Source organism: Actinoplanes cyaneus (assembly GCF_016862095.1).
Classification (GTDB): Bacteria; Actinomycetota; Actinomycetes; order Mycobacteriales; family Micromonosporaceae; genus Actinoplanes; species Actinoplanes cyaneus.
The window spans coordinates 288,358-346,028 of record NZ_BOMH01000007.1 but is presented as its reverse complement, the minus strand read 5'-3'; the positions used below and the strand labels follow the sequence as shown (position 1 = coordinate 346,028).

Here is a 57,671-nt window from a genome sequence, read left to right as displayed (position 1 = left end):
GGCGAAGCGGACTAACGACGATCCTTCCCCGCGCTTACCGGCGCCTCACGCGGCTGTCCCGGACGCCGCGGCGGGGGAACCGGCGGCAGCGGGGCCCAGACTAGTCGCACCCATCGAGGCGTCGGACGGGCGTTCAGGGCACGGGCCGCATCCGGCTCAGCACGGGCGAACGAGGCCAGCATCCCGATCGCCGCCATGGCCACGATGAGAGCACTGCCACCTGCGGAGATGAACGGTAGCGGAAGGCCGGTGATGGGCAGCAGGCCGACCACCCCGCCCATGTTGATCACGGCCTGGGCGACCAGCCAGGTGGTGATCGCGGCGGCCGCCAGCCGGCGGAACGGGTCGGCCGAGCGGCGGGCGATCCGGAACCCGGTGAACGCCAGCACCGAGAAGAGCGCCAGCACGACCGAGCAGCCGACCACGCCGAGCTCCTCGGCGACGATGGCGTAGATGAAGTCGTTCTCCGCCTCCGGGACCCAGCCCCACTTCAGCGCGCCCTTGCCCAGGCCGACACCGAACCAGCCGCCCTCGAAGATCGCCGAGCGGCCCTGGATCAACTGGTAGCAGACGTCGCTCAAGTCACACTTGTCGAGCGGGGTGAGGAACGCGGTGAGCCGGGCGACCCGATAGTTCTCCGCGCCCTCGGCGCCCGACCCGGCGCCGCGCGACGCCGCCGCGATCAGCAGGCCGACACCGGTCAGGCCGAGCACGCCGAGCGCGCCGAACACCCGCAGCCGCACCCCGGCGGCCCAGAGCAGGCCGACGATCAGCGCCAGCAGGACCAGCATGGTGCCCACGTCGTTGTAGCCGACCAGGACGAAGAGCAGGCCGATCACCGGGAACAGCGGCATCGCCAGCTCTTTCCAGTGGCCCAGGGACACGCCCTTGCGCGCGATCACGTCGGCGCCCCACAGGACCATGCCGAGCTTCGCCAGCTCCGACGGCTGGACACTGACGCCGCCCATGGCCAGCGAGAGCAGGCTCACCGAGACCGGGCCGACCTTCGCGACCGGGTGCGCCACGTCGATGTGCTTGATCATGACGACCAGGTTCTGGAACGCGAGCAGCACGACGGCCCCGCCCAGCACGTACTTGCCGAGGGCGCGCAGGGTGAGCGCCGGCAGGCGCTGGCAGATCCAGAAGGCGATCAGGCCGAGCAGGGCGTACACGGCCTGGCTGGAGATCGCGGAGAACGCGTTGCCGTTCGCGGCGTAGGCCTTCACGCTGGTCGCCGAGAAGACCATGGTGAGGCCGATCAGCAGGAGCAGGCCGGCGCTGGCGATCAGCAGGTAGTAGGACGAGAGGGGGCGGGCCAGCAGCCCGTGCACGGCGGGCAGCAACTGCCGGCTCAGTGACGGGCGGGCCGTCTGATTACGGTCGTCCGCCATCTCCCCATCATCGTCCGACGATCACGCCACCGACGCGTACGTCGATGGCGTGTCGCAACGAGGTTTGTCGCGTGCACCACGGCCGGTGGGCGGAATTCACCCACCGACCCGTGAGCACGATCTCTACGGGGTCGAGCAGATGACCGTCAGATCCGCCCCGGAGGCGTCGCTCAAGCCGCCACCGAAGGTGTAGGTCCAGGTCTGCGTGCTTCCGGAGCCGCCCATCGTCGCAGTCTCCCCGGCACGGATGCTGTAGAGGCCGGCGATGGCAGTCTTCCCTGGGCCGCAGCTCACCAGCTTGGTGGTGGCACCCATCGCCGCTGTGTCGGACACCGACGAAAGAGTCGGCGATGTACCGGCTGCCCCAGCAGCACCGGCGGGACCAGTAGCACCGGCCGGACCAGTAGCACCAGCCGGACCAGTAGCACCGGCGGGACCAGCCGGGCCGGCCGCGCCCTGGAAGCCCCGGGGCCCGGTCGAACCGGCCGGCCCTGGCGATCCTGCGGGCCCGGGTGATCCGGCGGGTCCGGGCGGTCCGGCCGGGCCGGGCGCACCGGCGTGCCCGGCCGGGCCGGGGGCGCCCTTGGGCCCGGCGGGACCGGCCTGGTTCCAGGTGTAGAGCGATTCCCCGGAGCGGCACTTCGTCGTGGTGGACGACACCCAGCGCACCGCGCCGGACTTCTTGGTCACACACACCTTGTAGGCCGCCGGCGCGGCCGTGGCCACTGCGGGCGAGGCCGTCCGGCCGGAGCCTGCGGCGAGGGAGGCGCTTGCTGTCAGCACCACCCCCACCGTTCCGACCGTGGTGATCAGGAGACGTGTCCTCATTGTTGTTCCATCCTCACGGATCTCGGGATCGTCGGCCCGGGGGCGGCGGCCGCACGCGGGACGGGCCGGGTGGCACGTCGGCGGAGTGAGCTCACCGCGCGTTTTGGCGGGCCGCCCTCAGCCTAGGTACAACTCGGACAATCCGGCGCAAATATCGAGGCATGCCGAAGAGGGGGCCGTCACCGATCGGCGACAACCCCCTCGGGAGACCCAGCGGGCCCGATTACCCCATGACCGCCAGATGGTCGGAGTAGAACAGCCCGAGACCGATCGCGCAGCAGATCCCCGCGATGATCCAGAACCGGACCACGATGTTGACCTCCGACCACCCCGCCAGCTCGAAGTGGTGCTGGAGCGGCGACATCCGGAAGACCCGCTTCCCGGTCGTCTTGAAGGAGATGATCTGGATCACCACCGACATCGTGATGATCACGAACAGGCCACCGATGATCACCGACAGCAGCGTCGTCCGGGTGGCCACCGCGAGGCCACCGATCAGGCCGCCCAGCCCGAGCGCCCCGGTGTCCCCCATGAAGATCCGCGCCGGGTTCGTGTTCCACCACAGGAAGCCGACCAGAGCGGCCGCCGCGGCAGCCGCGATCAGGGCCACCTCCAGCGGGTCCCGCACCTGGTAACAGTGCGCCTGGGTGAGTTCGTTGGTGAGCCGGTAGTCGTTGTCGCCGCACCAGTGCCGGTACTGCCAGAAGCCGATCAGCGAGTACGCCCCGAGCACCAGGATCGACGAGCCGGTCGCCAGGCCGTCGAGCCCGTCGGTCAGGTTCACGCCGTTCGACATCGCCATGATCACGAAGACGAAGACCATGACTGCGCCGACCTTGCCGACGTCGAGCCAGCTCACGTCCCGGATGAAGGAGATCTTCTCGCTGGCCACGGTCTGGCCGTTGGTGCTGGGGAAGTAGAGCGCGGCGATGCCGAACGCGGTGCCGACGATCAGCTGGCCGAGCAGTTTGCCCTTGGCGCTGAGGCCGTCGGAGTTGCGCTTGCGGATCTTGAGGAAGTCGTCCATGAAGCCGACCGCGCCGCAGAACACCAGCAGCCCGAGCAGGACCAGGGCGGTCATGGTGGGCCGCTCCTGGGCGATCTGCCGCTCGGGGAGCGTGGTGAGGGCGAGGTGCCCCGCCACGTACGCGAAGACCGTGGCCAGGATGAACGCCACGCCACCCATCGTGGGGGTGCCGCGCTTGCCCAGGTGGGTCTGCGGGCCGATGGTCCGGATCGGCTGCCCGGCCTTCAACGCCGAGAAGACCTTGATGGCGAGGGGGGTGCCGAAGAGCGAGATGAGAAAGGCGACCGCGGCCGCGACGATGACTGCCCTCACGTGGGCTGAACCTCCTCGGAACGCCGCAGCCAGTCGGCGACGTCCCATGTGCGGTACCGGGAACCCTTGACCAGCACGACGTCGTCGGCGCGCAGGTCGTTCTGGAGAATCTCGATCGCGGCGGCCTGGTCGGCGGCGAACCGGGCGGTGCCCCTCCAGCCGCCCACCTCCGCGGCGCCGTCCAGGATCGGCCGGGCGTTCTCCGCCACCGCGATCAGCCGGTCCACGCCGAGCTCGGCGGCGAGCCGGCCCACCTCGGCGTGCCCGGACACCTCGTGCTCACCGAGCTCGGCCATGTACCCGAGCACGGCGGTGGTGCGCCGGCCGGCGCCCATCGCGGCGAGCGCGTGCAGGGCCGCCGCGGTCGAGGACGGATTGGCGTTGTAGGAGTCGTCGACGACGGTCACGCCGTCTGCCCGCTCGAACACGTCCATCCGCCGGCCGGAGACGATGCCCACCTCGCCGAGCGCGGTGACGACCTCGTCGAAGGCCATGCCGGCGGTCAGGGCGACCGCCGCGGCGGCGAGAGTGTTCGCCACCTGGTGCCGTCCGGCGACGCCGAGCCGGACATTCCCCCGATCGACACCATCCGTCAGTACGTACGATGCCCGCCCCGTCGCGTCCACGACGACGTCCTCGGCGCGCAGCCCGGCGCCGTCCGCCTCGCCGGTGAGCAGCACCCGCGCGACGGTCCGGGACGCCATGGCCGAGACCAGTGGATCGTCGGCGTTCAGCACGGCCACCCCGGTCGCCGGCAGTGCCTCGACCAGCTCGCCCTTGGCCAGCGCGGTGCCCTCGACCGAGCCGAACTCGCCGAGGTGGGCGGCACCCACGTTGAGGACCACGCCGATCGACGGCCGCGCGATGCCGGTCAGGTATCGGATGTGGCCGATGCCGCGGGCACCCATCTCCAGCACCAGGAAGCGGGTCTTCTCGTCGGCCTGCAGCACCGTGTACGGGAAGCCCAGCTCGTTGTTGAGCGACCCGGCCGGCGCGACGGCCGGCCCGAGCCGGGACAGCAGCTGCCCGATGTAATCCTTGGTGGTGGTCTTGCCGGACGAGCCGGTCAGCCCGACCACGGTCAGCTCCGGCAGCCGCCCGAGGACCTCGTGGGCGAGCTTGGCGAGCACCTCCAGCTGGTCCTGGACCACGACGCCGGGCACCCCGGCGTCGCGGGTGCCGAGCACCCCGGCCGCGCCGGCCGCGACGACCTGCGGGCCGAAGTCGTGCCCGTCGGCCTTCTCGCCGGCGAACGCCACGAACAGCCCGCCCGGGCCGACCTTGCGGGAGTCGTACTCCACCCCGCCGGTGACCGTCTCCGAGCCGAAGGCATTGACGAGGCTTCCACCGGTGATCGCGGCGATCTCGGCGAGCGTCAGCGGGATCACCGGTGACCCCCCAGCGCCGCGGCCAGCTCGATCCGGTCGTCGAACGGCAGCACCTGGCCGTTCACCTCCTGACCCTGTTCGTTGCCCTTGCCCAGGACGGCGATCACGTCACCGGCGCCGGCCAGCCGGACCGCCTCGTCGATCGCGGCGCGCCGCCCGGCCACCTCGACCACCTTCGCTCCCGTGTGCGCACCTTCGGCACCGCGGCGCACCGCCTCCCGTACGGCGGAAGGGTCTTCGGTCCTGGGGTTGTCGTCGGTGACGATGACCAGGTCGGAGCCCTGCGCCGCGGCCTCGCCCATCAGCGGGCGCTTGCCCTTGTCACGGTCGCCACCGGCCCCGAGGACGCAGATCAGCTGCCCGCCGCGGGCGGTGGCCAGCTCGCGGAGCGCGGCCAGAGCGGCGACGATCGCGTTCGGCTTGTGCGCGTAGTCGACGACGCCGAGCACCTCGCCCGCCGCCTCGACCTGCTCCAGCCGCCCGGGCACGCCGCGGCACTCCCGGACGCCCCGGCCGGCCGTCGCGGGGTCGATCCCGACGGCGACCAGCAGCGCGATGGCGAGCAGCGCGTTGGCGACGTTGTGCAGGCCGGGCAGCGCGACGCCGGTCTCGACGGTGACGCCGTCCGGGCCGTGCGCGGTGAAGAGCTGACCGAAGGCGGACGGCCGCACCTGCGAGGCCCACCAGGTGGCCTCGCTGTTCCCGGTGGCCGAGTACGTCACGGTCCCCGGTGTGAACAGCGACATGACCGCCGCGTCGTCATGGTTGAGGACCCCGATCTCGGTACGCCCGTCGAACAGGCGCGCCTTCGCCGCGAAGTACTCCTCCGAGGTCGGGTGGAAGTCGAGGTGGTCCTGGCCGAAGTTCGTGTACCCGCTCGCGGCGAAGCGGATCCCGTCGGCGCGGCCCATCACCAGGGCGTGGCTGGACACCTCCATGACCACCGCGGAGACCCCGCGCTCGACGCCGGAGGCCAGGATCGCCTGCAGGTCGGTCGCCTCCGGCGTGGTCCGGACGCTCTTCACGACGAGGTCGCCGAGCCGGGTCTCCACCGTGCCGACCAGCCCGGTCACCCTCCCGGCCGCTCGCAGACCCGCCTCCACCAGGTACGACGTCGAGGTCTTCCCCGCCGTCCCGGTGATGCCGATCATCGTGAGCCGCCGCGAGGGCTCGCCGTAGATCGCCGCCGCGGCCGCGCCGAGCACCGCTCGCGGGTCGTCGGCGACGAGCACCGGCAACCCGGCGGCGAGCGCTGCCGCACGCCCGTCCGGGTTGGTCAGCACCGCCACCGCCCCGGCTCTGGCCGCGTCGGCGACGAACTCGGCACCGTGCCGGTTCGCGCCTGGCAGCGCCGCGTAAAGGTCTCCTGGGCGCACCGCGCCACTACTGTGCGTGACCCCGGTGACGTCCATGTCATCACCGTGCAGCGTTGCCGGGAGCAGCTCAGCGAGCCGCGTCAGCGGGAACGACGCAACGGTCTCGGGTCGTGGAATGCCGGACACGGCGTCAGACCCTACCCGGTACTCCGGGGGTTCCCGTCAACGCCATGCGACCTGAGTTCATCCATGGATCTTGAGGGTCGGCGGATTCGTGGTGGACGGTGGCACTAAGTAATGGGTGAGGGTGTAGGACATCATCTGGGAGAAGGCCGGAGCGGCCACCTCGCCGCCGGTGCCCTTGGCGACGTCCATCGCGACGGCGACGACGTAACGCGGGTTCTCGGCCGGCGCCATGCCCACGAACGAGCTGGCGTTGTGGCTGGTGTACTGCCCGTCGACGACCATCCCGCCGGTGCCGGTCTTGCCGGCCACCCGGTAACCGGGGACCTGCGCCTTGACGCCGGTGCCCTCGCCCTCGACCACGGCCTCCATCAGCGTCCGCAGTTCCGCGGCGACCTTCGCGTCCAGCACCCGGTGCGTCTCCGGCGCGGGAGCCGGGGTCACCTTGCCGTCGGTTCCCGAGATCGTCGACTGGATCAGGTGCGGCTGGATGTAGACGCCGTCGTTGGCGATCGCGCCGTAGCCCGCCGCCATCTGCACCAGGGTGGCCGAGACGCTGAGCCCGATCGGCACCGAGCCGTACGCCGAGCCGCTCCAGTCCGCCGGCTTGAGCAGCAGCCCGCCGGCCTCGCCGGGCATACCCTCGCCGGTCGCCTCGCCGAGCCCGAACTTCTGCTGGTACTCGTAGATCCGGTCCTTGCCGAGCATGTCGCCGATCCGGATGGTCCCGACGTTCGACGAGTAGGCCAGGATCCCGGCGATGGTCAGCTTGCTGCCCTTCGGCTGCGGGTGCCCGTCCTTGAACGGGGTGTCGCCCTTCTTGATCGCCGGCGCGACCTCCACCGCCGAGTCCGGGGTGATCAGCCCCTCCTGCAGGGCGGCGCCGATCATGAACGGCTTGTGGCTGGAGCCCGGGTCGGTGACCACCGCGGTCGGCACGTCGATCCGCTGCGAGGAGTCGAAGTCCAGCGCCTTGGCCGCGTTGTAGGCCGGGTAGCTGGCCTGGGCGACCACCTCACCGGTCTTCGCGTCCATGATCACCGCGCCGGCGACCGTGGCGTTGTTCTTCTTCGCCTCGGCGTTCAGCACCGATTGCGCCTTCCACTGCACCCACTGGTCGATGGTCAGCTTGAGCGAGTTGCCCGGCTTGGCCGCGGTCTCCTGCTCGTAGCCACCGGCGATCGGCACGTTGAGATTGCCCGCGCCGGTCTCGAAGACCCGCTTGCCGTCGGTGCCGTGCAGCAGGTCGTCGTAGCGCGCCTCGAGGCCCTCCAGCCCGTGCTGGTTGTCCCCGGTGAAGCCGATCAGGTTCGCCGCCAGGTCCGGGTTCGGCACGTCGCGCCGCTCGTCGCTGTGCGTGTAGATGCCCGGCAGGTCCAGCTTCTCGATCTGATCGGCGACCGAGATGTCCACCCCGCGCTTGAGGTAGCGGAACTTCAGCCAGGTGCCGCCGATCTGCTGCTTGCGCTGCATGTTCGCGGCCAGCTCGGAGGGCGCGACGCCGAGCAGCGGGGCCAGTTTCGCGGCCGTCTCCGGGATCTTCTTCTGCAGCTTCGCGTTCTCCGGGTCGGCGTAGATGTACCGCGCCTCGACGCTGTTCGCCAGGATCGCCCCGTCACGGTCCATGATGCTGCCCCGTGGCGCCGGCAGCTCGACGGTGCTCAGCCGCTTCTCCCGCAGCTTGACCAGGCTCGCCGCCTCGGCCGGCGAGGTCGCCACCTGCAGCACGACCAGCCGGACGCCGATCATCACGAACAGGGAGAGCGCCAGCACCGTGCCAAGACGCAGCCGCCGGGTGCTGTTCGCCAGTTTCGGCGGCTCGGCGGGCACCGGGCGAGGCCGGCGCGCCGGTTCCCGGCGAGACTTCTCGCTCACCGTCCGACGTGGGCGGGCTTCCGGCTCGGGGGTACGTCGTGAGGACGCGGCCCGCGGCGGGGCGGCGTCCCGGCGTACGCGGGAATCGGTCTTCTCCGCCGCGGTCCGGGCCCTCTTCTGCGGTTCGCGCCTCGGCGTCGCGCGCCTCTGCGGTTCACGCCCGGGCGTCTCGGACTTCTGCGGTTCACGCCTCGGCGTCTCGGACTTCTCGGGGCGCTCGCGCTCCCGGCCGGTCTCCCGCGGCTCCGGCGTCCGTGCGCCGCGCTGCCGCACCCGCTGGCCCTCGCCGCCCTCGACCACCTGCAGCGCCGGCCGGAACGGATCGGCGTTGCGCCCGGTCCGCGGGGTGCGTCCCCGCTCGGCCACCGTGCGGCCGCGGGGCGTGTAGGCCCGGGCCTCCCCGATGCCGGAGAAACCGCGTCGCTCGGGACGCTCGGGCTCGTCGTTCCCCTCGGCGGGAACGGCACGAGACGTTCCACGCCGGGGCGGAGTGCCCCGGCGCGGTGTCTCGTCGTCGGCTCGCGGCGACACGGCTTACTGCCCCGTTCCCGCAGCGTTCTGATCGGCGGTGTTCTGGCCGGCACCGTTCTGACCCGCGCCGGTCTGGCCCGCGCCGGTCTGGCCCGCGCCCGTCTGGCCGGTGCCGTTCTGGCCCGTGCCGGTCTGGCCGGCGGTGCTGTTCTGGGTGGCCGGAGCGCCGGTGCCGTCCGTGGTCAGCGACTCCTGGGCGGTGACCGACGTCTGGCCCTTGCCCGGCGTGAGCGGCCGGATGATCGTGCCGTCCGGCAGCGTGATCATCGCCGGGTTCTCCGCCGGGACCAGGCCCAGCCGGCGCGCGGCCGCGGCCAGGTTGCCCGGGCTCCTGACCTGGTTCAGCTGCTGGTTGAGCTCCTGCTGCCGCTCGTCCAGGCTGGCCTGGTTCTTCCGCAGCGCGTCGAGCTGGAACGACTGCTCCATCGTCTTGGTGTTGATCAGCAGGATGCCGACCACACCGGCCAGCACCAGCACGATCAGACCGGCCGCGAAGGTCGGCCGCGGCGCCTGGATCGGCAGCGGCGGCGCGACCCGCAGCCGCGGCAGGATCGCCGCCGCGGGAGCCTCGGCGGTGTCCAGCCGCTTCGCCGCGGTGCCCTCGATCCGCACCGCGATGTCGCCCTCGGCGGAGAGCCCGGCCCGGGCCCGGCTCGCGCCCACGTCGCTGCGCATCCCGGACCGGCGCGTGTCGGCACCCCGAGTGGTCGAATCGCCACCGCGCGTGCCCGGTCCGCTCCGCGCGCTCTTCTCCCCGCGCGCACCCTTGCCGTCGCGCGTGCTCTTGCTCGCCTCGCCCCGCGTGCCCTTGTTCAGCTCATCGCGCGTGCTCTTGCTCGCCTCGCCGCGCGTGCTCTTGCTCGCCTCGCCGCGCGTGCTCTTGCTCAGCTCATCGCGCGTGCTCGCCTTGCCGCGCGTGGCCCTGCTCAGGTCGTCGCGCGTGCTGTCGCTCACCTCGCCGCGCGTGGCGGATCGGCGCGCCCCCCGGGCGCCGCTCCTTCCGGTTCCGCCATCGCGGCCCGCCGCGCGTCCCCGCTCCCCGGCGGTGGACCGCGGTTGCGTCACACGGCCCCCCGACCGCGGCGCTTCCGTTCGCTCGCTCATGCTTCCCCCTCCCCCTCATGGTCCGGCCCCGGGCGTCGCCGCCGGAGTCCCCCGCTTTCCACAGCTGTCCGGGACCGCTCGCGGCCGGTCCCGGACGGCTGGTTCGCCCTCTTACCCCGTTCGTCGATCCGTTCCACCGCGCGCAACCTCACCGAGGCCGCCCGCGGGTTCTCCGCCACCTCCGCCTCGCTGGGCAACTCCGACCCCCGGGTCAGCAGCCGCAGCGTCGGACCGGTACCGGGCAGCTCGACCGGCAGGTCGACCGGCCCGGTGCTGCGCGCCCTCGCGGCGAGAGCGCGTTTGACGATCCGGTCCTCCAGAGATTGATAACTCATCACCACAAGTCGCCCGCCGGGCGACAACGCGTCCAAAGCAGCAGGAACCGCCGACTCGAGCACCTCGAGCTCGCCGTTGACCTCAATGCGTAGTGCCTGGAAGGACCTTTTCGCGGGATTTCCACCCGTTCGTCGCGCGGCGGCCGGAATAGCGTCTTTAATGAGCTCCGCCAGCCGGGCGGTCGACACGATCCGGGCCTTCGCCCGCTCCCGCACGATCGACGAGACGACCCGCGGGGCGAACTTCTCCTCCCCGTACTGCCGGAGGATGCGAACCAACTCGCCCGGCTCGTACGTATTGACGACCTCCTCCGCGGTGATTCCGCGGGACTGGTCCATCCGCATGTCGAGAGGGGCATCCTGCGCGTACGCGAAGCCCCGGTCCGCCTCGTCGAGCTGCAACGAGGACACGCCGAGGTCGAACAGGCCACTGTCGATCGCCGGGATCTCCAGCTCGTCGAGCACCCGCGGCAGCTCGTGATAGACCGCGTGCACCAGGTGGATCCGCTCGGCGAACCGGGCCAGCCGGTGCCGTGAGTGGGCGAGCGCCTCGGTGTCCCGGTCCAGTCCGACCAGGACCGCCTCCGGATAGCGCTCCAGGACCGCCTCGGCGTGGCCGCCCAGGCCCAGCGTGAAGTCGACGTGCACCGCGCCGGGCCGGGCCAGAGCCGGGCCGAGCAGGTCGAGGCAGCGTTCCAGCAGCACCGGAACGTGCGCGCCGCGCGGCTCCCCCATGTCGACCCCCACTTGACCCACCCGTTCGCGTATCACTCGGTTGTTACCTGTGAAGCCGTCCGCCCGGCTTCTGGTGTTGTCCGGTCCGGTGCCCGTCCGTACCGCCAGATCCCCATCCGCTCTGTCCCGCGCCGGTAGGCCCGGCCCTGGACACGCGCCTGGCGCCGGGGAAGAGGCGCCAGGAGCGGGAGCGGCTGGAGATCTCGCAGTACGGCAGCAGTGGCGTCCGGACCGCACTCCCAGCGGCCCACCGAGTGCCACGCCCTACAGTCCGCCGGGCAGCACCCCCTCCTCGATGTCGGCGAACTCTTCCTCGCTCGCCGAGAGGTAGTCGTCCCAGGACTGCTTGTCCCAGATCTCGACCCTGGTGCTGGCCCCGATCACCACGAGATCCCGGCCGAGACTCGCGTACTCCCGCAGATGTGCGGGGATGGTGACCCGGCCCTGCTTGTCGGGGACCTCGTCGTGCGCGCTGGCGAAGAACACCCGGCTGTAAGCCCGGGCGGCCTTGTTGGTCACCGGCGCCTCGCGCAGCTGGCCCGCGATGCGCTGGAACTCCGGCATCGGGAACACGTAAAGACAGCGCTCCTGCCCCTTCGTGATCACGACACCTCCCGCCAGCTCGTCGCGGAACTTCGCCGGGAGGATCAGCCGGCCCTTCTCGTCCAGCCGAGGGGTGTGCGTGCCGAGGAACATCGGCCCCCACCCCTTTGCCGGGACGGCTGCTCCTTCGCGGAGGGAGCGGGCCGTCTGTCAACTCGGGCCGGCAGGCTCTCGGTGTTGCTCCTCGGTCCTGCCACTGCGCCCCACTCTACTCCACTTCCCTCCACCTGCAACCCGAAAGCGGCTGCTCGCGAACTGTTTTCGCGGACGTAATCCCAGTTCACAGGGGGTGGGTCGAAGTGGAGGGCGTCAGCATGATCCACCAGGTCCGGTTTCCGACATCGGGCGCATGGGGGTCGATAAGTCCGGCGCAAACCGCCTCAAAAGATCGCGGTGGAGCGGTCCGTCGCGGCGCGGGGAGGAGAGTGGAGGCCGACGGGGGAGGAAAGTGGAGCCTCGTGTGGAGGGTCGGCCGTCACACCCCGACCCTCCACAAGCACCGCTCGCCGGCACCCCCCCCGTCGCCGCTCGCCCGGCCGCGCCACGACTCCCGCTGCCGCCACCGAACACCGCTCTCCCGGCCGCGCCACGACTCCCACTCCCGCCGCCGAACCCCGCTCCCTGTTGCTGAAACGCCAGTGGGGCGTGACCCGGATCCGGGTCACGCCCCACTGGCGTTGTTCCTTACTTACTGGGCGCCGTTCACAGCGCCCGCCACGCACCGAGCGCCATCCACAGCGCCCGCCACGCACTGGGCACCGTTCACAGCCCTCGCCCCACGCACTGGGCGCCATCCACGACGCCCGCCACGCACTGGGCGCCGTCCAAGGCGCCCTACCGACGGTCGAGGCCTTCAGCAGCTAGGCCTCCACCTGTCGCGAGGCGGCGAACCGCCACCTCGCCGGCCGGACCGCGTCAGGCGACCAGACGGCGCACGACGTAGTTGCTGCCGTACATCTTGTGCTTGCCGACCCGGGCTCCGGTGTGCGGCGAGTCGTACATGTAACCGCCACCGGCGTAGATGCCGACGTGGTACCCGTGCGACCCGGACCGGAAGACGATCAGGTCGCCGACCCTCTTGTTCGACTTGCTGACCGCCTTGCCGGCCTTCTGCTGCCCGTCCGCCTTGTGCGGAAGGTTCTTCCCGGCCGCCTTCTTGTAGACGTACTGGGTGAAGCCGGAGCAGTCGAAGCGGGTCGGCCCGGCGGCAGCGAACTTGTACAGCGCGCCGGTGTGCTTCTTCGCCTCGGCGAGGACCTTGGCGCCGCTGTTGCCCTTCACGTAGATCTTCGCCTGGTGCGACACCTGGGTGTACCCGGTGCCGATGAAGAGCGTCCGCACCCACATGGTCGACTTCGGCGCGACGGTGAAGCCGACGGTGCCGTTGCTGGGGACGGTCCTCTTGGCCAGCAGCACCCACTTGCCGTTGACGTAGCCCTGCAGCCGGACGGTGCCCTTGGCGGCCTTGCCGGTCCTCGGGTTGACGACCTTGGCGGTGACCTTGGTCTTGGCGCCGTACGCGATGGTGCGGACGCTGACCCGGGTGGTCATGGTGGGCTTCACCTTCGCGGCGGCGGCCTTGACCGTCGCCGTGGAGGAGACCGGGGTCGTCGTGGTCGCGGCCTGGGCAGCCGTCGCCGTCATGAGCTGGCCTGCGCAGAGGCAGAGACCCAGGGACAGGGCGGCGGTGGTGGCGCCGGTCAGACGCCGATTGCGTGCCGCGCGGTGGCGGCCCGAACTGTGCTGGTGCACGGTTAGGAGATCCCTCCGGCACGCCTGCGAGGTTAGCTGTCGGGTTCGGGCGGGAAGGCTTGCCCGGCCACCGTGGTGGCTTCACCCCAAGGTCCTACCGGTGCGCCGTCGGGTGGGACGACGCGGGCGGACCGAAATCTGGGTTCCCCGTCCCTGCCCCCGAATGCCTAGTCAGTTTCCTGGTGGTGCATTGGTCGCGTCCACCGGTCCGGGGCAGGGCTCGGCGTGAACCGGCAGGGCGCGACCGGCGAGCGGTTGCTGCCGGCGGATCCTTGGTACCTGAAAATCTCCTTGATCGTCAGGTGCGAACTGCTCACTCTGTGTAGTTGGCACATTGGCTACTGTCCAGTTTGTTACCTCCGCGAGACAAATGTCATGGCGCTAAGTGTCTACACGGTTACTCAAAGTTGATCGATCCCAGTGAACCAGAACACAGAAAAACTCAGGTGGTAACCCGTTGGTGACAGCCGATCGCCGGTGAGCGGCACCGAAGGGGTCACCCATTCGAGCCACTCGGGCCGGTCCGGTGGTCCGGGCCTTCCGGCAACTCGACGTAACTCTCCGGTCCGGTACCCTCGCTGGCGTGACGGACGGGAAGATGCCCCTGCGGGCCATAGTCGCGACCACCGCGTCGAAGACTGCGGCCGCGCTCTCCAGGGCCGCGGGACGCGGCGACGGTTCGGTGATCGGCGGCTGGATCGGCCTCAAGATCGATCCGGATCTGCTGGCCCACCTCGCGTCCGGCCGTGCCGTCGCGCTCGTGTCCGGCACCAACGGCAAGACCACCACCACGCGGCTGACCGCCGCCGCGGTCGGCGTGCTCGGCCGGGTCGCCACCAACTCCTACGGCGCGAACATGCCCACCGGGCACACCTCCGCGCTGGCCAAGGAGGGGCACACCCCGTTCGCGGTGCTGGAGACCGACGAGCACTACCTGCCCCAGGTGATCGAGGCCACCCGTCCCAAGGTGGTGGCGCTGCTCAACCTCTCCCGCGACCAGCTCGACCGGGCCAAGGAGGTGGCGATGATGGCGCAGTTGTGGAAGACCGCGCTCGCCGGCCACCCCGAGATCCGCGTGGTCGCCAACGCCGACGACCCGCTGGTCGTCTGGGCGGCCGCCGCCAGCCCGCAGACCACCTGGTTCAGCGCCGGTCAGCGCTGGCAGGACGACTCGTCCGTCTGCCCGGAGAGCGGCCACCCGATCGAGCGCGCCGGCGGTGACTGGTGGTGCGTCGGCTGCCCGCTGCGCCGCCCCACCCCGCAGTGGGTGGTCGAGGAGGACGGCGTCATCGACCCGCGCGGCGACTGGCACCTGGTCAAGCTGCAGCTCCCCGGCAAGGTCAACCTGGGCAACGCGGCCACCGCGCTCGCGGTGGCCGGTGAGTTCGGGGTCCGCCCGATCGAGGCGCTGCCCCGGCTCTCCCGGGTGACCTCCATCGCCGGCCGCTACGCGCAGGTCGACCGCGACGGGCGCAACATCCGGCTGCTGCTCGCGAAGAACCCGGCGAGCTGGCTGGAGGCCTTCGACATGGCCGACCAGGCGCCGACCCTGCTCTCCATCAACGCGCGGGACCCCGACGGGCTGGACACGTCCTGGCTGTGGGACGTCGACTTCTCCCCGCTGCGGGACCGTCCGGTGCTGATCACCGGTGACCGGGCGTACGACCTGGCCGTCCGGCTCCAGGTGAACCAGGTGCCGTTCCAGCACGTACACACCTTCGACGAGGCGCTGGCGCAGGTGCCGCCGGGCCGTCTCGAGGTGATCGCCAACTACACGGCGTTCCAGGACATCCGAGCGGTACTGGACCGCGTCAACTGATCCGGTCCGCTACGGGAAGACGGAGTTCTCGATCATGAACGACAGCACGCTGCGGATCGTCTGGATCTACCCCGATCTGCTGTCGACGTACGGCGACCGGGGCAACATGCTGATCCTGGCCCACCGGGCCGCCGCTCGTGGCATCCCGGTGGAGACCTACGAGGTCCGCTCGGACATGCAGATGCCGACCACCGCCGACATCTACCTGATCGGTGGCGGTGAGGACGGCCCGCAGGCGCTCGCCGCCCAGCGTCTGATCGCCGACGGCGGCCTGAACCGGGCGGTCGCCCAGGGCGCGTCGGTTCTGGCCATCTGCGCGGGTTATCAGCTTTTCGGTCATTCGTTCTTCGCCAAGGGGACGAAATGTGGCGGGCTCGGCCTGCTCGACATCACCTCGGACCGGGGTGAGACCCGGGCGGTCGGCGAGCTGCGCGGCGACATCGACCCGCGGCTCGGGCTGCCCCCGCTGACCGGTTTCGAGAACCACGGCGGCCGCACCCACCTGGGCGCACACGCCGCGCCGCTGGCCCGCGTGACGGGTGGCATCGGCAACGACGGCCAGACCGAGGGCGCCTGGTACGGGAAGATCATCGGGACCTACTCTCACGGTCCGGCGTTGGCTCGCAACCCAGCGCTAGCCGATCTGCTACTGCGTTGGTCCACCGGCGCGGATAGGCTTGCGCCCCTTGACGACACCTGGGCCGAGCGGCTCCGGGGGGAACGGCTCACCGCCGGTCTCCCCGCCTGACGACGAAGACGAGCTCGGAACAGATCAGCACGACCTTGTCCTGAATCGACGACAGTTGGGGCGGTTGGCCTGCATGACCGACAAACCTGAACTCTCCACGGGCACCCTTCTCCCCGCGGACTCTCAGGCTGCGCCGACCAGCCGCAAGCGCCGTTTCCTCCGGTTCGGCGTGCTCACCCTGGTCATCGCCGGTCTCGCCGCGGCCGCCGCCCTGCTCCCGCTCCGGGAGATCGGTGACGCGGTCGTCGCCCTGGGCCCGGGCGCCGCCGTCGCGGTCGCCGTCCTCGGCGGTCTGCTGCTGTCGGTCCTGGTGCCGCGCACCGCGGTCACCGTGGCCTGCGGCGCCCTGCTCGGCGCCGCCACGGGTGCGATCGCCGCGCTGGCCGCCGCCGTGATCGCCGCCACCGCCACCTACTATCTGGGCCGCTGGGCCGGCCGGGGCGTCCTGCAGGCCCGGGCCGGTGGCCGCCTGGCCCGCCTGGACGGCTGGCTGAACCGTCGCGGCCTCGCCGCCGTGCTGCTGGTCCGCTTCCTGCCGCTGGCCCCGTTCGGCCTGGTCGGCTACGCCTACGGCACGACCAGCGTCTGCCGCAAGCGTTACCTGCTCGGCACCACGATCGCCGCCATCCCGTCCACGGTCACCTACGCCGTGATCGGTGCCGCGGTGGTCTCCCCCGGCCGGATGAGCCCCATCACTGTCGCTCCCGCGATCATCAGCTTCATCCTCTCCACCGCGATCATCCTCCGCTGGCGCCAGACGTCCCGCCGCGCCGCCACCCCCGCCGTGGCCCCCACCCCGGCAGTGGCCCCCACCCCGGCGTGACCCACAGCCCGGCGTGACCCACAGCCCGGCGTGACCCACGCTCCGGGCTTGACCCACCCCGGCACGACTCGCGTGACGCAGCAGGCGTGACCCGCAGCCCGTCGGCCCGCAACCAGCACCGTCCGCCCAGCCGTCTCCGCGAGCCCGCGCACAGCTGGCACTCACGGCTGCCACGCGCAACCAGAACAACCGTGAACACCAGCCGACGGCGCGCGGCTGGCACTCAGGGCTGTCATGCATGACGCGGACGACCGTGGGCACCAGCCGGGAACGGTGCGTCGCGCGGCGAGCGGGACCTGGAGCGGACGTGACCGGAGGGGCGCGGCGGGACGGTGCTCACGCCGTACCGAAGCAGGTGGTGAAGCTTTGGGTTGAGCGTGAGCATCCCGCCCACGGTGAGCACCGTCAGACGACGACGCTGACCAGGCGGCCCTTCACCACGATGACCTTCTTCGGGGTCTTGTCACCCAGCACCTCGGCGACGGCAGCCAGCGCCTGGGCCCGCACCTCGTCCTCCGGGGTGTCCGGGGAGACCTCGACCCGACCGCGGACCTTGCCGTTGACCTGCACCGGGTACGTGATCGAGTCGGCCACCAGCTGCGCCGGGTCGGCGACCGGGAAGTCGGCGTAGGCCAGCGTGCCCTCGTGGCCCAGCTTGCCCCACAGCTCCTCGGCCAGGTGCGGCGCGAACGGCGACAGCATCAGCACCAGCGGCTCGACCGCCTCGCGCGAGACCGTCGGCAGCGGGGTCAGCGTGTTGGTCAGCTCGATCAGCTTGGCGATCGCGGTGTTGAACCGCAGCTCGTCCATGTCCTCGCGGACGCCGGCGATGACCCGGTGCAGCACCTTGCGGGACTTCGGGTCCAGCTCGCCGTCGATCGCCCGGGTCGCGCCGGTCTCCTCGTCGACGACCAGGCGCCAGACGCGCTGCAGGAAGCGCTGGGAGCCGACGACGGCACGGGTCTCCCAGGGGCGGGAGACGTCCAGCGGGCCCATCGCCATCTCGTACACCCGGAACGTGTCGGCGCCGTACTGCTCGCACATCTCGTCGGGGGTGACGACGTTCTTCAGCGACTTGCCCATCTTGCCGTAGCTGCGGGTCACCTGCTGATCGCCGTAGTAGTACTTGCCGTCGCGCTCGGCGACCTCCTCGGCCGGGACGTAGAAGCCCCGGGCGTCCTGGAACGCGTACGCCTGGATGTAGCCCTGGTTGAACAGCTTCCGGAACGGCTCGAAGCTGGAGACGTGGCCCAGGTCGAACAGGACCTTGTGCCAGAAGCGGGCGTACAGCAGGTGCAGGACGGCGTGCTCGACGCCGCCGACGTACAGGTCGACGCCACCACAGTCGCCGGTCTTGCGCGGGCCCATCCAGTAGGCCTCGTTCTCCGGGTCGACCAGCGCCTTGTCGTTGTGCGGGTCCAGGTAGCGCAGCTCGTACCAGCAGGAGCCGGCCCACTGCGGCATGGTGTTGGTCTCGCGGGTGTACGTCTTCAGCCCGTCACCCAGGTCCAGCTCGACCTGCACCCAGTCCTTCTTGCGGGACAGCGGGGTCTCCGGCTCGGTGTCCGCGTCGTCCGGGTCGAAGGTGCGCGGCGAGAAGTCGTCGACGTCGGGCAGCTCGACCGGCAGCATCGACTCGGGCAGCGCGACGGGCAGGCCGGTCTCGTCGTAGACGATCGGGAACGGCTCGCCCCAGTACCGCTGGCGGCTGAACAGCCAGTCGCGCAGCCGGTAGGTCGTGGCGCCCTGACCGAAGCCCTTCTCCTCCAGCCAGGCGATCATCGCGGCCTTGGCCTCGGTCTTGTTCAGCCCATCCAAACTGAACCCGGATTCAGGATCGGCGGAGTTGATCGCCTTGCCGTCGCCCGTCCAGGCACCCTCGACATCCTCAGGCGCTTCGACGGTACGGACGATGGGCAGCTCGAAGACGGTGGCGAACTCGTAGTCGCGCTCGTCGTGAGCCGGGACCGCCATGATCGCGCCGGTACCGTAGCCGGCCAGCACGTAGTCGGCGATGAAGACCGGCACGCGCTCGCCGTTGACCGGGTTGGTCGCGTACGCCCCGGTGAAAACGCCCGTCTTCACCTTGCCGTCGGCGGTCCGCTCCTCCTCGGTCTTCGCGGCGGCCGCGGCCCGGTAGGCGGCGACGGCCTCGGCGGGAGTCGCGGCGCCACCGGTCCACTTCTCGTGGGTGCCCTCCGGCCAGGCGGCGGGCACGATCCCGGAGACCAGCTCGTGCTCCGGCGCCAGCACCATGTACGTCGCGCCGAACAGCGTGTCCGGGCGGGTGGTGAAGACCCGGATGTGCGTCTCACCCATCGGGAAGTCGACGTGCGCGCCTTGGGAACGGCCGATCCAGTTGCGCTGCATCAGCTTGACCGGCTCCGGCCAGTCCAGGGTGTCCAGGTCTTCGACCAGGCGATCCCCGTACGCCGTGATGCGCATCATCCACTGCTTCAGGCTGCGCTGGAACACGGGGAAGTTGCCGCGCTCGGACCGGCCGTCGGGCGTGACCTCCTCATTGGCCAGCACGGTGCCCAGGCCGGGGCACCAGTTGACCGGGGCCTCGGACACGTAGGCCAGGCGGTGGTCGTCGATCAGCTTGCGCCGCTCGACAGCGGACAGGTCCTTCCACGGCGTGCCCGGTGCCGGCCGGGTGCCGGTCTCGAACTCGGTGATCAGCTCGCTGATCGGCCGGGCCTTCCTCAGCTCCGGGTCGAACCAGGAGTTGAAGACCTGCAGGAAGATCCACTGAGTCCAGCGGTAGTACTCCGGGTCGGTGGTGGAGAACGACCGGCGCTCGTCGTAGGCCAGGCCCAGGCGGCGCAGCTGCTCGCGGTACCGCTCGACGTTCGCGGCGGTGGTCACCGCGGGGTGGGTGCCGGTCTGCACCGCGTACTGCTCGGCGGGCAGGCCGAAGGCGTCGAAGCCCATCGGGTGCAGCACGTTGTAGCCGGCCATCCGCTTGTAGCGGGTGTAGCTGTCGGTGCCGATGTAACCCAGCGGGTGCCCGACGTGCAGGCCGGCGCCGGACGGGTACGGGAACATGTCCTGCACGTGCAGCTTCGGCGCACCGGCGCGCGGATGCTCCGGGTCGGCCAGCTCACCGACCGGGTTCGGCGCGTGGAACGTCCCGTTCTCCGCCCAGAAGCGCTGCCAGCGCAGCTCGATCTCGCCGGCCAGCGCGGCGGTGTAGCGGAACGGGTTCTCGGTCTCGCTCATTGTCAACACCATCTCGTCTAAGTCAGTGGGCCGGGGTCACGCGTCCAGGGCACAAAAAAGCCCCTCACGCAGGAGGGGACGCCGTGCTGTCACCGGGCCGGAATCAACACCCGGGGGATCAGCACGGCCGGCTAAGGAGCAGAACACGCCGAGCCATGCGCGCCATGGTACCCGGCCGCCATCACACACGGCGACCGGTATGCCTTTCGAGAACGAACTGTTCCGGATCCCGATCACTGTCGGTAGATGGACCGTGTTCGTCCGGTTTCCAGAAAACCCCGGTCGTTCCGGCCTTTCGGAGCGGTGTGCCAACGGAGATAACCTGTCAGGAACGGGCGGCGAGCGCCGGAGGCCCACGGCCGCTGGGCGCCCGCAACCTTGGGGTGCCCTGACACAGTGGGTGATCCACTTGCGCGGGTACGTATCACTTGGAGGAAAGCCCGTGACTACGCCGACCTGGGGCGAGCCGACAGGCCCGCTGACGAGCGCCGAGTTCCACGCCGCGACACAGGCCATCATGACCAACATCGAGCAGGTCATCGAGGGCAAGAGCGCGACCGTGCGGCTGGCCGTCGCGGTCCTGCTCGCCGAGGGCCACCTGCTGATCGAGGACGTGCCGGGCGTGGGCAAGACGAAACTCGCCAAGGCGCTCGCCCGCTCGATCGACTGCTCGGTGCGCCGGATCCAGTTCACCCCCGACCTGCTGCCCAGCGATGTCACCGGGGTGAGCGTCTACAACCAGGAGACCCGGGACTTCGAGTTCAAGCCGGGCGCCGTCTTCGCCAACCTGGTGGTCGGCGACGAGATCAACCGGGCCTCGCCGAAGACCCAGTCCGCGCTCCTGGAGTGCATGGAGGAGCGGCAGGTCACCGTCGACGGGACCACGTACGAGCTGCAGGCCCCGTTCATGGTGGTCGCCACGCAGAACCCGATCGAGATGGAGGGGACCTACCCGCTGCCGGAGGCGCAGCGCGACCGGTTCACCGCCCGGATCGCGATGGGCTACCCGGACCCCCGGGCCGAGCTCGCCATGCTGAGCGGCCACGGTGACCACGACCCGCTCAACGACCTGCGCGCGGTGGCCGACGCCGCGATGGTCCGCCGGCTGATCGAGACGGCTCGCGCGGTGCACGCCGCCGACGCCGTCCAGCAGTACGCGATCGCCCTGGTCACCGCGACCCGGGAGGCGCCGGAGATCCGGCTCGGCGCGTCGCCGCGGTCCACCCTGCAGCTGATCCGCACCGCGAAGGCGGTCGCGGCGCTCGAGGGCCGTGACTACGTGCTCCCCGACGACCTGCAGGCGCTGGCCGTGCCGGTGCTCGCCCACCGGATCATCCCGACCGCCGACGCGCAGCTCAACCGGCGGACCACCGACACGATCGTCTCCGAGATCGTGCACCGGCTGCCGATCCCGCACGCGAACCGGAACCCGTACGACACCCGCGCCGCGGGCGGCGGCACACAATACGAGTCCCGGGGGCGATGACCATGCGGGAGGCGCTGCGGGGTCTCACCACGCGCGGCCGCTCGTTCCTGGCCGCCGCGATCGCCGCCGGCATCTCGGCGCTCATCCTCGGTGAGCGTGACCTGCTGCGGGTCGCCGTGCTCCTGGCCGCTCTGCCGTTGCTGGCCGCGGTGTATGTCGGCCGGAGCCGGTACAAACTGGCGTGCACCCGCTCGCTGGAGCCGGGCCGCGCCCCGGTCGGCTCCAGCGCGCGGGTGATCCTGCGCCTGCAGAACCTGTCCCGGCTGCCCACCGGCACCATGCTCCTGGAGGACCGGCTGCCGTACGCACTGGGCAGCCGCCCGCGCGTGGTGCTGGAACGCCTCGGCGCCCACCAGGCCAGCTCGGTGGCGTACACGGTGCGTGCCGACGTGCGCGGCCGGTACCCGATCGGCCCGCTGGTGATCCGGCTGACCGACCCGTTCGGGCTCTGCGAGCTGACCCGCTCGTTCCCCAGCGTCGACCAGCTCACCGTGATCCCGCAGGTCGTCCCGCTCCCCCGGGTCCGGCTCGCCGGGGAGTATGCGGGCGCCGGTGACAGCCGGGCCCGCTCGGTCGCGGTGCACGGCGAGGACGACGCGGCCACCCGGGAATACCGGCGCGGCGACGACCTGCGGCGGGTGCACTGGCGCTCCACCGCCCGTACCGGCGAATTGATGGTCCGTCGTGAGGAACAGCCCTGGGAGAGCCGGGCCACGGTGGTGCTCGACACCCGCGCCCAGGCGCATCGCGGCGAGGGGCCGACGGCCAGCTTCGAATGGGCCGTCTCGGCGGCCGCCAGCGTCGCGGTGCACCTGCGCGAGGCCGGCTACAAGGTGCGGCTGGTGACCGGCACCGGGGTGGACATCGACGGTTCCGAGAGTGGCGGGGAGGGTCTGATCCTGGACGCGCTGGCAGACGTGAAGACCGCCTCCACCGCGGACGTGTCGCTCCTGGTCGAGAACGTGCGGCGGCGCTCCGACGGCGGCCTGGTGATCGGCCTGTTCGGCTCGCTCACCACCGCCGAGGCGCACCTGCTCAGCCAGCTCCGCGGCAACGGGGCGACCTGCGTCGGCTTCGCCATCGACAGTACGACGTGGGTCTCGATGACGGCCGGTGACCGGCAGGAGTCCGACCGGGAGCACGCGGCCGCGTCACTGGCGCTGGTCCGCAGCGGCTGGCGGTCGGTGCGGGTGTCCCACGGCGAGACGCTGCCCGCCCTGTGGCCCACCGTGGGCCGCGGGTCGCAGGGCTTCGCCTATCGCGCGGCGATGGCCGAGACCGTGAGCGGGGTGCACCGATGACCGGGCGCCGTCGTCTCGGGCTGGTCGCGGCCGGCGCCACGCTGCTCTCCGCCGCGCCCCTCGCGACGATCTTCGACAAGTGGACCTGGCTGCTCCAGGTCATCCTGACCGTGGCGATGATCGCCGGGGCCGGCGTGCTCACCCGCACGCTGCGTTTCCCCAGCTGGGCGCAGGCGCTCGGGATGATCGTCGCCATGCTCGTCACGCTCACCTGGATCTTCCCGAGCGGGCACGAGCTGCTGGTGCCGACCCCGGCCACGATCGCCCACTTCGGTGAGCTGATCCAGCAGGCCGGGGAGGACACCCGGTCGTACGCGGTGCCGGTGCCCGACCGGGACGGCCTGCTCTTCGTCGCGGCCCTCGGCATCGGCGTCGTGGCCATCGTGGTGGACCTGCTGACCGCGGTGTTCCGGCGGCCGGCCCTGGCCGGGCTGCCGATGCTGGCGATCTACTCCATCCCGGTGGCGGTCTACCTGGACAGCGTGCCGGTCACCCCGTTCATCGTCGGCGCCTGCGGCTACCTGTGGCTGCTGGTCGCCGACAACGTGGACCGGGTGCGCCGCTTCGGCCGCCGCTTCACCGGCGACGGGCGGGACGTGGACGTCTGGGAGCCGTCGCCGCTGGCCGCCGCCGGGCGCCGGCTCGGCGTGGTCGGCGTGCTGGTCGCGGTGCTACTGCCGCTGGCCGTGCCGACCGTCAGCGGTGGCCTGCTGTCGCAGCTCACGCAGAACGGCCCCGGGATCGGCGGCGGAGGCGGGGGCGGCAACGGGAAGATCAACCTGTTCGCCTCGCTCAGCGGCCAGCTCTCCCAGAACACCACGGTCACGCTGCTGAAGGTGAGCACGAACGAGAAGAACCCGTTCTACCTGCGGTTCGGAGTCGCCGACCAGCTCACCGCGGAGGGCTTCGGCAACCAGCCGCCGAACGGGAACACGCTCAACCGGGGCAGCCTGCCGGACCCGCGGCGGGAGGGCACCACCAACCAGACGACGTTCCAGCAGTTCCACGCCGACGTCGAGGTCACCGACGGGCTGCGGCAGAGCCTGGCCCCGCTGTACTCGTACCCGGTCGGGATCAGCGATCTCGCCGGCACGTGGGCGTACGACGGGAACCAGCAGGTGCTCTACTCCAACCGGAGCACCACCAACAAGCAGAAGTACTCGATCGACTACCTCCGCCCGCAGTACACCCCGGACGAGCTGCGGACCGCCCTGGCCCTCGGGCGCGACGACCCGATCCGCCGGGCGTACACGGCCGTTCCGGACAACGCCTACGTGAACGAGCAGGTCGCGAAACTGACCCGGGGCAAGTCCACGGACTACGACAAGGTCCGCGCGATCTACGACTCGTTCTCGAAGAAGTACGGGTTCTCGTACAGCCTGTCCACCCAGTCCACCGGGAACCTCTCCGAGATCGAGGCGTTCCTCAAGAACAAGGTCGGCTACTGCCAGCAGTACGCCGCGGCGATGGCGTGGATGGTGCGGGCCGCCGGAATCCCGGCCCGGGTCGCGTTCGGCTTCACCCGGGGCACCCCGGAGGACGGTGACACGTACGTGATCACCAACCGCAACGCGCACGCCTGGACCGAGGTCTACCTGCAGGGCTTCGGCTGGGTTCCGTTCGACGCGACCCCGTCCGTCTCGGTCACCGGCGCCTCCCGGCCCGACTGGGCGCCGGACGTCGACCGGACCACGGCGCCGACCGCCACCGCGCCGACCGCCGCGGCGCCCGGCGTCAGCAGCTCCGCCTCGGCCGCCCCGAACCAGCGGCCCGACAAGGCCGGCGACCTCAACGACTCGTCCGCCCTCGGCACCGTCACCACCGACGAAGACAACTGGACCGGTCTGCTGATCTTCGGCCTGATCGCCACGCTGATCGCGTTGCTGCTGGTCCCGGCACTGCGCCGGGTCCTGCTCCGCCGCCAGCGGCACGCGGCGACAGCCGGCCCGCCGCCCGCGGTGATCGACCCGTCCACCCCCGGCCCGGCCGGCACGGTCACCGGGATCACCGTGACCACCGAGACGGCCCAGGCCCGCGAGGACGCCCACGCCGCGTGGGACGAGCTGATCGACACGATGGTCGACTTCCAGATCGCTGTCGACCCGACCGAGACGCCACGGCTCACCGCACAACGGCTCATCCGGGAAACGGTCCTCACCGACCAGCCGGCCACCGCGGCGGAACTGCTCGGCACCGCCGAGGAACGGGCCCGCTACGCCCGGCAGCCGATGCAGGGCGCGGAACTGGCCGCGGCTCTTCGCCAGGTCCGGTCCGGGATGTCGCGCTCCGCGAACACCCGGGTCCGGCTGCGGGCGGCTCTTCTCCCGCCGTCGATCATGCTCAGCTGGCGTCTCGGGCTCGCCGAGGCGGGCACCCGGGCGATGGAGTGGTCGGGGCGCTTCGGGGAATGGGTGACACGGTTCAATCCGCGGCGTCTGGTGAATCGGGCTCGCTGATCGGTGGGTGAGGGCGTCGTCCCGTCGGGGCGGCGCCCTCACCGTCCTGTTCCTCAGCCCGGGCCCGGCCATCAGTCGCGACCCCGTTTGGTCGCCGTGCTCGCCAGGCACTGGCTCCGCCGCCACCTCACGACCGCTTTTGATCGCCGTGCTCGCCAGGCACCGCCCGCCGCTGGCCACGGACCCGGCCGCCACTCACGACCGCTTCCGGCCACCCTGCTCACCAGGCACCGCCCGCCGCTGGCCACGGACCCGGCCGCCACTTGCTGCCCGTGGCGATTGCGGTCCTTCGCAGGTACGCCGTGCGCACGCCAGCCGAACGGCACCCCAGCTCGGCTGGTGCTCACGGTTCTTATGAAGCCCGGATACAACCCTCAGCACCAGCCCGAGCGCTTCGGCTGGCACTCACGGCTGCATCAACCGCCCGATACAACCCTCAGCACCAGCCCGAGCGCTTCGGCTGGCGCTCATGGCTGTATCGGTCACCCGAACGCGTGGAGGCACGCCGCGCAAGGCGACGCCGGAACGCCGGGGCAGCGTGGCAGCACGTCCGGGCGGGCGACGGCGGGCGGGAGCGGGGTGGCAAGAGGACGCACGGGTGGCGCGGTGCCGGCGGCGCGGCAACAGGTGGCGCGGTGCCGGCGGCGCGGCAACAGGTAGCGCGGTGGCGCGGCGTGCGACAGACCGCGCGGGCGGCGCGGTGGCGGCGGGCGCGGAGCGGTGCGGCAACAGGACGCGCGGGCCGCACAGAGCGGCGGGCGCGAGCGGCGGGGCGACAGACCGCGCGGGTGGCGCGGTGGGGGCGGGGCGACGAGGGGTGGGCGTACTGCGGGAAATGGGCATGGAGCGACTGCCTGCCGCGGGCGGCAGGAAAGCGGATACGACGACGGCGGCCCTATGGCCGCCGTTCGTCAGTGTGGGCCGAAGCCGTCAGCGATGTCCCTCCGGCCGCTGCTTCCACCGGTCCTCGAGACGGTCCAGGAAGCCGCCGCTGCCCTTTCGGCCTTGGCGGGTCCGCCGGGAGGCGGTGCCTCCGACGGATCTGAGGTCGGGGGTCTGGCCACGCTTGCGCGACTGCATCGCGAAGGCGGCCGACCCGAGCATCACGACGAAGCCGGCAACGCCGAGCAACACCGTGCCCGAGGCTGCCCCGTAAACGACGAGAGCCAGACCAAGCACGATCACGAACGCGGCGATGATGAGCCGGCGCCGTGCGTGGAAACGCGGGTCGCTGGCCCGCACAGCCGAGGCGAATTTGGGGTCCTCGGCAAGCGACCGCTCGATCTGATCGAACAGCCGCTGCTCGTGCTCCGAGAGCGGCACGGCTTTCCTCCCCGGGCGCATGTCCGGCCCAAGTGGGGCCGGGGCAGCCGTCGGCTGCCTTATCACGCAAGTCTACGAGGGGGTTGCCGGGTCGGAAAGCGGGACGACGGCCGAGTGCGGGTGATTTTCCCGCCCCGGAAGATCGTTTCGTCCGAAAAGCCCGTCTCACCTGCCCGATTACGTCGTGTGAAGCGACTGCGACATCGAGTGATACGGATGCCCGCGATCAGGAGGACGCGATCAGCAGGGGGACTGTCATCTCCGCGGCCGTGGCCGAACCGTGGTAGGCGACGAGTTGACCGGCCTTCACCGGCTCCCAGCCGGAGGCCACCGCGACCGCCCGGCCCCAGCAGATCACGACGACGTCCCCGATCCGCTCGGCGTGGGCGGCCGGCACCGGCCCGAACCAGCCGTCGTCGATCGCCTCCTCGCGGGAGAGCACCGAGGCGTCCGCTCCGAAGACCGCACGCCAATTCGCCAGTACGTCGTCCCGCGCGCCCGCCTCCACGTGCAGATAGCGCACCCGCGGCTCACCGGCCACCCCGGCGACGCCCTCGCACAGTGCAGGGATCGCGGCCATGTCCCGGCGGCCCTCCAGCGGAACGTTGAGCTGGCCGTGGTCGGCGACCACCAGCAGCGCGGACCGTGGCGGCAGCCCGTGCACCAGCCGGTCGAGCAGCTTGTCGACGCCGCGGGCGGCCTGGCGCCAGGTGTCCGAGCCGACCCCGTCCTCGTGGCCGAAGTGGTCGAGGTCCGGGTGGTAGCCGTAGACCAGGGCCGGCCCGTCCGCCGCACGCAGGGCGTCGAGCATCCCGTCGGCGACGGCGGCACCGTCCGCGGCGCCACGGTAGGCGCCACCCCGGTTCGCCGCGAGGGACAGGCCACTGCCCTCGAACTGTGGCTTGCTGACGACGGTGACCCGGACGCCGGCCGCGGTGGCCAGCTCCATGCGGGTCGGGACCGGCTGCCACGTACGCGGGTCGGGGTCGTCTCCCCACAGGATGTGGGTGAGTGGCCGCCCGTCGGGCCGGCGGACCGTGAAGCCGAGGACGCCGTGCGCTCCGGGCGGGACGCCGGCGCCGAGCGTGACCAGGCTGACCGGGGTCGTGGACGGGAAGCCGGCGGTCAGCGTGCCGGCGTGACCGCGCCCGCCGGCGGCCAGGTCGGCGAGGACCGGGGCGTGCGGGGCGGCCAGCGCCAGTTGGTACGCCCCGAGCCCGTCCACGAGCAGCACCGCGATCTTGTCGACGCCGTCGAGCCGGGCGCCGAGGCCGAGCACGTCGGTCGCGCCGGGGACGCCGAGCACCGCGCTGACGCTGGGCAGCAGGTCGGCGAGGCTGCCCGTCCCGTAGGCGGGCCGGACCATCCGCAGCGCATCGGGGTGCAGCCCGTCCTCCGGGAAGCCGGCGCCGGCGGAGGCGACGCTCATGGCCGGCGGGCGAACAGGTGCAACTGGGAGGCGATGTCCCGGAACGGCGGCTGCGCGCTCAACGCCAGCTCCAGCTCCACCACCGCCTGCGGGTCCTCCTCCAGCACCGTCGCCGGGAGCAGGTCGGCCACCACCCGGACGCCATGGGTCTGCTCGACCTCGAGCCCGGCGGACCGCAGCAGCTCGGCGGCGGTCGCCGCGTCGTAGCGCCGGCGCAGTGTGTCCCGCGGCCCGGACCTGCCCTCCGGGTCGGTGACCAGGGCGGACGCCGCCCGCAGATGACCGTTGACGGCCCGGCCGAGGATCGCCGCGGCGCGCCCGGCGACCAGCAGGCTCACCGCGCCGCCGGGCCGCAGCGCCCCGGCGATCGCGGAGATCACCTGTGACGGATCGTCGACGACCTCGAGCACGGCGTGGCACAGGATCAGGTCGGCGCTGCCCGGCTCGACCAGCCCGGCGAGCGCGTCGCCGTCGCCCTGCACGGCGTGCACCCGCTCGGCCACGCCGGCGTCGGCGGCGCGGCGGGTCAGGGCGGCCAGCGCGTCGGGGCTGGCGTCGATGACGGTGACCGTGTGCCCGGCCTCGGCCAGGGGCACGGCGAACCCGCCGGTGCCGCCGCCCACGTCGAGGACGGTCAGCTCACGGCCGGCGTGCCTGTCCAGCTCGCGGCGCAGCACAGCCCAGACCGCCGCGGTGCGAGCGGTGGCGAGCGGCCGGCCGGTACGTGCGATTGCGGTGTCCACGCAGGCAGCCTAGCCGCCCGGACAAGCCTAGAAATCGAACAGGACGCCCGTGGCGCGATTCATCTCGCAACTGTTGCCGTAGGTGTGCGCCCAGGTCACCGAGCGTCCCCGCCACATGCCGCTGAGCTGCGCGGTGACCGGTTTGTAGAGCAGGAAGCAGTAGCGGTCGGCGGGGGTGAGCCGCGCCGGGTCGGCCCCGGCGCGGGACAGTGCGGCGCAGGCCTGGGAGGGCTTGGGATGCCCGCCGCCGTCCGGGTCGCAGGTGAGCCTGACCGCGGCGGCGCCGCCACCGGCCTCGGCGACGCGGGTGAGGACGAGTCGTGAGCCGGTGGGCGGCCCCGGTCGCGGGCCGGCGGCGGCGGGCGCCGCGACGGCCAGGACGGCCGTGGCGACGGCGAGACTCGTGCAGATTCGGAACGACATGGCGCACTCCCCCGAGGCTTCCTGGTGACGCACCCTATGCCATCCGGTCCGGCATTTCCGGCAAATCACGAAGTTGCCGGGTGCTCAGCGGAAGTCCCGCGAGGCGGGCGTCACCGGCGGGTTCAACGTCTCCAGCCGGTCCGCCACCAGGTTCAGCACCCCCTCCACCTTCTCCAGCTTCCCGCGTACGAGCAGCGCCGCGCTGCTCCGCGCGACCCGCCGGTACCGCAGCCACAGCCCGGGCGAGCAGGTCACGTTCAGCATCCCGGTCTCGTCCTCCAGGTTCACGAACGTCACCCCGCCCGCGGTCGCCGGCCGCTGCCGATGGGTGACGATCCCGCCGACCAGGACCCGGCTCCCGGCATCCACCGCGGGCAGCGCGGAGATCGGCAGCGCCCCGGCCCGGTCGAGGTGGTCGCGCAGGAACCGCGCCGGATGCGTCTCCGGGGACAGCCCGGTCGCCCAGACGTCCGCGACCAGCGTGTCCACCTCGCTCATCCCGGGCAGCATCGGCGCGTCGGTGCCGGTCACCGTCCCGGGCAGCCGGTCCGGCTTGTCCTGCGCGGCCGCCCCGGCGGCCCACAGCGCCTCGCGCCGGGACAGGCCGAAGCTCGCGAAGGCGTCGGCCGTGGCGAGCGCCTCCAGGTGCGCGGCCGAGCATCCTGCCCGGCGGGCAAGATCGGTCATCGATCGGTACGGCCCGTGGTCGCGCCGTTCCCTCTCGATCCGCTCGGCGAGCTCCGTCCCGATCGTCCGGACCGCGCCCAGCCCCTGCCGGACCGCGGGGCCGCCCAGCCCCCACGCGTGCGGCGGCTCACCGGGCAGCGCGGCGCGACGGCTCCGCGGGGTGGTCTCCAGCGTCGCCATGGCGTTGCTGAGGTTGATGTCGGGGCGGCGCACCTCGACGCCGTGCCGGCGGGCGTCGTCGACCAGCGTCTGCGGTGAGTAGAAGCCCATGGGCTGGGCGTTCAGCAGCGCGGCGCAGAACGCGGCCGGGTGGTACCGCTTGAGCCAGGCGCTCGCGTAGACCAGGTACGCGAAGCTCATCGCGTGACTCTCCGGGAAGCCGTAACTGGCGAACGCGGAGAGCTTGTGGAACAGGTCGTCGGCGAGCTCGCCGGTGATCCCGTTGGCGGCCATCCCCTCGTACAGCCGAATCCTGATCTTCTCCATCTTCTCGACGGACCTCTTCGCACCCATGGCGCGCCGCAACTGATCGGCCTCGGAGGGATCAAAACCGGCCACGTCGATGGCCAGTTGCATGAGCTGCTCCTGGAAGAGCGGGACGCCGAGGGTCTTGGCCAGCGCGTTCTCCATCAGCCGGTGGGGGACCGTCGGCGCCTCCAGGCCGTTCTTGCGCCGGATGTACGGGTGGACGGAGCCGCCCTGGATCGGCCCGGGGCGGATCAGCGCCACCTCGATCACCAGGTCGTAGAACTTGTCCGGTTTGAGCCGTGGCAGCGTCGCCATCTGCGCCCGGCTCTCCACCTGGAAGACGCCGACCGAATCGGCCCGGCGGAGCATCTGGTAGACCTCGGCGTCGTCGAGGCGCATCGTGCCGATGTCCAGCTCGCTCTCGATCATGTCGTAGGCGTAGTGCAGCGCCGACAGCATCCCGAGCCCGAGCAGGTCGAACTTGACCAGGTCGACCGCGGCGCAGTCGTCCTTGTCCCACTGCAGCACGCTGCGGCCCGGCATCCGCCCCCACTCGACCGGGCAGACCTCGATGATCGGGCGGTCGCAGATCACCATGCCGCCGGAGTGGATGCCCAGGTGGCGGGGGAAGTTCTGCACCGCGTTGGCGAACTCGACGACCTGCTCGGGCATACCGGCGTCCGCCGTCGCGACGTCGCCCCAGCGGTCGATCTGCTTGCTCCACGCGTCCTGCTGGCCGGCCGAGAAGCCGAACGCGCGGGCCATGTCCCGCACCGCCGACCGGGGACGGTAGGAGATCACGTTGGCGACCTGCGCGGTGTGCTCCCGCCCGTACTTCTCGTAGACGTGCTGGATCACCTCCTCGCGACGATCCGACTCGATGTCCACGTCGATGTCCGGCGGGCCGTCCCGCTCGGGCGCGAGGAAACGCTCGAAGAGCAGGTTGTACTCGACCGCGTCGACGTTGGTGATCCGCAGCGCGTAACAGACCGCGGAGTTGGCCGCCGAGCCGCGGCCCTGGCAGTAGATCTTCTCCCGGAGGCAGAACTGCACGATGTCGTACACGATCAGGAAGTAGCCGGGGAAACCCAGCTCCTCGATCATCCGGAGCTCGTACTCCAGCTGCCGGTAGGCCTTCGGGTGGTGCTCCCCGTACCGCTCCCGGGCGCCCCGCATGGTCAGCTCGCGCAGCCAGCTCATCTCGGTGTGCCCGGCCGGCACGTCGTAGTCCGGCAGCCTCGGCGCGACCAGCTCCAGGTCGAAGGCGAGGTCGTCGCCGTACATCGCGGCGTTCTCCACGGCGCCCGGATAGCCGGCGAACCGGCGCGCCATCTCGGCGCCGCTGCGCAGGTGGGCGGTGCCGGCCGCGGGCAGCCAGCCGTCCATCTCGTCCAGGCTGCGCCGGGCCCGGACGGCGGCGAGCGCGGTGGCCAGCCGCCGCCGCGACGGGGTCGCGTAGTGGACGTTCCCGGTCGCGACCACCTCCAGCCGGCGGCTGCGGGCCAGGTCGTAGAGGGCGTCGTTGTAGTCGCCGTCATACGGGTGACCCTGATCGGTCAACTCGACAGCCACGTTCGGCGCGCCGAAGAGGTCCACCAGCCGGTCCAGCTCCCACGCGGCGGCGTCCATCCCCTCAGTGGCCAGGGCCAGCGGGACCGGGCCCTTGCGGCAGCCGGTCAGCACCAGCACGTGGTCCTTGAGGATCTCGGCGATCTCTTCCGGACTCCCGTACTCCGGCTTGCCCTTCTCCCCACCCCGCAGCTGGGCCTGCGAGATCACCCGGGCCAGCCGGGCGTACCCCTCGTGCCCGTGCGCCAGGGCCAGCAGATGGGCGCCCTCCGGGTCGGGCTCGCCGTTCTGCGGCCGGGTCAGCCCCAGGGACAACTCGGCGCCGAAGATCGTCGGAAGCCCCAACTCCCGGGCCGCGCCGGAGAAGCGGACCACGCCGTAGAAGCCGTCATGATCGGTCACGGCCAGCCCGGTCAGGCCGAGCCGGGCGGCCTCCTCGGCGAGCTCCTCCGGGTGGCTGGCGCCGTCCAGGAAGCTGAAGTTGGTGTGACAGTGCAGCTCGGCGTACCTGACGGCGGCCTCGGTGCGCACCAGACCGGGCGCGGCACGGTACGGCTCGCGCTTGCGGCTGAACGCGGGCGAGTCACCACCGTCCGCCTCCGCCGCGATCGGATCGACCACCTGCCCCGGCCCCGGATCCGTCCACAGGCCCTGGCCCTGACCCTTCGCGGTCCCGGACAGCGCGGCCTCCAGCCGGGCCCAGGAGACGTCGGGATTGTGGAAACTCACCGCGCCATCCGATCGTCAGTCATAGATCGCCTCCACCGCCCACTGCCCCGCGTCCAGCGAGATCAGCACCGCTCGCCCGTCCGCCAGCGACAGCTGGAACCGTGCCCGCCGCCGCGTCTCCTCCGCCGCCCACCAGCGCTCCTCGACCGGCCACGGACCGGCCCAGCCGGTGATCGCCAGCGGCGCCGACCGATCCACCGTCAGCGTCGCCGGCGACCCGGTCAGTTCCAGGCGCGCGGAGACCCCGACCGGCATCCCGGTCTCGTCGTGCACCACCGCCGGGATCGGCTCCCGCAGTACCAGGGCCGGTGACGGTCTCGGCAGCCGCCCGGGCCAGGGAGGCAGTCTCTTGGAACCAGAACCCCACTGCTTCGCGCGTACGGCCGGAGCAGCGCCCGCCGTGGCCTCCGTCCCCGCCGCGGCCTCCCGCTCGCCGTTCCGCCCCGCCGTCGTTCCCGCATCGCCGCTCCGCCCCGCCGTTGTTACCGCATCGCCGCTCCGCCCCGCCACAGTCCCCGCATCGCCGCTCCGGCCCGCCGCGGTCCCCGCATCGTCGCTCCGGCCCGTCTCCGCGTCGCCGACCAGCCGCAGGTGAGAACGCGAAGGCGCCCGTTGTTCCGCGCCGGGAGCCACGACCGGGACCGGGAAACGGCGCGAGGCCGGGCCGCCGGGCAGCTCCGGGGCGACGGCACGGTCCAGGACCGGCACGGTGACCAGGCCGGGGATCGGCTCCTCGTGGAGGGCCGCGGGCCGGGCCGGCGAACGCTCGTCACCCCACGGGACCAGCCGCACCTGGTCGTCCCCGGAGCGTCCGCCCCCGATCACCGGCGTCACCACCGACTCCGGCCCGAGCAGGCCCTGGACCCGGCTGAACGCCCGATGCGCCCGGTCCCGCTCCGCCCCGGTGTCGCCCCAGAGGCCGGGCTGCAGACCGGCGTGCGCGAGGACCCCGCCCGGGATCAGGCTCAGCCGGACCAGGCCGGCGGTCGGACGGGCCGGGGCGTTCCGCCGGGCCCCGGTCAGCCAGCCGTCGAGCTGCCAGCGCACCCGCTCGGCGATCGCGGCCGCCGTGAGCAGGCCGTCGTGCCGCCAGACCCGGTGCAGTTCCTGGCCGTCCGCGGTGACCGCCTCGACGCCGAGCCGGGTGCAGGCCAGTCCGTACCCGGCGAGCCGTTCGTGCAGGCGCTCGGCCAGCACCCGCCCGGCGAAGGCGGCGGTGTCCACCCGGTCGAGCGGCTCGTCGTACGTCTCGGAGACCGCCAGATCGCGCGGCGGCTGCCGGACCGCGAGCGGCCGGTGGTCGCCTCCCCCGGCGAGGCGGTGCGCCAGCGCCCCGTCGAAGCCGAACCGGGTCAGCACGTCCCCGGCCGGCAGCGCCGCGAACTCGCCCAGCGTCTTTGCCCCGAGCCGGCGCAGCAGGTCGGTGAGCTCCGGCCGGCCCAGCGCCTCGACCGGGAAGCCGGCCAGGAACTCCGCGGACCCGCCCGGCGCGACGATCTTCCCGTCGCGGGCCGCGAGCCCGGCCGCGAACACCCCGTCCGCGATCCCGATCTGGCTCTCCACCGCGCAGGTCTGTGCGAGGTGCTCGACGATCCGCTCGGCCGCGGCCTCCTCACCCCCGTAATACCGCGACGGTCCGCGTGCCGCGAGCGCGCACGCTCCCGGTCGCACCACCTCGACCCCGGCCGCGACCTCCTCGACCGCGGCCACCACCGGCTCGAACGCCCGCGCGTCCCGCCCCGGGTCGTGCTCCACCACGATCAGTTGCGGACACCGCCCCTGGGCGTCCCGCCGCCGCAGCCCGCGCCGCACGGTCTCCCGCCGGGCCGCCTCGGAGCAGGCCAGCACCCGGTTGTCGGCGAACACCGCCACCGGCTCGGCGGCCGGCACCCCGAGCACGATCTCGGCGGCCGCCACCGGCCAGTCCGGGCACCAGACCAGCAGCGTCCGCACCGGTCCCGCCATCACTCACCCACCGACGAGCCCACCAGCGAGCCCACCGCCGAGCCTGCCGACGAGCCCACCAGCGAGCCCACCGATGAGTCCACCAGCGAGTCCACCGACGAGCCCACCGAGGAACCCGCCAACGCTCCGCGCCGCTCCCGCTCGAGCACGGCCGCCGGCCCCGGGCCACGCCGCTCCCGCACCGACACAGCCACCGCAGGCGTCCCGCGGCCGGCATCGGCGCCACGGCCCGGCCCGGCGAGCCGGATCGAAGTGTCGGGCCGGGAGCCGGGCTTGCCGGAACGGACCGCCGGAGCGCTCGGGCGCGTGGTCACCCCCGGCATCCAGAGGGTGAGCTCCCGGGGACGGGCCGCCGCGCCGCGGCCGTTGGCGGTGACGGTCACCTCCCGGCGGCGCAGGCGGCCCCAGCCGTCCCCGAGTCCTTCCCAGTGACCGCGGCTGACCTGCAGTGTCACGTCCGCGCCGGACCAGGCGCCGAACGGCATCAGCACACTGCCGCGCTGCCGGGCCCGGGCCGCGAGCCGGCTCACGACGGATCCGGCGACCGACCCGGGCACGGCCGTGACCACCACGTCCACGCCGTCGATCAGGGCGGCCACCACCGTCGGCCAGTCCGGGCCGGGGTCGGGCACCAGGGCGAGGCGTTCCAGCGCGATGCCGGTCTCGGCAGCGGCCAGCGCCCCCAGCGTCGGCAGCCCGACGACAGCGCACCAGGACCCGGCCCGGGACGCCGCCGCGAGCAGCGCCAGCATCAGTGAGGTCCCACCGCCGGCGGACGCGACCCGGCCACCGGCGACCGCCACCGTGCTCCCGCGTCGCAGCCCACCGCCGGGCAGCAGACTGCCCAGCTCGACCGCGACCGGAAGCATCCGGTGCGCGCCCGGCTCATCCGCCTCGCTCGCGGGACGAACCAGTCCCGCGAGCGCAGCCGTCCCGCTGATCATGCGCCCAGCCATCGTGCCCCGCTCTGTTCCCCGTGACAGCCCGGCGCGACGCCGCCGTCACGCCGGGTCGCAGCACGGCTCACGCCCTCCAGCTGGTTCTCATGGTCGTTGTTCGTGCCTCATAACGACCATGAGAACCAGCCGAGACCGTGACCGGGCCGCAGTGCTCTCTCTCCGCGACTGACAACGGCGGCGGGCGCAGACGACAGTGACCGGTCCGCGGACCGCGCCGGGTCAGGCGGCCAAGGGCGGCTGGTAGGAGAGCCCGAGCGAGGACTCCGCCACCGTCACGAACTGCTCGGCCGCGCGCAGCAGGTCGTCCGCCTCGCGGGCGCTCACCACGTGCGGGATGCCGGCCTCGGCCGCCGCGCGTTTGCCGGCGCCGAGAGCGAAGTAGCCCGCCCAGTCACCGAACTCGGGTGCGACCATCGCCAGCAGCGACCAGACACTGGTCGCCCTGGTGCGCCGCCCGGAGGCGGCCGGGCGGGCCCGGGCGGCGAGCAGAGCGGCGGCCGCGCGCAGGGCGGCGAGGTGCGCCGCCGCATAGCGCAAGCCGTCGGGAGTCGTGTGTGCCGCCTCCGCCAGACCCTGCCGGGCGATCGCCAGCAGCTGGGCCGGTGAACGGTGGGGCAGCATGTGCGCCGGAACGGTGGGCGTGTCGGCCCGGGCGGTCGCGCCGGGCGCCGAAGCATGCCCGGGGACCGGCGTCAGGCCGGGTGCCGCGGTGCTCGCCATGGTCGTTTCTCCTCGCCTGTTCCGCATCCGACGACGTACTGGCCGAACCGGACCGCTGCTGAGGAAGGCGCAACGGGCCAAACCTGAGGCCGGGGTGCCGGGGCCCCACGGGCAGTAGGAGCCCCGGCTGCGGACCGGCCGGATGTGAAGCTTCCCCACACCACACCCGGCCGGCCAACACCAACCGGCGGGTCCGCCGCCCACCACCGGGGGTCGGGGGTGACGAGCGGCGGCCTGCCTTGTCGCGAGACCCGGACCCGCGAATGCCCGGACCACGCAAACGGCACTTCGCGGGTGCCGCGCCCGGAAGACACGCCGCGAAACACGCTCCCGGGGGCCAGATCGAATGCTCGTTCGAACATCCGTTCTAACTACAGCAGAGACTAACACCCCCCTACGACAAAAAAGCAACCTCCGCGGCGCCACGGCGCCCACTTTTTCGAACAGATGATCGACACCGCGCCGACCCGGGAGGACCGGGCTGACGACGTACGGCAAAAGGCGCGAAAGCGTGGAAGAGGCTCAGCCGGTCGCGGCGTGAACGACGGCCTCGCCCGCGGAGGTGCGCAGGTAGAGGACGCTGCGGCCGGCTCGCCGCCGGGTCACCAGGCCCGCCTCCAGCAGCACCCGCAGGTGACCGCCGACCGACCCCAGGGCCAGTCCGGTGATCGCCACCAGCTGGCTGGTGCTCCTCGGCTGCGCCAGCTCCAGCAGGATCCGCGCCCGGCCCGCCCCGAGCAGCCGCCCGAGCGCCCCGGGCACCACCCCGCCGGGGCCGGGGTCGGCCAGCACCCCGGTCGCGCGGTACATCAGGGCGTACCGCGTCGGCTGCGGCTCCTGCCAGGACACCCAGCCGCGGCCGAGGGTGTTCGGCACGAAGAGCAGCTGCGCCCCGGAGATGTCCCGCGGTGGGTAGTCGAACGCGTTGATCTGCAGCCGTCCCCCGCCCAGCCAGCGCATCCCGGTGCGCATCCGGTCCAGCGCGGCCCGCCAGCCGCCGAGGCTGAGCTGACGGGTCCGGGCCAGGACGTCCGCCTCCAGGAGGCGGCGGCGCCGGGGCCAGTCCGGTTCGATCCCGGTACGCCAGATCCAGCTCAGCAGGTCGGCCATCCGCGGGCCGAGGTCGTCCCGGTCGAGCGCGGCCGGCAGGCGACCGCCCAGCCCTTCGGCGAGGTGGGCGCGGGCCGCCGCGGGCGGAGTGTCCCGGACCACCGCCACCTCGTCCGCGAATGGCCGCTCCACGTCGGTGGGCGGCGGCGCGACGAAGTCCGCGATCCAGTGTGCCAGCAGCGCGGTCCCGACCAGCTCCGCGGTGATCGGATCGCCGGCGAGGCGCTCCCGATAGGCCGGGCCGTGCGCGCGCAGCCACTCCCGGTCGGACGGGAGCTCCGCGGTGTCCCAGCGCAGCCGCATCAGCCCGGCCGTCGTCTCGGCCAGCGGGGAGAGCACGAAACGGCTGGTCGCGAGCGTGTCGGCGTCGACCTGCCACCAGCCCACGAGACACCACCTTTCGCTGCTGCCCGAAACATTAACCACCTCGCGCGGCGACCCGAAGACTGACGAACCATGCGCACCTACGGCGATCTGTTCCGGACCCCCGAGTTCACCCCGGTCTTCGCGGCGGCCTGCCTGCAGAGCGCCGCGGCCACCGTGATCGGGCTGGCGCTGGCCACCGACGTCTACGCCCGCACCGGCTCGCCGTTCCTCGCCGCGATCAGCATGTTCGGCCCGTCGCTGGCCCAGCTGGCCGGCGCGACGCTGCTCCTGTCCGCGGCGGACCGCTGGCCCCCGCGCGCCGCGGCTGCCGGGCTGGCCCTGCTCACCGCCGGGCTGACAGCGCTGCTGGCACTGCCCGGGCTGCCGCTCGGCGGGGTGTTCACGGTGCTGCTCGCGATGGGGCTGGCGGCGTCGATCAGCGGCGGGGTGCGGGCCGGGCTGCTCACCGAGGTGGTCGGCGACGCGTACCTGCTGGGGCGCTCTGCCCTGAACATCTCCAACGGGGGCATGCAGATCGCCGGGTTCGCCGCCGGGAGCGCGCTGGTGTCGGTGCTGTCACCGGCCGGGACGCTGCTCACCGGCGCCGCGTTCCACCTGGTCGCGGCAGTGGTGATCCGGCTCGGCCTGACCCGGCGCGCACCCCGGGCCGCGGGCCGTCCGTCGGTGAGGGCGACGTGGCGGGTCAACCGTCGGCTGTGGATGCTTCCCGGCGTACGGCCGGTCTACGCCGGGCTGTGGGTCCCGAACGGCCTGATCGTCGGCTGCGAGGCGTTGTTCGTGCCGTTCGCCCCGTCCGGCGCGGGGCTGCTGCTGGCCGGTTCCGCCCTGGGCATGCTCGCCGGGGACGTGCTGGCCGGGCGGTTCCTGCCGCCGCTGTGGCGCCGCCGGCTGGCGCCGTTCCTGCGGTTGCTGCTGGCCGTGCCGTACCTGCCGTTCGCGCTGCGTCCGCCGTTCGCCGTCGCGGTGGCGCTCGCCGTGGTCGCGGCCGTCGGCTACTGCTCCACCCTGCTGCTCCAGGAACGCCTGGTGGAGCTGACGCCGGACGAGAACCGGGGTCAGGCGCTCGGCCTGCACTCCGCCGGGATGCTGACCATGCAGGCGGTGTGCGCGGCGCTGGCCGGGGCGCTCGCCGAGCTGACCTCGCCGGCGACCGCGATCACGCTGCTGGCCGCCGGGTCGGTCGTGGTCACGCTGCTGCTCGCCCCGGCCCTGCGGGAGCCGGCCGGGCCCGCGACGGTCGGCCTCTCCGTCACCGGGCGCGGATGACAGGATGCAGCAGAGTTCCGACAACCCGGTTCTGGAGGCGTGATGGCGCAGACGATCGTGATCACCGGCGGCAGTTCCGGCATCGGGCTGGCCGCGGGAGAGCAGCTGGCGGCCCGTGGCGACGAGGTCGTGCTGGTCGGCCGCGATCCCGACCGGCTGGCGGCGGCGGCCGAGAAGGTCAAGGAGGCGGGGAACGGCCGGGCCCCGCGGCACTACCGGGCCGACTTCGAGAACTTCGCGGAGGTCCGGGAACTGGCCGCCCACCTGCTCGAGGATCTCCCCCGGATCGACGTCCTGGCGAACAACGCCGGCGGCATCATCGCCCGCCCGCGGGAGACCGTCGACGGCTACGAGGCCACCCTGCAGGCCAACCATCTGAGCCCGTTCCTGCTCACCCACCTGCTGCGGGACCGCCTGACCGGCGGGCGCGTGGTGAACACGGCGTCCCGCGCGCACATGCAGGGCAAGCCGGGGACGAACTTCACCGACGAGTACAAGTCGTACAACCAGTGGCGTTCCTACGGGGCCAGCAAATCGGCCAACATCCTGTTCGCGGCGGAGGCCGCCCGGCGCTGGCCCGAGGTGCTGAGCGTCTCCTTCCACCCCGGCGTGGTCCGCACCAACTTCGGCGCCGGCCGGCTGACCCGGTTCTTCTACAAGCACGCGCCCGGCCTGGTCACCCCGCAGGCCGCCGGCGAGCTGCTCACCTGGCTCTGCACCAGCACGGAGCTGGAGAACGGCGCGTACTACGTCGGTCACACCGTCACCCGCCCGGCCGCGCACGCCCGCGACCCGCAACTGGCCGCCGACCTGTGGGAGGCGAGCCTGACCGCGACCGGGGCGGCGTGAGCGGGATGCCCGAGCACGTCACCCTCCACGTCTGGCGGGTGCCCCGGCGCGCCGTCGGCTCGGCCCTGCTGCGCATGGCGTTCGCGCGCCGCCTGCTGGGCGACGTCCGGTTCGGCAAGTTCCTCGGCACCGGCACCGGGACGTCCTTCGGACCCGGCGATGCGGACCTGTCCCGCTGGGCTGCCCTCACGGTGAGCGATTCGCCGGTACGTTTCCCCGCCTGGGACCGGATCGCGACCGGTCACGCCCGCGTCGAGCTGGAGCCGCTGATCAGCCGTGGCACCTGGTCCGGGCACAGCCCGTTCGCGCCGACCGGCCGCCGCCACGACGGCATGGTGCTGGCGCTGACCCGTGCCCGGCTGCGGCCGGCCCGCGCGCTGCGGTTTTGGCGGGCGATCCCGGCCGTCGCCCGTGAGGTGGCCGACGCTCCCGGCCTGCTCGCCCGCTTCGGGGTCGGGGAGGCGCCGATCGGCTGGCAGGGCACGGTCAGCGTGTGGCGCGGCGCGGCGGATCTGACCGCGTTCGCGTACCGTCAGCCGGAGCATCGCGCGGCGATCGCCCGGACCCCGGCCGACCGCTGGTATGCCGAGGAGCTGTTCGCCCGGTTCGCGGTGCTCGGCATCAGCGGTGACCGGTCCGTCCTGGGCTGGGCACCGGGACAGGAGCGGACGTAAGCGATGAGGCTCGTAGCGTGGCAGCCGGATGACCTGCTGCGTCGGCTCGACGACGTGGTCGGGGTCTACGGCGAGGCGATGGGCTACCGCCAGGAGCTGCTGCAGACCCGCCGGGGATACATCGGCTCGCACGTGCGCCGGCCCGGCTTCCGCGCGGTGGCGACGCTGACCACCGAGGGCCGGCTGATGGGCTTCGGTTACGGGTATGCGTCCCAGTCCGGCCAGTGGTGGCACGACCAGGTCAAGTCCGCTCTCGCCGAGGGCCCGCGCCGGCAGTGGCTGGCCGACTGCTTCGAGGTGGTCGAGCTGCACGTGCGCCCGGCCGCGCAGGGTCACGGGGTCGGCGCCCGCCAGCTGCGCGCGCTGCTCGCCATGGCCAAGGGCTCGACCGTCCTGCTGTCCACGCCGGAAGCCGACGAGCAGGCGTCCCGCGCCTGGCGGCTGTACCGGCGGTATGGCTTCTCCGACGTCCTGCGGCACTTCTACTTCCCCGGCGACGAGCGGGCGTTCGCCGTTCTGGGCCGGGAGCTGCCCCTGGTGGAGCTGCCGGTCGAGGACGCGTCCGGCCGGGCCGGCGGCGCATAGCCGGTGCGCGCTCGTTTCCTGCCCTGGGCACTGCTCGGGGCGCTCGTCCTCGCCCAGATCTGCTACCCGCTGACCGGCGGCGCCGCCCGCGCCCGGCTGACCGTGATCACCGTGCTGCTCGGGGTCGCGTTCTCGCTGGTCCACGCGCTGCTGGCCCGGGGCCCGCGGGCGGCCGGCGCGTTGCTGCTGACCGCGACGCTGGGCGGTTTCGCGGTCGAGGCGATCGGGGTGGCCACCGGGTTCCCGTTCGGCACGTACGAGTACTCCGGGCGCCTCGGCCCGCGCCTGCTCGACGTGCCGCTGATCATCCCGCTGGCCTGGACCTGGATGGCCTGGCCGGCCTGGCTCGCCGCGCTGCGCGTCGCCCGCCGCCGGCTCACCCGGGTCGTGGTCGCCGGCGCCGGGCTGGCCGCGTGGGACGTCTTCCTCGACCCGCAGATGGTCGCCGAGCGCTACTGGGAGTGGGCCGACCCGACGCCCGCGCTGCCCGGCGTTCCCGGCATCCCGATCGGCAACTACCTGGGCTGGCTCGGCTTCGCCCTGGTCCTGATGGCCGCCCTGTCCGCGGTCGCCGGGCGGGCGGCGTCGGAACCGCTCGCCTCCGACGCGCCGGCTCTCGCGCTGTGGCTCTGGACCTACGCCTCGTCGGTGCTGGCCCACGCGGTCTTCCTGGGGCTGCCCGCCTCGGCGGCGTGGGGTGCCGTCCTGATGGGCGCGGCCGTCCTCCCGCTGGTCCCGCGCCTGCGCGCCACGACTCCGGCGCTGCGATGACCGGGCCGGCCCCCGCCTCCGGAGCCCCGCGGGGTGACCGCGCATGATCGTCGCCTGGCTCCTGCTGGTGCCGCTGACGCTGCTCACCGCGCACACCGCGGTCAACGCCCTGCTGCTGCGCCGCCCCCGCCGGGGCGCGACCACCACCGAGCGCGTCGCCGTCCTGCTCCCGCTGCGCGACGAGGCCGGGCGGGTCACCCCGTGCCTGCGGTCGTTGCTGGCCCAGGAGGGCGTGCCGGGCCTGACGATCCACGTCCTCGACGACGGCTCCACGGACGGCACCGCGGAGGTGGTCCGCGAGGTGGCCGGCGATCGGGTGCGGCTGCACACCGGCACTCCCCCGCCGCCGGGCTGGCTCGGCAAGCCGCACGCCTGCCACCTGCTCGGTGCGTACGCCGCGGACGCGGACGTGCTGGTGTTCGTGGACGCGGACGTGGTGCTGGAGCCGGATGCCGTGGCCGGCGCTGTCGACCTGTTGCGGGGCACCGGCGTGACGCTGCTCAGTCCGTACCCCCGGATCGCCGGTGCCGGACGCCTCGTCCAGCCTCTCCTGCAGTGGTCCTGGCTCACCTTTCTCCCGCTGCGGGCGATGGAACGCTCGCCGCGCCCGTCCCTGGCCGCCGCCGGTGGCCAATGGCTGGTCCTGGACCGGGCCGGATATCAGCGCGCCGGTGGCCACGCCGCGGTCCGCGACGAGATCCTGGAGGACATCGCCCTGGCCCGCGCGGTCAAGCGCACCGGCGGGCGGATCGCCCTCGCCGACGGCTCCTACCTGGCCACCTGCCGCATGTACGACTCGTGGCGCGAGCTCACCGACGGTTACACCAAGTCCCTCTGGGCGTCCTTCGGCTCCGCTTCCGGCGCGGCCTGCGTCGTGGTCCTTCTCCTTCTGCTGTACGTCGTTCCGCCGTTCCTGGCCCCGCAGGCGGCCCTGCCGGCGGTGCTCGCCTACCTGCTCGGCGTCACCGGGCGCGTGATCACGGCCCGGGCGACCGGCACCCGCCCGTTCCCGGACGCCCTCGCCCACCCGGTCTCGATCGTCCTGTTCGGGTCTCTGATCGCCCGCTCGTTCCACCGGAGACGCACCAACCGGCTCTCCTGGCGCGGCCGTCCGATCCCCTGACCGTCCGGCGGCAAGGGGCCCCGCGCGAGCGGAATCGGCCCCGATCACGGATCATCTCGGCATGAGCGACATCGTGGTGATCGGCGCCGGCGTCGGCGGGCTGGCAGCGGCGATCCGGCTGGCCGGGGCCGGGCACCGGGTCACCGTGCACGAGCGTTCCGGCACGGCCGGCGGCAAGCTCGCCGCGTTCGAGCGGGACGGTTTCCGCTTCGACACCGGCCCGAGCCTGCTCACCCTGCCGCAGGTCTTCGCCGGCCTGGGCCTGGGTCTGCGCCCCGAGCCGCTGGACCCGCTGGTCCGGCACTTCTTCCCGGACGGCACGGTCCTCGACTCGTCCTCCGATCACGAGGCCTTCCTCGACCGGATCGGCGCCGCTCTCGGCCCGGACGCCGCCCGCGACTGGGCCCGTCTCTGGCGCCGCGCCGAGCGGATCTGGCACGCTTCCTGGGAGTCGGTGCTGCAACGCCCGGTCACCGCGGCGTCCCTGGCCCGGCTCTCCTGGCGGGTCCGCGACCTGGCCGCGATCGCGCCGGGCCGGTCGCTGCGCGCGCTGGGCCGCCACTACCTGCGCGATCCCCGGCTGCGGATGCTGCTGGACCGGTACGCGACCTATGCCGGCGCGGATCCACGCCGGGCGCCCGCGGCGCTGGCCGCCATCCCGTACGCCGAAATGGCCTTCGGTGGGTGGTATCTGCCCGGTGGCCTGATCACGCTGGCCGCGGCGCTGCGCGCCAGGTGCGAGGAGCTGGGCGTGACGATCGCGCTGAACTCCCCGGTCACCGCGATCCTGGCCGATCGGAAGGTGCGCGGCGTCCGGCTGGCCGGCGGCACCGAGGTCCCCGCCGACATCGTGGTCTCCAACGTGGACGCGCTCACCCTCTACCGCGACCTGCTGCCCTCCCCGGGGCCACTGGCCGCGCTGGCCGACCGCAGCCTGGCCGGGTTCGTGCTGCTGCTCGGCGTGCGTGGCGAGACCCCCGAGCTGGCGCACCACAACGTGTTCTTCCCGCGGAACTACGACGCCGAGTTCGACGCGGTCTTCGGCGGTCCTGGGCGGCGGGCGCGACCGGCCGGCGACCCCACGGTCTTCGTCACCCGCGCGCCGGACCCGGCCGTCGCGCCGCCCGGGCACGAGGCGTGGTTCGTGCTGGTCAACGCGGCGTCACAGGGCACCGGATGGAACCAGGTGGACTGGCGGCGGCCGGGGCTGACGCAGGCGTACCGCGATCGGGTTCTCGACGTGCTCGCCGCGCGCGGCATCGACGTACGCCATCGCCTGCTCTTCGCGGAGACCCGCACGCCGGCCGACCTGGCCGACGCGACGGCCGCACCGGGGGGCGCCATCTACGGCACCGCCGGCGGCCTGCTGCGCCCCGCCAACCGCGGCCCCGTCGACGGCCTGTTCCTGGTGGGCGGCTCCACCCACCCCGGTGGCGGCCTCCCCATGGTCACCCTCTCCGCGAAGATCACCGCCGATCAGATAGGCCCCCCTCACTGACCTGACCCCCACCGCATTTCGCCCGCCGATGCCGAGAGCAATCAGCCGGTCCGGGGCAATGGTGGGTGGGGCCGATCGCGGTTGATCGCCCCCACCCGCGTGCGCGCCGACGTCCGTCAGGACAGGAAGCTGGCGAACGGGCCGTTGAGGATGCCGTTCTTCTGGCTCTGACTGAAGGTGCAGTTGGGGTAGTCGTAGAGCGAAGCCGACATGCAGGTGCCGTCGGTCGAGGTGGCGTCGGGCAGGCCGAAGGCGTGGCCCAACTCGTGGACCATTCCGCCGTACCAGCGGTTGATCGGGCCGTTGACACCCGCGGCGCCGTCCGCGTCGTGGCCGCTGAGCAGCACCCAGCCGTTGCCACCACCGCCGCCGGACTGGTTCGTCTCCTCGGCGCTGACCTCCTCGACGTTGATCCACCGGCTGTCGGCGCCGAACCGCTGTTGCAACTCACGCTGTCCGTTCTCGACCACGCACCAGTAGTGGTCGCCGCCGGTGCAGTTGTTGGTGATGTACCAGTTCGTGTCGTGCAGGCCGCCGACCACCTCGACGACCGGGTTGTTCAGCGTGAACGTCTTGCCGAGCTGGGCCTTGAAGAACCGCTGCGCTTCCTTCATCACGCTGGTGATGCCGTCGGGGTACCGCTGGTCGAACGCCTTGTCGGTGGGCTTGAGCCAGTAGACCCGGACGGTCCTGACCGGCGGCGTTCCGGTCGGTGGCGTGGTGGTCGGAGCGGTCGTCGGTGTGGTGGCAGGCGGGGTCGACGGAGGTGTCGTGGTGGTGCTGCCGGTGCAGGCGACGTTGTTCAGGGTGAAGCCGGTCGGCACCGGGTTCGACCCGGTCCAGGTTCCGTTGAAGCCGAACGACGCGCTTGCGCCGGTGGCCAGCGCCGCGTTGTAGCTCATGCCCGCTGCGGTGACCGCCGCCCCGGACTGGGTCACGGTGGCGTTCCACGCCTGACCGACGGTCTGCCCGGCGCCGAACGACCATCGCAGCGTCCACCCGGTGATCGGGTCACCGAGGTTGGTCACCGCCACGGAGGCGCCGAAACCACCCTGCCATTGCGAACTGACCGTGTACGACACCTGGCAGCCGGCGGCGGCGGCGTGCGCCGTCCTCGTCGTGACCGGGAGTGTCGCGCCCAGGCTGACCGCGAGCACCGATGCCAACAGGGGCCGAGTGCGTCCAGGTGCCATCTCGTTTCCTTCCTGATCAGGGCCGGCTCGGGCGGGTCCGTTGTCTCGACCCGTGTTTGCGGAGCACTACGAAATCGTTTTCGGTAAGGTACCACCAATGGATGATCATCAATAGACTTGCTTGGTGGCCTGCACAACACCTGATCCGAGCTCGCTCTCGGGCGCGGTGGTGAGGAGGCGCGGCTGGGTATGGGCGGTGGCCACGGCACGCTACGGGAGCCGCCCCGGCGCGGGCGGGTCTGCACCGGGGCCTGGCGCACGGTCGGCGGCCAGGGTCCTGAACAGCTTTTGCGACCTCGCCCGCCGCAGCCGCAGTGCGCCCGCGTAACGGCGTCCCGAAAAGGTTTCGGTGAACGTTGCGGTCGAGATGGCACCTCTTGTCCCGCCGACGGCAGCACGACACCGGGCCGTCCGGCCGACGACCGATCGGCGCAGCGCAGCGCAGCAGATCGAACTCAGGACCCTCTCAGGACCCGTGCGCGGCCAGGAACGCCGCGGCGATCCCCGCGGCGAGGTCGGCCGGGTTCTTGGCGGCGATCGCCCGCCCTCCGGTCGCCTTCGCCATCCCCTGCAGCGCCGGCATGTTCGCACCGGGCCCGTACCCCACCGCGATCACCGGCACCGGCCGGGCCGGGTCCGCCCCGGCGGTGAGCCTCTTCAGGAAGTCCGCGTCGGACATCTTGAAGCGTGTCCCACCGTCCGACCCGTCGGTCAGCACCACCACCACAGTCGCCGTCCCGGGGGCGGCCCGCTCGCGCATCTCGGTCACCCCGTCCAGGACGGTCTGGTAGAGCGGTGTCCCGGAGTTGGCCACCGGCTTGTACCCGCCGATCTTCGCGGCCAGCTGGTCGCGCCGGGTCTTGCCGTCGGCGCTGGCGTCGAGCCCGCCGAACGGCACCTCCTCGGTGTGCGCGGGGCTGTTCGCGGACGGGGTGCCGAAGAACCACATGCCGAGGCTGGTGTCGTCGCCGAACAACTGGGCCGCGCTGGCCCCGGACTCGCGCAGCAGGGACGCCTTGGTGACGCTGCGGCCGGCCCGGTCGGTGATCTTCTCGTTCATCGAGCCGGACGCGTCGATGAGCAGCAGCACCTGGAACGCCACCGACTGGTACGCCGACCACTGCCGGGCCGCGTCGAACAGCGCCGCCGGGTCGGCCGGCGGACGCAGCGCGCCCTTGGTCGCGACGGGCCGGAATCCGGCCTCGGTCAGGGCTTGCGTGGTGATCGCCTCGCGCAGGCGCGCGGACAGGTCGGCCGGGGCTCCCTTGCGCACCGCGTACGGATAGTCGGCGTCCACCTGCCCGTCCGCGGGGGCGCCGCCGACGATGCGTACGGCATGATCCGCTTTCTGGTAGGCCAGGAACTGCTGCTCGGTCGTCGGGAAGACGCCCACCTGGTAGGTCGCCGCGGTCTGCTCGGTCTCGGCGGCCATCTGCCGCAGCAGCGCGGCCGGGTCGGCGGCGGCGCTCTCCAGCCTGCTGCGCAGCGTGAGCGCCTGCAGCTGGGCGATGCCGGCGTCGGGGTTGGTCCTGGCCGTGGCCTGCCCGAGGGCGAAGACGCTGAGCAGCCCGGTCGTGGTCGTGGTCGCATCGGGCATCCGCACCGCGGGCAGCCGTTTCTGGATCGCGCCCTGCACCAGGGTGCTCCAGGACGGCGCGCCGTTCGGGGCGAAGAGCGAGCCGATCGCCTCCGGGCCGGCGATCACCAGCGGTGACCAGGCGAGCGGCCCGCCGGCGGTGGTGTATGTGGCGCCCCGCGACTTGGCGGCGGCCAGCCACACGCTGCTGGACGGCACCCACACGTCCGGTTGCGGCGCGGCGGCGAGCACGGCTCCGGGCTCGGTGGCCTGCACCGCGACCTCGGAGCAACGCTGACCGGCCCGGCTGAGACCGGTGGCCGCCTTCTGGATCACCGGGGCGATCTCGGGCGCGGCGGCGACCCGCAGTTTCGGCTCGGGGCAGGGCAGCGCGGTCTGCTCGGCGGTGGGCGGCGGCGCGCTGGGCTCGGCGACCGGGGTGGCGGAGCGGTTGCTCATCAGGCGCCAGGCGATGCCACCGGCGGCCAGCAGGACCAGGACGACGACCGCGGCGGCGAGCAGCGCACGACCACGGCCGGGCGGGGGGTCGTGATGCGGCTGGCTCCACTCGAGGGGTTCGGGGAGCCGCGGATCGGACCACTCGTTCTCTGGCATGCCACCTCGCCATCGCATGAAGATCGACAACTATCGGTAGAGACCGACCCCAATGGTTGCGGATAGTAGTCCCGGTTTCAGGTCCCGCAACGGCACCTAAGGTTCCGCACAACATCTCGGCACATCCGTGACCGTTCCGCTTCCGGCCGGGGCGTGATCAGGACATCAGCCGAGGGGTGGCGACGGCGATCACGATGAACTCGCCGTCACCGCTGAGACCGACGGGCTCCCGGCCCCAGCCGCCGTAGACCCGGTCCACCCGGAAGCCGGCCTCGCGCAGCGAGTCACGCAGTTGCGCCTCGGTACGGAACCTCAGCGTCGCCGAGTTCGCCAGTTCCCGCCCGTCCGGGAACCGGTAGCGCTCGGTGACGTGCCAGACGTTCGGCTCCACCTCCGCGGCCTCGCTCCACGCCCGCGCCGCACCGTCCGGGAGCGGCACGGTCCGCAGGGAGTCCCGCGGGTTCCACAGCGCCCACGGCTCGAACGCCGGGTCGCCGCTGTCGAAGATCAGGCGCCCCTCCGGCACCAGGGCTCGGCGCAGCCCGCGCAGCACCCCGTCCCACTCCTCGTCGTCCGGATAGGACTGTGCCACGTGGTCGGTCATGAACGCGGCGTCGAACGAGCGCGCCGCCAACTGCCCGGCCGTGCCCTGCAGCCACCGCACCCGCTCGCCGCCGGTCTTGCGCCGGGCCGCCGCCAGCGCGGCCACTGCCGGGTCGACGGCGGTCACCTCGTGCCCGGCCCCGGCCATGGCGATGGCCAGCCGGCCGGTGCCGCAGCCCAGGTCGACGACCCGGTGGGCGGAGCGCTCGGCGAGCACCGCCATGAAGAAGTCGTCTTCCCAGCCCCAGGGACACTCGGCGTCGTAGACCTCGACGAGTCGCGGGTCGTGGAACTCGCCCATCCACACACCCTGGACTGTAAACGCGTGGTGGGCAGTTGACTACCCTAAGTGGACGGTCTTCAGAGAGCGCGTACGCCGAACGGCAGCTTCCCGGAGGCGATGTGCTCGAGCACGACGTCGCGCAGCGCGGCCGCGGCGTGCGGCAGCACCGCGGCCCGGCGCTGGGCCAGGGCGATCGTCCGGCGCATGCCGGGCGGGGCGAGCGGCGTGGCCCGCAGCAGCGGCCGGTTCGCGAGGACCATGCTGGGCACCAGCGCGACCCCGAGGCCGGCCTCGACGAAGGCGAGCACGGCGTCCATCTCGCCACCCTCGACGGCGAGCTCGGGGGTGAAGCCGGCCCGCTCGCAGGCGTGCAGCGTGACGTCGCGGATGTCGTAGCCCTCCCGGAACATCACCATCGGCGTGTGCCGCAACTCGCCGAGCTCCAGCTGCCGGGCGACGGTGAGCGGCGGCCCGTCCGCGACCGAGGCCACCACCAGGCTCTCCCGGACCAGCTCGGTGGTGACCAGCGACTGGTCCACGCCGTGCTCGGGCGCCACGATCAGCGCCAGGTCGAGGGTGTGCGCGAGCAGGCCGGCGATCAGGTCCTGCGAGCTGCCCTCGCTGATGTGCAGCTTGACGCCGGGATGATCCGCCCGGTATGTCCGCAGCACGGCCGGAACCAGGGAGGAGCAGAGGCTCGGGGTGGCGCCCAGGCGCACCTCGCCGCGGCGGAGGCCGACGATGTCCTGGACCGCGTCACGGGCCGCGTCGGCGTCGGCGACGATCCGCTGGGCCATCGGCAGCAGGGTCTCGCCGGCCACCGTGAGGGTCACCGCGCCCCGCATGCGCTCGAAGAGCGGCGCACCGAGGGACGACTCCAGGGTGTGAATCTGCTTACTCAACGTAGGTTGCGAGACGCCCAGAATGTCCGCTGCTTGGGTGAAATGTCGCGTCTCCACCACTGCCAGGAAGTACCGAAGCTGTTGCAGCTGCACCGTAATAGCCTATCGCTATGGCAACCGGCCCGATCATGCATTAGACGAATCGCCTGGGAGTTTCTAACGTCCAGGTTGTGGCGGTAGACACTCCAATTCCCAAGACCAAGAACGCGGCGGGGGCGACGGCAACGCCCACCCCGCGCACGGTGGTCCGGCCCTCGTCGGTCACCCTCAAGATCATCATGGCCGTCAGCGGCATCCTGTTGATCCTCTTCCTTTACGTACACATGATCGGCAACCTCAAGATCTTCTTGGGCGGCACCGACTTCGATCACTACGCGCACTGGCTGCGGGATCTCGGCACGCCCCTGCTGCCGCACATGTGGTACCTGTGGATCCAGCGAGGCGTCCTGACCCTCGCCGTGCTCGCGCACATCTACACGGCCGCGGTGCTGACCGTCCGGGCCAAGAAGGCGCGCCCGGTCAAGTACGCGCACCGGCCCAAGGTCCAGGGCAGTTACGCCGCCCGGACCATGCGCTGGGGCGGCGTGATCGTCCTGCTGTTCATCATCTTCCACATCCTCGACCTGACCACCGGCACGGTGAACCCGATCGGGGACCACGAGCACCCGTACGCGAACGTCGTCGCCGACTTCGCCCCGGGCCGCTGGTACGTGACCCTCTTCTACACGCTGGCGATCGTGGCCGTGGGTTTCCACCTGTGGCACGGCATCTTCAGCGCGGCACGGACGCTCGGCCAGCAGACCGAGAAGGGTCAGCGCCGCGCCAAGACCATCGCGGCCGTCCTGTCCGCGGTTCTGGTCGTCGGGTATCTCTCGGTGCCGTTCTCGGTGCTGGTCGGATTGGTGGACTGACATGGCTGACACTGACTTCTGGACCGAGGGCGAGCCGGTCGTCGACAAGGCCGCCCCGGACGGACCGATCGAGACCCGCTGGGAGCGCCGCAAGTTCGCCGCCAAGCTGGTCAACCCGGCGAACCGCCGGAAGCTGACGGTCATCGTGGTCGGCACCGGCCTGGCCGGCGGCTCGGCCGCCGCGACGCTGGCCGAGCAGGGTTACCACGTCAAGTCCTACTGCTACCAGGACAGCCCGCGCCGCGCGCACTCGATCGCCGCGCAGGGTGGCATCAACGCCGCGAAGAACTACCGCAACGACGGCGACTCCGTATACCGGCTGTTCTACGACACGGTCAAGGGCGGCGACTTCCGCGCCCGCGAGTCCAACGTGTACCGCCTGGCCCAGGAGTCGGTGAACATCATCGACCAGGCCGTGGCGCAGGGCGTCCCGTTCGCCCGGGAGTACGGCGGCCTGCTCGACAACCGCTCGTTCGGCGGCACCCAGGTGTCCCGCACGTTCTACGCCCGGGGCCAGACGGGCCAGCAGCTGCTGCTCGGCGCCTACCAGGCCCTGGAGCGGCAGATCGGCCTCGGCAACGTCGAGATGAACGCCCGGCACGAGATGCTCGAGCTGATCATCGTCGACGGCAAGGCCCGGGGCATCGTCGTCCGGGACATGGTCACCGGCCGGATCTCCACCGAGCTCGCGGACGCCGTGGTGCTCGCCTCCGGTGGTTACGGCAACGTGTTCTTCCTGTCCACCAACGCCAAGGGCTGCAACGTCACGGCCACGTGGCGGGCGCACCGCAAGGGCGCGCTGTTCGCGAACCCCTGCTACACGCAGATCCACCCGACCTGCATCCCGGAGTCGGGCTCGCACCAGTCGAAGCTGACCCTGATGTCGGAGTCGCTGCGCAACGACGGCCGGGTCTGGGTGCCGAAGGCGCAGAACGACACCCGCCGGGCCTCGGACATCCCCGAGGACGAGCGCGACTACTACCTGGAGCGCATCTACCCGTCGTTCGGCAACCTGGTGCCCCGGGACATCGCGTCGCGGGCCGCCAAGAACGTCTGCGACGAAGGCCGCGGCGTCGGCCCCGGTGGCCTGGGTGTCTACCTGGACTTCGCGGACGCGATCAACCGGCTGGGCCGCAAGGCGGTCGAGGCCAAGTACGGCAACCTCTTCGAGATGTACGAGCGGATCACCGGCGAGGACCCGTACGAGACGCCGATGCGCATCTACCCCGCCGTGCACTACACGATGGGCGGCCTCTGGGTCGACTACGACCTGCAGTCCACGATCCCCGGCCTGTTCGTCGTCGGCGAGGCCAACTTCTCCGACCACGGCGCCAACCGGCTCGGCGCGTCCGCGCTGATGCAGGGCCTGGCGGACGGCTACTTCGTACTGCCGAACACGATCAACAACTACCTCGCGTCCGGCCCCTTCCCGAAGGTGTCCGGCAACGACGAGGCGGTCGTCGAGGCGCGCCGGCAGGTCGAGGACCGGATCGCGAAGTTCCTGTCGATCAACGGCGACCGCACCGTCGACTCCTTCCACCGCGAACTCGGCCACATCATGTGGGAGTACTGCGGCATGGAGCGCACCGAGGAGGGCCTGACCAAGGCGATCGGCCTGATCCGCGCGCTCAAGGAGGAGTTCTGGACCCGGGTGAAGGTGCCCGGCAAGGGTGAGGAGCTCAACCAGAACCTGGAGAAGGCCGGCCGCGTCGCCGACTTCATCGAGCTCGGTGAGCTGATGTGCATCGACGCGCTGCACCGGCGGGAGTCGTGCGGCGGTCACTTCCGGGCCGAGTCGCAGACCCCGGACGGCGAGGCGCTGCGCCACGACGACGAGTTCAGCTACGCCGCGGCGTGGGAGTACTTCGCCGCCGACGGCCGGCCGACCCTGCACAAGGAAATGCTCGAATTCGAGTACGTCCACCCGAGCACGCGGAGCTACAAGTAATGGACATTCAGGTACGGGTGTGGCGCCAGTCCGGTCCCTCCGACCGGGGCCGCATGGTCACCTACGACGTCAAGGACATCTCCCCCGACGCGTCGTTCCTCGAGATGATCGACGTCCTGAACGAGAAGCTGATCCTCGACGGTGACGACCCGATCGCGTTCGACCACGACTGCCGTGAGGGCATCTGCGGCGCGTGCAGCATGGTGATCAACGGCGTGGCGCACGGCCCGGAGAAGGCCACCACGACGTGCCAGCTGCACATGCGGCACTTCAAGGACGGCGACGTGATCGACGTCGAGCCGTGGCGCGCCAAGGCGTTCCCGGTGATCAAGGACCTGGTCGTCGACCGGACCGCCTTCGACCAGATCATCCAGGCCGGCGGCTACATCAGCGCCCCGACCGGCACCGCGCCGGACGCCCACGCCACGCCGGTGCCGAAGAAGGACGCCGACGCCGCGTTCGAGGCGGCCACCTGCATCGGCTGCGGCGCCTGCGTCGCGGCCTGCCCGAACGGCTCGTCGATGCTGTTCACCGCCGCGAAGATCACCCACCTCGGCCTGATGCCCCAGGGCCAGCCCGAGCGGGACAGCCGCGTCATCGACATGCTGCAGGCGCAGGACGACGCCGGCTTCGGCGGCTGCACCAACATGGGCGAATGCGCGGAGGTCTGCCCCAAGGGCATCCCGCTGAGCCTGATCGGCCGCCTCAACAGCGATTACCGCAAGGCCGTCGCGAAGAGCTGACCGGAGGTTGCCGTCTCCGGCGGCGCCTGGTGGCGGGACCGCACGACGTCCCGCCACCAGCAAACTCCAGGTGTCCGGCACAACGGCGTGCCGGGCGCCCGGTTCCCCCGAATTCAAGATCTTCATTGCCTCTCTCCGCTGTGGTCCGGATCGTCGCTCCCGCGGGGACCCTTCCGTCCTGAGCAGGGCGCCGGCGCGCCCTGAACGCTCAGGCCGCAAGGGCGATCTCCGTGGGTGGGCGCGGTCAGAAGAACCCCCGCGAGGTTCGCGGTGGGCACGGCAGGCACGCGGCTGCGGCTTTTCCGGCTGGTGCTCATGGTCGTTATTCGTGCCTCATAACGACCATGAGCACCAGCCGGGACCGTGAGCGCGCCGCGGCCCGGCCCCGCGGCAACCTCGCGAGCCCGTCCCGGCTGCCGCTGTCAGGTGGCGAGGGCCGCGGCGATGGCCATCGTGTGCTGGTATTCGCGCCAGCCCGCGAGCAGGCCGTCCCGGGTGCGCAGCACCCCGATGAACGGCGCCGACGCCTGCACCCCGGTCACGTCGTGGGTGCCGGCCAGTTCGTACTCCACGATGATCACCTCCGGGTCGGCGGTCTCGTGGATCACCACGTTCCGGCAGTCGTCGAACCGCACCGGGAAGCTCGCCCGCCCTGCCCGGGTCTGCGCGAGCACTCGTTCCTTGCCCTCGGTGCGGGTAGGCCGTCCGGGCGCGGCGAACGGCGTCTCCACCACCACGTCGTCGGCGAGCATGTCACCGTCGTACGTCGGCTCCCCGGCCAGCCACTGCTCCCGCATCCGGGCGAAGATCTCCTGAGGCGTCACGACGTACCCCCGATTAAGATGAGTGACAACTCGACTTCCTGCCGACAATAGTGAGTGGAGACTCAACTTGCCAGAGGACGGCCCACCCCTGCGCGCCGACGCCCAGCGCAACCGCGCTCGCATCCTCGACGCGGCCGAGACCGTCTTCGCCGAGAGCGGCGCCGGTGCGTCGACCGAGCAGGTGGCCCGCCGGGCCGGCGTGGCGATCGGCACGGTCTTCCGCCACTTCCCCACGAAGGACGACCTGCTCGCCGCGATCATGAAACGCCTGCTGACCCGCCTGATCGCGGAGGCCGGCGAGCTGAGCGGCCCGGACGGTCTCTTCGAGTTCTTCACCCGGCTGACAGCGCAGGCGGCCGGCAAACGCTCGGTGGTCGAGCTGCTCGCCCGAGCCGGGGTCGACGTTCAACTCCCCCAGGCGGTCACCCACCTGGAGCAGGCGGTCGGCACGCTGCTGGCCCAGGCGCAGGCGGTCGGCACGGTCCGCCCGGAGATCCAGCTCCCCGAGGTCATGGCCCTGCTGATCAGCGTCACCCAGGGCGCCCTGCACGGCGGCTGGGACACTTCGCTGCGCGAACGCACCCTCGCCGTCATCTTCACCGGGTTACGCCCGCGACCCGGCCCACACTGAGGTCACCGGCCGATCAGCTTCAGGTAGTCGAGGATGTCCTGGGGGTCCTGGGTCGCGCAGCCCACGTAGTTGTCGGGGCGGATCAGGAGCAGGGCGGGATCCCGTACGTCATAGGCCTCCTCGACCGCGGCGGCCGTGACGTGGTGGATCGGCACCGAGGCCGGCAGCGCCGGCAAGGCGTCCGTGTGGCCGAAGGCGAGCAGCGTCGCGTGACCACCGCGGAGCAGGTCGAACACCCGGCGGCCGTCGCCGAGCGGCGCGTCCGGAGCCCGGTCGCCCGCCTGGATCCGGCCCGGCGCGGCGCGATGCTCGGCGGCGAGCGGGCCGCCTCGGTAGTTCAGCGTGAGCTGCCGCAGCGCCGGGTCGTCGCGGCGCATCGCGTCGTCCCGGTTGTCGACGTGGCGGCGGTGCAGCTCGGTGCTGATGCCCAGGACGTCAGCGGCGACCGGCAGGCGCTCCGCCTCATAGGTGTCCAGCAGCACGTCGTTGCCGGTCGCGAGCTTCCAGCCCAGGTTGTACCCGTCCTGGACGCCGGTGTTGAGCCCCTGCCCGCCGGCCGGGGAGTGCACGTGCGCGGCGTCGCCGGCGAGGAACACGTTCCCGGCCCGGAAGCGGGACGCCATCCGGATGTTCGCCCGGAACTGCGACGTCCAGGCGACCTCCGTGACCGAGATCGACGGGTCGACCGACGCCACCAGCTCGGGCACCGGCGTCTCCGTGGGCGGCGCGGTGAGCTGCCACCACTCGCCATCGCCGGGCAGCGGGCACAGACCGAGCCGGAACCCGGGGTCGCCCGGCCAGACGTGCCAGTGCGAGCGATCCACACCGGTCAGCCGGACGTCGGCGATGAACATCCGCTCGTCCTCGTGGGTCGAGCCCAGGAACTCCACCCCGAGCGCCCGCCGGACCGTGCTGCGCCCGCCGTCGGCCCCGACCAGGTAACGCGCGGTGACGACCTCACCGGTGTCGAGCGTGACCCGCACCCCGCCGGCGTCCTGCTCGACCGCGTCGACGCCGACACCGAACTCGACCGGCACCCCGTCCGCGAGCAGCTCGGACGTCCGCCACTGGGGAACCATCAACGCATTCGGGTACGGCACGTCGGGTGTCGCCTCGTGCAGCTCGTCCATCCGCCACTCGACGGTCTGGCCGTCCGGCCGGTGCACCCGCAACGCCGGGTAGTCGCTGCCGGACTGCTGGAACCGCGCGATCAGTCCCAGGTCGTCGAGCACCTCCAGGGTGCGCGGCTGCAGGCCCTTGCCGCGCGAGCCGTCGAACGGGCGCGGCGATTTCTCCAGGACGCGGAACGGCACGCCGTATCGCTGCAGCTGGCGGGCCACGGTGAGCCCGGTCGGCCCGGCTCCGGCGATTACGATGAATTCTGATTCAGTGAACATAGATTCACCGTAGAGCGCTGATACGCTCCGGTCAAGGCGTCAGGTTGTTCGAATGGTGGTGACGCGGTGCTCCGCAAGGAACAGGCGGCGCAGACCGAGGCAGAGCTCAAAGCGGCCGCGGTCCGCGTCTTCGAGCGCGCCGGCTACCTGAACACCAAGATCACTGACATCACCGCCGAGGCGGGCCGGGCCACCGGCTCGTTCTACAAGCACTTCGCCTCGAAGGAGGCGCTGCTCGAGGCGCTGCTGGCGGACGTGCTCGCCGAGGGCGACGCCAGCGCCCAGCTGCCCGGCCACGGCACTGACTTCCGCGATCGTGAGACGGTCCGCTGGCACGTCGCGTCGTTCTGGTCCGCCTACCGCCGGCACCACGTCGTCATGCTCGCGCTGCAACAGGCCGCGCTCGTCTCCGCCACGTTCGCCGAGCGCAGCCGCGACCTGCTCGCCCCCGACCTGAGCCACATCGCGGACCACCTGTCCGAACTCGATCTCCCGGGCGACCCGCTGCTCTGCGCCGCCCTGTTCGGCACGACGATCGGCGCCTTCGCCACGAGCTGGCTCTCCGCGAACCGCCCCGACCTGGGCCGCGAGCTCTCCGACGACGAGGTGATCGACACCCTCACCGGCTTCCTGCACGCCGGGCTGGGCGGCCTCGGTCCCCTTCCCCGTCCGTCGTAGGCCCGCACCTCGCGACAGGGCTCGCCAGCAGGGCCGCGGCCAGGGACGCGGCGGCGCCCAGCAGCAGGGGCGGGCGAGGACCGAGAGCGGTGAGAGCCGCCCCGAGGGGGATGGCCACCGAGATCGGGCCGAACATGACGAGGTTGCCGGTGGCGGCCACGCGGCCCAGCAGGTGCTCCGGGGTGCCGGTCTGGATGGCGGTGATGCCGGCGATCAGGGTCCACGGCAGGCCTACGCCGGTGACCACGCTTCCGAGGATCATCGCCGGCCACCAGGGCAGGGACCAGAGCACACAGGCCACGGCGAAGAGCGTGGCGCCGAGAGCCGCGACCCGGGCCGCGGTGACGCGGGCCAGCAGGCGGCCCACGACCAGCCCGCCGGCGATCGAACCGGCGCCCTGGGCACTGGAGAGCCAGCCCAGATCGGTGGCGGGACGGTGCAGGCCCCCGACCAGGTGGAGCAGCACCGCGGCGTTGGTCAGGCCGGAGACCGCGATAGTCACGGCCGCCGTCCGGACCGGGGTCCGCATCGGCTCCCGCCACAGTGCGGTGAGCCCCGCCCGCACGCCGGCCCACCCCAGTGTCGCCACCGTCGGCTCCGGCGTGGTGGCATCGGCCGGGGTGGCGGGCGCGGGGGCCGGCCGGGGGAAACGGACCAGGGCGTACATGGCGGCGGTGAGCAGCGGCAACGCCGCACACAGCAGAACGACCGCCTGCGGGCCGTGCCACGCGTAGAGGGCGGCGCCGGCGAGCGGGGCCACGAGTTTCGCGCCCTCCTGGGCCGACGAGCGCCACCCGTTGACGTCCCCCAGCATCGAAGGTGACAGGGCCGCCGGGAGCAGAGCGGACTCCCCC

The 57,671-nt window shown here is 72.2% G+C and carries 45 protein-coding genes and 1 riboswitch (1 of these 46 running past the window's edge); of the genes, 18 read left to right on the top strand and 27 right to left on the bottom strand.

Features of this window, described 5'->3' with window-relative positions; genetic code table 11:
* Nucleotides 1–11: 11 nt before the first annotated feature.
* From Acy02nite_RS05890 to Acy02nite_RS05845, 10 genes are all read right to left on the bottom strand, one after another.
* Complete coding sequence (locus tag Acy02nite_RS05890) at nucleotides 12–1,391, bottom strand: FtsW/RodA/SpoVE family cell cycle protein (protein WP_203738750.1); 1,380 nt, start codon at nucleotides 1,389–1,391, stop codon at nucleotides 12–14.
* Nucleotides 1,392–1,514: 123 nt separating this feature from the next.
* Nucleotides 1,515–1,724: a hypothetical protein gene (locus Acy02nite_RS46340; protein WP_239174260.1), complete on the bottom strand. Its 210-nt coding sequence runs from the start codon at nucleotides 1,722–1,724 to the stop codon at nucleotides 1,515–1,517.
* A 718-nt stretch (nucleotides 1,725–2,442) separates the two neighbouring features.
* Nucleotides 2,443–3,558: a phospho-N-acetylmuramoyl-pentapeptide-transferase gene (gene mraY, locus Acy02nite_RS05880; protein ID WP_203738748.1), complete on the bottom strand. Its 1,116-nt coding sequence runs from the start codon at nucleotides 3,556–3,558 to the stop codon at nucleotides 2,443–2,445.
* Entirely contained in the window at nucleotides 3,555–4,946 is a 1,392-nt protein-coding gene (locus tag Acy02nite_RS05875; RefSeq protein ID WP_203738747.1) for a UDP-N-acetylmuramoyl-tripeptide--D-alanyl-D-alanine ligase, read from the bottom strand. Before Acy02nite_RS05875 ends, mraY begins: the two co-directional genes overlap by 4 nt.
* Nucleotides 4,943–6,406 carry a UDP-N-acetylmuramoyl-L-alanyl-D-glutamate--2,6-diaminopimelate ligase gene (locus Acy02nite_RS05870; RefSeq protein WP_425548266.1) on the bottom strand — a complete coding sequence of 488 codons (1,464 nt, stop codon included), beginning with the start codon at nucleotides 6,404–6,406 and terminating at the stop codon, nucleotides 4,943–4,945. The genes Acy02nite_RS05875 and Acy02nite_RS05870 overlap by 4 nt, the downstream gene beginning before the upstream one ends.
* Nucleotides 6,407–6,505: 99 nt before the next feature.
* Nucleotides 6,506–8,851 carry a peptidoglycan D,D-transpeptidase FtsI family protein gene (locus Acy02nite_RS05865; RefSeq protein ID WP_203738745.1) on the bottom strand — a complete coding sequence of 782 codons (2,346 nt, stop codon included), beginning with the start codon at nucleotides 8,849–8,851 and terminating at the stop codon, nucleotides 6,506–6,508.
* A 3-nt stretch (nucleotides 8,852–8,854) separates the two neighbouring features.
* Nucleotides 8,855–9,805 (bottom strand): cell division protein FtsL, encoded by a 951-nt coding sequence (gene ftsL, locus Acy02nite_RS05860; RefSeq protein ID WP_203738744.1) that lies wholly within the window; start codon nucleotides 9,803–9,805, stop codon nucleotides 8,855–8,857.
* Between the two features lie 146 nt (nucleotides 9,806–9,951).
* A complete protein-coding gene (rsmH, locus tag Acy02nite_RS05855; RefSeq protein WP_203738743.1) occupies nucleotides 9,952–11,037 on the bottom strand; it encodes a 16S rRNA (cytosine(1402)-N(4))-methyltransferase RsmH in 1,086 nt (361 codons plus the stop codon).
* Between the two features lie 252 nt (nucleotides 11,038–11,289).
* Nucleotides 11,290–11,721, bottom strand: a complete 432-nt coding sequence (gene mraZ, locus Acy02nite_RS05850; RefSeq protein ID WP_043523825.1) for a division/cell wall cluster transcriptional repressor MraZ — start codon at nucleotides 11,719–11,721, stop codon at nucleotides 11,290–11,292.
* Nucleotides 11,722–12,543: 822 nt separating this feature from the next.
* Nucleotides 12,544–13,380, bottom strand: a complete 837-nt coding sequence (locus Acy02nite_RS05845) for a C40 family peptidase (RefSeq protein ID WP_239174258.1) — start codon at nucleotides 13,378–13,380, stop codon at nucleotides 12,544–12,546.
* Between the two features lie 6 nt (nucleotides 13,381–13,386).
* A riboswitch (cyclic di-AMP (ydaO/yuaA leader) is annotated at nucleotides 13,387–13,564 on the bottom strand.
* Between the two features lie 414 nt (nucleotides 13,565–13,978).
* On the opposite strand from Acy02nite_RS05845, the gene Acy02nite_RS05840 reads away from it, so the two are divergent.
* The 3 genes from Acy02nite_RS05840 to Acy02nite_RS05830 all read left to right on the top strand — a co-directional run bounded on the left by Acy02nite_RS05840 (nucleotide 13,979) and on the right by Acy02nite_RS05830 (nucleotide 16,770).
* The gene (locus Acy02nite_RS05840; RefSeq protein WP_203738865.1) at nucleotides 13,979–15,199 is read left to right on the top strand and encodes a Mur ligase family protein; all 1,221 of its coding nucleotides are present in this window, start codon (nucleotides 13,979–13,981) and stop codon (nucleotides 15,197–15,199) included.
* Nucleotides 15,200–15,233: 34 nt separating this feature from the next.
* A complete protein-coding gene (locus Acy02nite_RS05835; RefSeq protein WP_203738742.1) occupies nucleotides 15,234–15,947 on the top strand; it encodes a type 1 glutamine amidotransferase in 714 nt (237 codons plus the stop codon).
* A 73-nt stretch (nucleotides 15,948–16,020) separates the two neighbouring features.
* Nucleotides 16,021–16,770, top strand: a complete 750-nt coding sequence (locus Acy02nite_RS05830; protein WP_203738741.1) for a TVP38/TMEM64 family protein — start codon at nucleotides 16,021–16,023, stop codon at nucleotides 16,768–16,770.
* A gap of 405 nt (nucleotides 16,771–17,175) precedes the next feature.
* On the opposite strand, the gene leuS is transcribed toward Acy02nite_RS05830, so the two are convergent.
* Nucleotides 17,176–19,992 (bottom strand): leucine--tRNA ligase, encoded by a 2,817-nt coding sequence (gene leuS / locus Acy02nite_RS05825; protein ID WP_203738740.1) that lies wholly within the window; start codon nucleotides 19,990–19,992, stop codon nucleotides 17,176–17,178.
* 442 nt (nucleotides 19,993–20,434) lie between these two features.
* Between leuS and Acy02nite_RS05820 the strand changes: the two genes are divergently transcribed.
* From Acy02nite_RS05820 to Acy02nite_RS05810, 3 genes are read left to right on the top strand one after another with little or no spacing between them, the layout of a single operon-like run.
* On the top strand, nucleotides 20,435–21,478 hold the full coding sequence (locus Acy02nite_RS05820) for an AAA family ATPase (RefSeq protein ID WP_203738739.1): 1,044 nt from the start codon (nucleotides 20,435–20,437) through the stop codon (nucleotides 21,476–21,478).
* A gap of 2 nt (nucleotides 21,479–21,480) precedes the next feature.
* Nucleotides 21,481–22,779 carry a DUF58 domain-containing protein gene (locus Acy02nite_RS05815; RefSeq protein ID WP_203738864.1) on the top strand — a complete coding sequence of 433 codons (1,299 nt, stop codon included), beginning with the start codon at nucleotides 21,481–21,483 and terminating at the stop codon, nucleotides 22,777–22,779.
* Nucleotides 22,776–25,235 carry a transglutaminase TgpA family protein gene (locus Acy02nite_RS05810; protein ID WP_203738738.1) on the top strand — a complete coding sequence of 820 codons (2,460 nt, stop codon included), beginning with the start codon at nucleotides 22,776–22,778 and terminating at the stop codon, nucleotides 25,233–25,235. The genes Acy02nite_RS05815 and Acy02nite_RS05810 overlap by 4 nt, the downstream gene beginning before the upstream one ends.
* A gap of 930 nt (nucleotides 25,236–26,165) precedes the next feature.
* Here the strand turns inward: Acy02nite_RS05810 and Acy02nite_RS05805 are convergent.
* The 9 genes from Acy02nite_RS05805 to Acy02nite_RS05765 all read right to left on the bottom strand — a co-directional run bounded on the left by Acy02nite_RS05805 (nucleotide 26,166) and on the right by Acy02nite_RS05765 (nucleotide 37,747).
* Nucleotides 26,166–26,558 carry an SCO2097 family morphological protein gene (locus tag Acy02nite_RS05805; RefSeq protein WP_203738737.1) on the bottom strand — a complete coding sequence of 131 codons (393 nt, stop codon included), beginning with the start codon at nucleotides 26,556–26,558 and terminating at the stop codon, nucleotides 26,166–26,168.
* Nucleotides 26,559–26,784: 226 nt separating this feature from the next.
* The gene (locus tag Acy02nite_RS05800; protein ID WP_203738736.1) at nucleotides 26,785–27,987 is read right to left on the bottom strand and encodes an alkaline phosphatase family protein; all 1,203 of its coding nucleotides are present in this window, start codon (nucleotides 27,985–27,987) and stop codon (nucleotides 26,785–26,787) included.
* Nucleotides 27,984–28,730, bottom strand: a complete 747-nt coding sequence (locus tag Acy02nite_RS05795; RefSeq protein ID WP_203738735.1) for a methyltransferase domain-containing protein — start codon at nucleotides 28,728–28,730, stop codon at nucleotides 27,984–27,986. The genes Acy02nite_RS05800 and Acy02nite_RS05795 overlap by 4 nt, the downstream gene beginning before the upstream one ends.
* A gap of 27 nt (nucleotides 28,731–28,757) precedes the next feature.
* A complete protein-coding gene (locus Acy02nite_RS05790; protein ID WP_203738734.1) occupies nucleotides 28,758–29,153 on the bottom strand; it encodes an SSI family serine proteinase inhibitor in 396 nt (131 codons plus the stop codon).
* Nucleotides 29,154–29,237: 84 nt separating this feature from the next.
* Nucleotides 29,238–32,606, bottom strand: coding sequence for an error-prone DNA polymerase (locus tag Acy02nite_RS05785; protein ID WP_203738733.1), 3,369 nt, complete (start codon nucleotides 32,604–32,606; stop codon nucleotides 29,238–29,240).
* Between the two features lie 15 nt (nucleotides 32,607–32,621).
* On the bottom strand, nucleotides 32,622–34,571 hold the full coding sequence (locus Acy02nite_RS05780; protein WP_203738732.1) for a DNA polymerase Y family protein: 1,950 nt from the start codon (nucleotides 34,569–34,571) through the stop codon (nucleotides 32,622–32,624).
* On the bottom strand, nucleotides 34,571–35,515 hold the full coding sequence (gene imuA', locus Acy02nite_RS05775; RefSeq protein WP_425548268.1) for a DnaE2-dependent mutagenesis accessory factor ImuA': 945 nt from the start codon (nucleotides 35,513–35,515) through the stop codon (nucleotides 34,571–34,573). The genes Acy02nite_RS05780 and imuA' overlap by 1 nt, the downstream gene beginning before the upstream one ends.
* A 234-nt stretch (nucleotides 35,516–35,749) precedes the next feature.
* Complete coding sequence (locus Acy02nite_RS05770) at nucleotides 35,750–36,151, bottom strand: SAV_6107 family HEPN domain-containing protein (RefSeq protein ID WP_203738863.1); 402 nt, start codon at nucleotides 36,149–36,151, stop codon at nucleotides 35,750–35,752.
* 621 nt (nucleotides 36,152–36,772) lie between these two features.
* Nucleotides 36,773–37,747, bottom strand: coding sequence for an ArsR/SmtB family transcription factor (locus tag Acy02nite_RS05765; protein ID WP_203738731.1), 975 nt, complete (start codon nucleotides 37,745–37,747; stop codon nucleotides 36,773–36,775).
* 69 nt (nucleotides 37,748–37,816) lie between these two features.
* Here Acy02nite_RS05765 and Acy02nite_RS05760 point away from each other — a divergent pair, with 69 nt between their 5' ends.
* From Acy02nite_RS05760 to Acy02nite_RS05730, 7 genes are all read left to right on the top strand, one after another.
* Nucleotides 37,817–39,013, top strand: coding sequence for an MFS transporter (locus Acy02nite_RS05760; protein WP_203738730.1), 1,197 nt, complete (start codon nucleotides 37,817–37,819; stop codon nucleotides 39,011–39,013).
* A gap of 42 nt (nucleotides 39,014–39,055) precedes the next feature.
* A complete protein-coding gene (locus Acy02nite_RS05755) occupies nucleotides 39,056–39,862 on the top strand; it encodes an SDR family NAD(P)-dependent oxidoreductase (protein ID WP_203738729.1) in 807 nt (268 codons plus the stop codon).
* A 5-nt stretch (nucleotides 39,863–39,867) separates the two neighbouring features.
* Nucleotides 39,868–40,536 (top strand): monooxygenase, encoded by a 669-nt coding sequence (locus Acy02nite_RS05750; protein WP_203738728.1) that lies wholly within the window; start codon nucleotides 39,868–39,870, stop codon nucleotides 40,534–40,536.
* Nucleotides 40,537–40,539: 3 nt separating this feature from the next.
* Nucleotides 40,540–41,121, top strand: coding sequence for a GNAT family N-acetyltransferase (locus Acy02nite_RS05745; protein WP_203738727.1), 582 nt, complete (start codon nucleotides 40,540–40,542; stop codon nucleotides 41,119–41,121).
* A 3-nt stretch (nucleotides 41,122–41,124) separates the two neighbouring features.
* Entirely contained in the window at nucleotides 41,125–41,892 is a 768-nt protein-coding gene (locus Acy02nite_RS05740; RefSeq protein ID WP_203738726.1) for a carotenoid biosynthesis protein, read from the top strand.
* Nucleotides 41,893–41,935: 43 nt separating this feature from the next.
* Nucleotides 41,936–43,015, top strand: coding sequence for a glycosyltransferase family 2 protein (locus Acy02nite_RS05735; RefSeq protein WP_203738725.1), 1,080 nt, complete (start codon nucleotides 41,936–41,938; stop codon nucleotides 43,013–43,015).
* A gap of 61 nt (nucleotides 43,016–43,076) precedes the next feature.
* Nucleotides 43,077–44,513, top strand: a complete 1,437-nt coding sequence (locus Acy02nite_RS05730; protein ID WP_203738724.1) for a phytoene desaturase family protein — start codon at nucleotides 43,077–43,079, stop codon at nucleotides 44,511–44,513.
* A gap of 116 nt (nucleotides 44,514–44,629) precedes the next feature.
* Here the strand turns inward: Acy02nite_RS05730 and Acy02nite_RS05725 are convergent, their stop codons facing one another.
* From Acy02nite_RS05725 to Acy02nite_RS05710, 4 genes are all read right to left on the bottom strand, one after another.
* The gene (locus tag Acy02nite_RS05725) at nucleotides 44,630–45,706 is read right to left on the bottom strand and encodes a cellulose-binding domain-containing protein (protein WP_203738723.1); all 1,077 of its coding nucleotides are present in this window, start codon (nucleotides 45,704–45,706) and stop codon (nucleotides 44,630–44,632) included.
* 466 nt (nucleotides 45,707–46,172) lie between these two features.
* Nucleotides 46,173–47,897, bottom strand: a complete 1,725-nt coding sequence (locus Acy02nite_RS05720) for a substrate-binding domain-containing protein (protein WP_203738722.1) — start codon at nucleotides 47,895–47,897, stop codon at nucleotides 46,173–46,175.
* Between the two features lie 157 nt (nucleotides 47,898–48,054).
* Nucleotides 48,055–48,801 carry a class I SAM-dependent methyltransferase gene (locus tag Acy02nite_RS05715; protein ID WP_203738721.1) on the bottom strand — a complete coding sequence of 249 codons (747 nt, stop codon included), beginning with the start codon at nucleotides 48,799–48,801 and terminating at the stop codon, nucleotides 48,055–48,057.
* Nucleotides 48,802–48,860: 59 nt separating this feature from the next.
* A complete protein-coding gene (locus Acy02nite_RS05710) occupies nucleotides 48,861–49,784 on the bottom strand; it encodes a LysR family transcriptional regulator (protein ID WP_203738862.1) in 924 nt (307 codons plus the stop codon).
* Nucleotides 49,785–49,927: 143 nt separating this feature from the next.
* On the opposite strand from Acy02nite_RS05710, the gene Acy02nite_RS05705 reads away from it, so the two are divergent.
* From Acy02nite_RS05705 to Acy02nite_RS05695, 3 genes are read left to right on the top strand one after another with little or no spacing between them, the layout of a single operon-like run.
* Nucleotides 49,928–50,596, top strand: a complete 669-nt coding sequence (locus tag Acy02nite_RS05705; RefSeq protein ID WP_264653259.1) for a succinate dehydrogenase cytochrome b subunit — start codon at nucleotides 49,928–49,930, stop codon at nucleotides 50,594–50,596.
* Nucleotide 50,597: 1 nt separating this feature from the next.
* Nucleotides 50,598–52,544 carry a fumarate reductase/succinate dehydrogenase flavoprotein subunit gene (locus Acy02nite_RS05700; RefSeq protein WP_203738720.1) on the top strand — a complete coding sequence of 649 codons (1,947 nt, stop codon included), beginning with the start codon at nucleotides 50,598–50,600 and terminating at the stop codon, nucleotides 52,542–52,544.
* Nucleotides 52,544–53,287: a succinate dehydrogenase/fumarate reductase iron-sulfur subunit gene (locus tag Acy02nite_RS05695; RefSeq protein ID WP_203738719.1), complete on the top strand. Its 744-nt coding sequence runs from the start codon at nucleotides 52,544–52,546 to the stop codon at nucleotides 53,285–53,287. Before Acy02nite_RS05700 ends, Acy02nite_RS05695 begins: the two co-directional genes overlap by 1 nt.
* Nucleotides 53,288–53,709: 422 nt before the next feature.
* Here the strand turns inward: Acy02nite_RS05695 and Acy02nite_RS05690 are convergent, their stop codons facing one another.
* Nucleotides 53,710–54,111: a nuclear transport factor 2 family protein gene (locus Acy02nite_RS05690; protein ID WP_203738718.1), complete on the bottom strand. Its 402-nt coding sequence runs from the start codon at nucleotides 54,109–54,111 to the stop codon at nucleotides 53,710–53,712.
* Between the two features lie 67 nt (nucleotides 54,112–54,178).
* Between Acy02nite_RS05690 and Acy02nite_RS05685 the strand changes: the two genes are divergently transcribed.
* Nucleotides 54,179–54,742 (top strand): TetR/AcrR family transcriptional regulator, encoded by a 564-nt coding sequence (locus Acy02nite_RS05685; RefSeq protein WP_239174256.1) that lies wholly within the window; start codon nucleotides 54,179–54,181, stop codon nucleotides 54,740–54,742.
* A 2-nt stretch (nucleotides 54,743–54,744) separates the two neighbouring features.
* Here the strand turns inward: Acy02nite_RS05685 and Acy02nite_RS05680 are convergent, their stop codons facing one another.
* Nucleotides 54,745–56,139 (bottom strand): FAD-dependent monooxygenase, encoded by a 1,395-nt coding sequence (locus tag Acy02nite_RS05680; RefSeq protein WP_203738717.1) that lies wholly within the window; start codon nucleotides 56,137–56,139, stop codon nucleotides 54,745–54,747.
* A 66-nt stretch (nucleotides 56,140–56,205) separates the two neighbouring features.
* On the opposite strand from Acy02nite_RS05680, the gene Acy02nite_RS05675 reads away from it, so the two are divergent.
* Nucleotides 56,206–56,817, top strand: a complete 612-nt coding sequence (locus Acy02nite_RS05675) for a TetR/AcrR family transcriptional regulator (RefSeq protein ID WP_203738716.1) — start codon at nucleotides 56,206–56,208, stop codon at nucleotides 56,815–56,817.
* On the opposite strand, the gene Acy02nite_RS05670 is transcribed toward Acy02nite_RS05675, so the two are convergent.
* A protein-coding gene (locus tag Acy02nite_RS05670; protein ID WP_203738715.1) for an MFS transporter crosses the window boundary here: on the bottom strand, nucleotides 56,759–57,671 show its 3' portion. Its footprint extends 326 nt past the window's final position; the window shows 913 of its 1,239 coding nt (coding positions 327–1,239); its start codon lies beyond the right edge, outside the window; the stop codon is at nucleotides 56,759–56,761. The genes Acy02nite_RS05675 and Acy02nite_RS05670 overlap by 59 nt on opposite strands.

What these genes read in the sequence shown, in the direction of transcription:
- Acy02nite_RS05890 (WP_203738750.1), bottom strand. Translation starts at nt 1,391, where the DNA reads ATGGCGGACGACCGTAATCAGACGGCCCGCCCGTCACTGAGCCGGCAG.
- mraZ (WP_043523825.1), bottom strand. Translation starts at nt 11,721, where the DNA reads ATGTTCCTCGGCACGCACACCCCTCGGCTGGACGAGAAGGGCCGGCTG.
- Acy02nite_RS05840 (WP_203738865.1), top strand. Translation starts at nt 13,979, where the DNA reads ATGCCCCTGCGGGCCATAGTCGCGACCACCGCGTCGAAGACTGCGGCC.
- Acy02nite_RS05835 (WP_203738742.1), top strand. Translation starts at nt 15,234, where the DNA reads ATGAACGACAGCACGCTGCGGATCGTCTGGATCTACCCCGATCTGCTG.
- Acy02nite_RS05830 (WP_203738741.1), top strand. Translation starts at nt 16,021, where the DNA reads ATGACCGACAAACCTGAACTCTCCACGGGCACCCTTCTCCCCGCGGAC.
- leuS (WP_203738740.1), bottom strand. Translation starts at nt 19,992, where the DNA reads ATGAGCGAGACCGAGAACCCGTTCCGCTACACCGCCGCGCTGGCCGGC.
- Acy02nite_RS05815 (WP_203738864.1), top strand. Translation starts at nt 21,481, where the DNA reads ATGCGGGAGGCGCTGCGGGGTCTCACCACGCGCGGCCGCTCGTTCCTG.
- Acy02nite_RS05810 (WP_203738738.1), top strand. Translation starts at nt 22,776, where the DNA reads ATGACCGGGCGCCGTCGTCTCGGGCTGGTCGCGGCCGGCGCCACGCTG.
- Acy02nite_RS05800 (WP_203738736.1), bottom strand. Translation starts at nt 27,987, where the DNA reads ATGAGCGTCGCCTCCGCCGGCGCCGGCTTCCCGGAGGACGGGCTGCAC.
- Acy02nite_RS05790 (WP_203738734.1), bottom strand. Translation starts at nt 29,153, where the DNA reads ATGTCGTTCCGAATCTGCACGAGTCTCGCCGTCGCCACGGCCGTCCTG.
- Acy02nite_RS05780 (WP_203738732.1), bottom strand. Translation starts at nt 34,571, where the DNA reads ATGGCGGGACCGGTGCGGACGCTGCTGGTCTGGTGCCCGGACTGGCCG.
- imuA' (WP_425548268.1), bottom strand. Translation starts at nt 35,515, where the DNA reads ATGATCAGCGGGACGGCTGCGCTCGCGGGACTGGTTCGTCCCGCGAGC.
- Acy02nite_RS05770 (WP_203738863.1), bottom strand. Translation starts at nt 36,151, where the DNA reads ATGCTGCCCCACCGTTCACCGGCCCAGCTGCTGGCGATCGCCCGGCAG.
- Acy02nite_RS05760 (WP_203738730.1), top strand. Translation starts at nt 37,817, where the DNA reads ATGCGCACCTACGGCGATCTGTTCCGGACCCCCGAGTTCACCCCGGTC.
- Acy02nite_RS05755 (WP_203738729.1), top strand. Translation starts at nt 39,056, where the DNA reads ATGGCGCAGACGATCGTGATCACCGGCGGCAGTTCCGGCATCGGGCTG.
- Acy02nite_RS05750 (WP_203738728.1), top strand. Translation starts at nt 39,868, where the DNA reads ATGCCCGAGCACGTCACCCTCCACGTCTGGCGGGTGCCCCGGCGCGCC.
- Acy02nite_RS05745 (WP_203738727.1), top strand. Translation starts at nt 40,540, where the DNA reads ATGAGGCTCGTAGCGTGGCAGCCGGATGACCTGCTGCGTCGGCTCGAC.
- Acy02nite_RS05735 (WP_203738725.1), top strand. Translation starts at nt 41,936, where the DNA reads ATGATCGTCGCCTGGCTCCTGCTGGTGCCGCTGACGCTGCTCACCGCG.
- Acy02nite_RS05730 (WP_203738724.1), top strand. Translation starts at nt 43,077, where the DNA reads ATGAGCGACATCGTGGTGATCGGCGCCGGCGTCGGCGGGCTGGCAGCG.
- Acy02nite_RS05725 (WP_203738723.1), bottom strand. Translation starts at nt 45,706, where the DNA reads ATGGCACCTGGACGCACTCGGCCCCTGTTGGCATCGGTGCTCGCGGTC.
- Acy02nite_RS05720 (WP_203738722.1), bottom strand. Translation starts at nt 47,897, where the DNA reads ATGCCAGAGAACGAGTGGTCCGATCCGCGGCTCCCCGAACCCCTCGAG.
- Acy02nite_RS05715 (WP_203738721.1), bottom strand. Translation starts at nt 48,801, where the DNA reads ATGGGCGAGTTCCACGACCCGCGACTCGTCGAGGTCTACGACGCCGAG.
- Acy02nite_RS05700 (WP_203738720.1), top strand. Translation starts at nt 50,598, where the DNA reads ATGGCTGACACTGACTTCTGGACCGAGGGCGAGCCGGTCGTCGACAAG.
- Acy02nite_RS05695 (WP_203738719.1), top strand. Translation starts at nt 52,544, where the DNA reads ATGGACATTCAGGTACGGGTGTGGCGCCAGTCCGGTCCCTCCGACCGG.
- Acy02nite_RS05680 (WP_203738717.1), bottom strand. Translation starts at nt 56,139, where the DNA reads ATGTTCACTGAATCAGAATTCATCGTAATCGCCGGAGCCGGGCCGACC.